A 57,053-nucleotide genomic window follows, 5' to 3' on the forward strand; every position below is an offset into this window, starting at 1 on the left:
CAAGGCCCGCGGCGCCACCGCGACCGACCACGGCCACCCCACCGCGCGCACCGCCGAGCTCGCCCACGAGGAGGCGGCCCGGCTGTTCAAGCGCCGCCTCGCCGGGCCGGTGCCCGCGGCCGACGCCGAGGCGTTCCGCGCCCACATGCTGGTGGAGTTCGCCCGCATGTCGCTCGACGACGGCCTGGTGATGCAGCTGCACCCCGGGCCGTACCGGGACCACGACGCCTGGCTGCACGCGCGCTTCGGCAAGGACGTGGGCGGCGACATCCCGACCGCGACCGAGTACACCCGGGCGCTCAAGCCGCTGCTCGACCGGTTCGGCCACGAGCCGGGCTTCCGCCTGGTGGTGTTCACCCTCGACGAGTCGACTTTCACCCGCGAGCTCGCCCCGCTCGCCGGCGTCTACCCGGCGCTCTACCTCGGCGCGCCGTGGTGGTTCCTCGACAGCCCGGAGGGGCTGCGCCGGTTCCGTGAAACGGTCACCGAGACCGCCGGGTTCTACAACACCGCCGGGTTCGTCGACGACACCCGCGCGTTCTGCTCGATCCCGGTCCGCCACCAGGTGGCGCGGCGCATCGACGCCGCGTTCCTCGCCCGGCTCGTCGCCGAGGACCGGCTGCCGCTCGACGAGGCCGCCGAGACCGCCGCCGACCTGGCCTACCACCTTGCCAAGCGCGTCTATAACCTGTGAAAAGGTTTGCAGTTCCGTCCCAAGGAAGGTCGCACCATGGCGGTGACGATCCAGGACGTGGCGCGGGCGGCGGGGGTGTCGGCGTCCACGGTATCCCGGGCGCTGTCCAGTCCCGAGATGGTCCGCCCGGAGACGCGCATGCGGGTGCAGGCGGTGGCCGAGAGCCTCGGCTACCGGCCGAACCCGGCCGCCCGGGGCCTCATCACCGGCCGGACCACGAACCTCGGCGTGATCGTTCCCGACCTCACCAACCCGTTCTTCCCCAGCATGCTGCGCGGCCTGCAGGCCCGGGCGCGGGAGGCCGGGCACGCGGTGTTCCTCGCCGACTGCGACGAGGACGGCGCCGCCGAGGCGGCGCTGGTGCACGCGATGGCGAAGCAGGTCGACGGGGTGATCCTCTGCTCGTCGCGGATGACCCCGGCGATGCTGGAGAAGGTGCTCGGGCTCGTCCCCATCGTGTTCCTCAACCGGGTCGTGCCCGGCCATCCCGCGGTGATCATGGACGGCGCGGGCGGCATGCGGCAGACGGTCGACCACCTCGACGCGCTCGGCCACAGGCACATCGCGTACCTCAACGGCCCGCGCGACTCGTGGACCAACCGGGAGCGGGTCAAGGGGCTGCGGCGGGCCGAGCGGCACCGCATCAAGGTGAGCCGGTTCGGGCCGTTCGCGCCCCGGTTCGAGTCCGGGCTGCAGGCCGCCGACCTCGTTCTCGCCAGCGGCGCGACCGCGGTGATCGCGTACAACGACGTGATGGCGCTGGGCGTGCTCGCCCGGCTCGCCGAGCGGGGCGTGCCGGTGCCGGGCCGGATCAGCGTGGCCGGGTTCGACAACATCACCTTCGCCGCGATGGCCACCCCCGCGCTCACCACGGTGGACCTGGGCGGCGAGCGCGCCGGCCGGGCCGCGGTCGACACCATGCTCGCGGTGCTCGCGGACCGGGACGCCGACGCACCCCGCCAGGTCCTCGACTCGGCGCTGATCGTCCGGGCCTCCACCGGACCGGCCCCCGACGCCGGGCCGGACGCCGCGGGTCCCGGCGGACCGCAAGGAGAACCATGAAGATCGCAGACGTCCGCGTGATCGTCACCTGCCCGGGCCGCAACTTCGTCACCCTCAAGATCACCACGGAGAGCGGCCTCACCGGCGTCGGCGACGCCACGCTCAACGGCCGCGAGCTGGCCGTGGCGAGCTACCTCAACGACCACGTCCGCGGCCTGCTGCTCGGCCGCGACGCCTCCCAGATCAACGACATCTGGCAGTACCTGTACAAGGGCGCCTACTGGCGGCGCGGCCCGGTCACCATGACCGCGATCGCCGCCGTGGACACCGCGCTGTGGGACATCAAGGGCAAGGCCGCGGGCATGCCGGTCTACCAGCTCCTCGGCGGCAAGGCCCGCGACGGGGTGCTGGTGTACGGCCACGCCAACGGCGCCACCCTCGACGAGGCGGTCGCCGAGGTCGGCCGGTACCTCGACCGCGGCTACCGGGCGGTCCGGGTGCAGTGCGGCGTCCCCGGCCTCGCCACCACCTACGGGGTGGGCAAGGACCGCGACTTCTACGAGCCGGCCACCGCCGGGCCCCGCCCCGAGGAGGCGGTGTGGGCCACCGAGAAGTACCTCGACTTCGCGCCGAAGCTGTTCGACGCGGTCCGCGAGGCCCACGGCTTCGGCTTCCACCTGCTGCACGACGTGCACCACCGGCTCACCCCGATCGAGGCGGCCCGGCTGGGCAGGGCGGCCGAGCCGTACCGGCTGTTCTGGCTGGAGGATCCGATCAGCGAGGAGCTGCAGGAGGGCTTCCGGCTGATCCGGCAGCACACCGTCACCCCGATCGCGGTGGGCGAGGTGTACAACTCGATCTGGGACTGCCACCGGCTCATCACCGAGCAGCTCATCGACTACATCCGCACCACCGTGGTGCACGCGGGCGGCATCACCCATCTGCGGCGCATCTTCGACCTCGCCGCGCTCTACCACGTGAAGACCGGATCCCACGGGGCGACCGACCTCTCCCCCGTGTGCATGGCCGCCGCCCTCCACCTCGACATCTCCGTGCCGAACTTCGGCATCCAGGAGTACATGCCGCACACCCCGGAGACCGACGCGGTCTTCCCGCACTCCTACCGGTTCGAGGACGGCATGCTCATCCCCGGCGACGAGCCCGGCCTCGGCGTCGACATCGACGAGGAGCTCGCCGCCCGGTACCCGTACCGCCAGGCGTACCTGCCGGTCAACCGCCTGGAGGACGGCACCATGCACGACTGGTGACCGGCATTCCCCAGGCACGACGTCGGCGGGCCGTACCCGGTGCGGCCCCGCCCCGACCCTCAGGGAGCAGCGCCCATGACCGACCGCCCCCTGCTCGGCCTCGGCACGCTGGACCGCGTGCCCGCCGCGTCCCGGCCCCTGATCGACCCCGCGAAGACCGAGGTGGGCGTGCTCCACCTCGGCCTCGGCGTGTTCCACCGCGCCCACCAGGTCGTCTACACCGAGGAGGCGATGGCGGCCACCGGCGAGACCCGCTGGGGCATCTGCGCGGCGGGCATGCGCTCCCGGGCCACCGCCGACGCGGTCGCCGCCCAGGACGGCCTGTTCTCCGTGCTCGCCCGCGACGGCGGGCCCGCGCCGGTCGAGCTGCGCGTGTACGGCGCGCTGCGGGAGACCCGGTTCGGCGCCGAGGTGGCCGAACGGCTCGCCGACCCGCGCATCACCGTCGTCACCCTCACCGTGACCGAGAAGGGCTACCTGCCCGGCTCCGACGCGATCGCCTGGCTGGTGGCCGGCCTGGCACGCCGGGCCGCCGCGGGCGCCGGCCCGGTCACCGTCCTCTCCTGCGACAACATCCCGCACAACGGCCGCGTGCTCGCCGACGCCGTCCTGGCCGCGGCCGGGCACCTGCGCGGCTGGATCGAGGAGAACGTCGCCTTCCCCTCCTCGATGGTCGACCGCATGGTCCCCTACGCCCGCCCCGAGGACCCGGAGCAGGTCGCCGCCGCCCTCGGCGTGACCGACCGCGCCGCCGTCGCCACCGAGCCGTTCCGCCAGTGGGTGATCGAGGACCGCTTCGCCGCCGGCCGCCCCGCCTGGGAGAAGGCCGGCGCGCTGCTCGTCCCCGACGTCGCGCCGTACGAGCTGATGAAGCTCCGCCTGCTCAACGGCGGCCACTCCCTCATCGCCTACCTGGGCCTGCTGCACGGCTGCGAGACCATCGCCGAGGCGGTCTCCCGCGACGACATCGCCGCCGCCGTACGGGCCCTCATGGACGAGGACGTCACCCCCACGCTCCCCGTCCCCGAGGGCTTCGACCTCGCCGCCTACAAGCACACCCTGATGCGGCGCTTCGCCAACCCGGCCCTACGCCACCAAACCCTGAAGGTCGCCGAGGACGGCTCCCTCAAGCTCCCCGTCCGCCTCGTCCCCGTCCTCCAGGAACGCCTCGCCGCAGGCGCCACCCCGGCCCACGCCGCCCTCGCCATCGCCGCCTGGATGCGCTGGGTCAGCATCGCCCCCCGCCTCGACGACCCACTCGCCGACAAACTCCGCGCGGCCGCTGCCACGGCGACCGACCCGCGCTCCCTGGTCGAGGCCCTGCTCCCCTTCATCGCCCCCGACGCACCCCCGGAGGCCACCGACCTCATCACCGACCGTCTCGCCGCCCTCTGGTGACTGCCGCCATCGGCTCGGCTGACGGCCAGCGGTTAGCCACCGATACCCGGACGTACGACCCCCGCTGTCCACGGCCCTAACCCGGGATGCGGTAGTAGGCCTAGGACGTCGTCACACCGTTCGGCTCCCTTGCTACGCAGCCGTCACGCGACGACCAAGTCGCAAGGGGATCGGCTACGTCGCGTCTGCGCGTCCAGACCTGCTTGCGGCCTTCTATGGCGTGATTTTCGATCCCGACACCGCCAACACTGGCAGGTGGCCCACCGGCAGCACCGAGTGCCAGACCGCAAGGCTGGCTGATCTCGAGTGGCGCGTATGGTCAGGCGGCTGCCGGGGACACCAGCGCCCGCAGCTCACGGGCTGCGGGCAAGGCTCGGACCTTTTCCGGAAGGTTGTCCAGGATGTCCCCGACGATTCGGCGACGTGTCGGGGTGACGGGCAGCGATTGGGTGACCTGAACTGCGCGGTCGAGTCCTTCCTTCACCTCACCCTCCTGGATGGCGCACCACATTTGCAGAAGGATGAGGTTGGCCTTGGCACCTACCCTCTCCGTGGCGGTTGCCGCAAGCGCCTGTTCCAGGAGCGATGTCGCCCGGCCGACGTCGCCGATTCTGGTCAGCACCCAGCCCTCTACCCACAGGACTTCCGTCAGCGGCTTGCCCCAGACAGAAACGCGGTCGCTGGTCACCTGCGCGGGAAGCGTTGCGTACGCGTCTTTGAACTCGCCGAGCGCCCGACGGGCGGCATCGGCCTGCCCCTGAGCGGCGAGCATGCGGCTGCGAGCACTGAGCGCGTTGACCATGCCGAGGCAGGGTCGGCCACCGGCGAGTTCGATTGCCTCGGCGACAAGGTTCTCGGCCGCAGGCCCCAGACGCTGCATGTAATAGGACTCGGTCGCCTCCCGAGCCCGCACCCACACAGCGAGGTCGTGGTCGCCCGACGCGTCGGCAGCGGCACGGGCGGCCGACCACGCACGCCAGCAGGCGCGCGGGCCTGCGATCAGCGGGAGATCGAGTGCAAGGAACGCCGACAACTGCGCGTACACCCGCAGCAGAGCCGCACGCTCGGCGTCGTCGGATGTCCTGGTTAGATGGCGGGACAGGTCGTGGATGTCGGCAGCGAGGTCGGCGGACCTCGACCCGGACAGATCGGTCCACACGGCCTGCGCGTAGTCCCAGGCGACCTGCTCCCAGTCGTCGACGTCACGGTCGGCCGGCTCTCCAGTGATCTGTTGGAGGCCGACGTGGACGGCGTCAATCGTGGAGGCGGAGATGGCCGCGCCGGGACCGAGCACCGACAGCAGGCGAAGAAGGGAGCGACGCTGCATGTCGTCCTCGTCAGGAATCGGCGGATTTGCTGAGGACGTACCCGCCTGCAAAACCCTCGACTCCCATTCGGTAAGGACCTTGTCGCGGGCGAGCAATTCGCTCAGCCGGATCAGGACGCCCTCGGCGTTGTAGGCGGTATCCAGGAGCGGGACCAGATCGGGCGGGACGGGTTGGTCACCACGTTCGATCCTGGCCAGGTGGCCCCAAGAGACCGGGAGCCGGGCGGCCATCTCGCGCAGGCCTGTGCGGCGGAAGGCGCGGAGGACCGCGCCGAAGAGCTGGGCGGAGGAGGGTTGGGGGGTTTGTCCGCTCATGCCGCCTCTCCATGGGTGACGGTCGCGTGACGCGCGTGGTCACGCGATTTCACTGCGTGACATTACAGAGCGTCTCCATGATGTCACTCACAACACCCTTTGTGGTCGCGAACAGCGACTATCGTGGGGCGGCACCTACAGGCCCTCGGCGAGGATCACCACACCGATGCCGATCAGGACCAGCGGAAGCAGCACGTCTCCCCACCGGCTGAGCGCCCTTGGCGATCAACGGCCGGGTGGCGAAGAACCGCCCGGCCAGGCACAACACGGCGACCAGGACGAGGAAGACCACCACATAGACAGCAGCACCGGCGGTGGCGAACACCGGCACGTACACCCCGATGTTGTCGCCGCCGTTGGCGAACATGACAGCGGCGACCGCCAGCACGCCCGGACCGCCCCGCACCTCCCGGTTCACATCATCGCCGCCATCGCCACGCCGCTCCTGCCACGCCTCCCAGGCCTCCTTCAGACCGAGCGCGATCGGCAGCAGCCCCAGGTACGGGATCGCTGATTCGGGCAGGAAGCTCGCCCCGAACGCGGCCGTCACAGCCACGACCAGGATGGCGATGAACCCGAGGTACTGACCGGCGACAATCCGCACCACCGATCCGCGGTGGCCGGCGGCCTGGGCGAAGAACAACGCCAGGATCACGATGTCGTCGATGTTGGTGACGGCGAACAGCCCCACCGCCTGCCCGATAATGCCCAGATTCACTGACGTGGTCCGCGTTCCAAGGAGGTTTTTCGATCAGCCCGATGGGCGCGCGTGTCGAAATGGGCACCGTAATAACGCGTGTCCCACCGCCCCGCGCCGGGCGGCGGGGCGCGCGTTCACCGCGCCAATTCGCTGCGGCCTACCTCCGGGTCCCGGCCCTGGATGATTTGGCCAGTGCCCTTGAGGAGCACGTTCACACCGAGCGCGTCGTGGTCGTTCGGCCGCTCAGCCGGGACAACGCGCAGCCCTGCCGCAGCGAGAGCCTTGGCGACGAACTCGGCGGCGGCGGGGTGCTGCCCGTCGGGGACATCGAGGTAGATACGGACGCAGCCGTGTTGTTCGAAGAGACATGTGCGCCAGCGCCCGTCGTTGCCGGGCGGGAGGTGGTCGGTGGTTTCGACGAGCTCGATCTCGGGCAGCGATAGAGCGGACCGAGCGGTTTCCAGAATATCGCGAGTATTCATTCGCTTCCTTTCATCAAAAGGCGATCTCTTTGCAATTAAGAGTAGAGAAAAATTCTTCGGCATTTGTAATGCCAAGGCGCTCAGGCGGTCGTCCAGATTTTCCGATCCACTGCATTCGAACCGGCTGGCTGATATACCAGGCGACCACCACGCGGCCCGCCCAGTGCCACGTTTGCAACGTCCGCGTGAGAGGGCGGGCGACATGCCCGACCACCCAGCCGCGAACGGCAGGCCGAACCGAGCGGGCGGCCTGACCCGCACGCGACCGTGCGCCCGGTTTCTCCCACGAGGTCATAGCTGGATAAAAGTGGGGAGAAGCGTGTGAATCCACTCAGCGAGCCGTCTCCCTTTCAAGACAGGCCCTAGGTCGGTACGGCGAGCCACACGTCGATCCACAGTCGCCAAGTGCCATCTGGCGGCGTGACCAGAGAGCGTTCGTCTTGGCGGGTGCGCAGGGACAGCGCGTGTACCGGCTTGCCGTACCCGGCGAGCTGGCCCTGTTCGGCGGCGAGGAGGACCGGGACGCGGCCTGCGGAGCGGACCCGGGTGGCGAGGCGGGTGACGTCGGCGGGGGCGGCGAGGTCGGTGCCGGGGACCACGGCCACGCGGGCGGTGGGGACGGCGCACATGCCGCGGACCACCTGGGTGAAGCGGTCGCCGGTGACGCGTTCCACGATGAGGACGGAGGCGTTGCGGGGGATCGCGCGGCACAGGGCGGCGACCGCGGCGGCCTCGCCGCGGCCGACCGGGGTGAAGGCGGTGCCGATCGAGGTGACCGCGGGGGGCACGAGGAGCAGGAGGGCGCCGGCGACGAGGAGGGCGCGCTGGCGGGGGCGGCCGTGGCCGGCCTCGCGGTAGCGGGCGAGGGCCCAGCGCATGCCCCAGGCGGCGAGCAGGATCACGCCGGGGATGATGATCGGCACGAGGCGCCGGGAGGCGAACGGGTGGTCGGGGGTGATGGCGGGCCGCCACAGGGTGGTGACCGTGGTCCAGCCGATGATCGCCAGCGGGAGCAGCCAGACGAAGGCGCGGCCCTGGGCGAGGCGGCGGGCGAGCATGGCGGCGGCCATCGTGGCGAGCACGAGGGCCGGGACGCCGACGTACCAGAGGACCCAGTAGAGCGAGTCCTCGTAGTACAGGCGGGTGCCGTCCACGGGCAGGCCGTTCGCGGCCTGGGCCTTGGCGATGAACTCGGCGGTGAGCAGGTCCTCGGCCGTGGTCGGGGTGCGGTGCACGGTGTGCACCCAGGGCCGGAGGGCGAAGCCCGCCACCACGGCGACCACGAGCCCGGCGGCGAGGCCGGGCAGCACCCGGGCCACGCCGCCGCCGGGGCGGCGTACCAGGCGGGAGGCCGCCCGGCCCAGGCGCGGGGCGAAGGCGATGCCGAGCAGGGTCGCCGCGGCCACCGCGGCGCAGATCGCCAGCAGCGGGCGCAGCGAGTCCTCCAGGTCGGCGAGGTACGGCCGGGCGAGCAGGTACGCGGCGACGCCGCTGACCGTGCCCCCGGCGAGCAGGCCGCCGAGCAGCGGGCGGCCGAGGCGTCCGGCCGGGCCGAGGTAGCCACGGCCCAGGATGGCGCGGCGGTGGCGGTGGATGGCGATGAGCAGCCCGGCGTACGCGAGCACGGGCAGCACGTCGCGCAGCGCGTCGATGCGGACGAGCAGGGCGAGCCCGAAGATCAGCCCGGCGAGCGCGGCGACCACCGTGGCGTCCACCGCCTGGATCGAGCGGGTGCGCGCGAGACTGTGCACCAGCCCGGCGGGCGACCCCTCCCTGGCCGGCGGCTCGGGCGCGGCGGGCAGGAAGCCGACGCCGAGCAGGCTCGCCCGCATCCGGTGCCGGGCGTCGAGCAGCAGGTTCACCGCGCCGAACAGCAGGATCAGCGAGCAGGTCTCACTGAACGGGGCCCGCGAGGTGTACAGCAGGGGCATGCTCACCGCGAGCGCGGCGGCGGCGAGCACCGACCACCGGGTGCCGACCAGGCGGGCCACGGTGCCGCCGAAGGTGAGCACCGCGAGCGCGCCGAGCACCGCGGGCATGAGCAGCAGGCCGGGCACGCCGCCCATCCAGTGCCCGAACGCGAGGACGATCGGCGTGCCGGGCATGAACTGCGGCACCACCTCGGGCGGTAAGGGCTGCGCCGCCCGGTCCTGCCCGCCGGTGTCGGGGACCGGCACCATGTACGCGGGCCCGGCGGCGGGGTGCTCGTCCGCGGTGTTCTCCAGGGGATAGGGGTTCGGGCCGGTGGCGGCCGCGCGGTCCCCGCCCGAGCCGCCGGCGTCCGCCCGGTAGAAGCCCACGCTGTCGAAGCGCAGCGCCGGGTCGGGGCCGCCGAACGCCGCGGTGTCGGTGGTGATCGGCAGCGTGCCCTCGGTGGCGAGCCAGATCGCGTACTGGGCGTACGTGGCCGGGTCGCGGCGCACGATGAGCTGCTCGCCGTGGAGCACGCCGTTGAACACCCCGAAGGCGAGCGCGATGCCGAGCAGCGCGGCCGTCTGCCGCGCGGTGGCCTCCACGGTCTCCGGCATGCGCCGCAGGCCGTACCGGCCGAGCAGGAACGCCAGGGCCACGCCGAGCAGGATCGTCTGCACCGGGCCGAAACGGCCGAGCAGCAGCAGCGTCACCCCGGCGAGCAGCCACCCGGCGAGCACGAGCGCAGGGGCGGCCGAGGCCACGGCGAGCACCTGGCCCGCCGACGGCCACCCCACGCGTGCGCCCCACGTCCCCTTCATCTGGCCGGGAGCCTAACGCCCCGGGCCGACCGATCCGGTGCCCGCAGGCGAAAGCGCCGGTGAATCCGGTACCGTGCCCTGGGATCGGGGCCGCCCGGTACGGCCGTGCGACGTGGGCCGACCGGCGCGGACGCGGTACGGCACGGCCGTGGTCGGCCGCGACAGGCCGCCCGGCGAGCGCCGTGGCCGAGGCGGGCCACGGCGGCGGCCCGATGCGGATGTGGACGGCCAGGGAGGGGGCGGGGTGGACAGGACCCGGGAGGGCCCGGCGCGCGCCCCCGGCACGGCCGCCTCCGGCCGGTCCGCGGCCCTGGCCACGGCGCGGCGGGCGGGCCTGCGCGCACGGCTGCGGCGGCACCGGTGGTTCGTCACGGTGCTCGCCGTGGCGGCGGCGCTGCGGGTGACCGCGATGCTCGGCTACCGGCCCGCGCTGTGGTTCCCGGACTCCTATACCTATGTGGTGACCGCGCTGCGGCCGAGCCCCGACCTGGTGCGGCCCGCCGGGTACTCGATGTTCCTCTGGCTGCTGGAGCCGTTCCACAGCTTCGCCGTGGTGGCGTTCGCCCAGCACCTGCTCGGGCTCGCGCTCGGCGTGATCGTCTACCTGGCGGCGCGGCGGGTGGTGCCGCGCGGCCTCGCCACGGTGGCGGCGGCCCCGGTGCTGCTCGACGCCTACCAGATCCAGCTCGAGCACCTGCTCGTCAGCGACGTGCTGTTCGCGCTGCTCATCCTCGCCGCGGTGGTGGTGGCCACCCGCCGGGAGCCGGGCACGGGAACCGGCGTGGCGGTAGGGCTGCTGCTCGCCGCCGCCGCGCTCACCCGGACCGTCGGGCTGCCGCTGCTCGCGGTCTTCGCCGCCTGGTTCCTGGTGCGGGCGCGCCGGAACCGGGGGCGGCGCGGGCGGTTCCGGCCGCTCGCGGCCCTGCTCGTCGCGGCGCTGGTGCCGATCGGCGGGTACGCGGCCTGGTTCTGGCAGACCCACCACCGGATCGGGATCGTCGGGGCGAACGGGGTGTTCCTCTACGCCCGCACGATGTCGTTCGCCGACTGCGCGGTGATGCGGCCGCCGGGCGACCTCGCCGTGCTGTGCGACCCGCGCCCGCCCGCGCTCCGGCCGCCCTCCCAGGAGTACATCTGGGACGACGACTCGCCGCTGGTCCGGCTGCCCGGCATCACGTTCCGGGCGAGCACCGACGCGCTCGCCGCCCGGTTCGCCGTGCTCGCCATCCGCAGCCAGCCGCTCGACTACCTCGCCTCGGTCGCCACCGAGCTCGGCCGCTCGTTCACCTGGGAGCGGCAGGTGTACCCGACCCGGGAGATCTACGACCTGTACGAGTTCCCGGCGCGATCGCCCGAGCCGCCCACCCGGCACCCGGCGACCGTCGGGTACCGGCTCGCCGAACAGGAGTACGAGCGCGGCCCGATCCGCACCGTGGTCGCCGAGCCGTACGCGGGGGTGCTGCGCGCCTACCAGGGCGTGGCCCGGCTGCCGGGCACGGTGCTGCTCGCCGTGCTGCTCGTGCCGCCCGTCGCGGCCGGGGTGCGGCGGCTGACCGGCGGCCCCCGGTACGGCACGGCCGGCTGGGCGCTGCCGTGGACGGCCGCGCTGGTGCTGCTCACGGTCCCGGCGGCCACCGCCGAGTACGACCACCGGTACGTGCTGCCGGCCGTACCGCTCGCCTTCCTCGCCGCGGCCGTGGCGCTCCGCGGGCCGTCCGAGCGGCGACCGTAGCTGGACGATTGCTGGCAATAGGTAACGGCGCGATGGAACTCCCCACGCCAATTGTCCGTATCTCGGTATGCTGACCTGCGGATCATCGGCGCTGTCATCGTCCTCGGCGGCGCCCAGCCTCCCGATCGGCCGTCCCCGAGCAAGCTCGGTGGCCTAACCTCAGGGGCACAATGAGCGAGCACCGACACGCTCCCCTGCCCGGTCATGCGCCCAGGGAACACGGGGCGCCGCCGCCGGTCAGGGGCCGAAGAGCACGCCACCCCGGAGGAGAGGTTCCCTCTCCCGGGGCCGAGCCCTTCGGTGGTCCGCAGCGGCCGGGTACGCCCCCGCCGCCGCGGCCTGTCGGCGCGCCCGCTCCCGGGCCGGGTCCGCGCCGTGCCGCGCGCCCCGGTGGCCGTTACGGCGGCCCGGAGGAGCCGGGCGGCTTCGTGCCCCAGTCCGGCCCGCATCCGGTCGGCGCCCATCCGGCCGGGCCGTACCCGGGAGGTCCGCAAGCGGCCGCGTCGCCCGCGGGCGCGACCCGGGCCACGGTCACGCTCGACCGGCACCGGGAGGGTCCCGCGGCCGAGCCGGACGGCGGCGACGACGACCCTCCGAAACGACGCCGCCGCTCGGGCCGGGGCGGCCCGCCGCAGCAGCAGGGCGGCAAGCGCCAGCGTGTGCTCGCGTACGTCAGCGTGGTGCTCACCGCCGTGCTGGTGATGGCCACGCTCGGGGCGTACAAGTTCTACCGGGACGCGCTGGCGTTCAACCGCACTGAGGTCCACAAGGCGCTCGGGAAGAACCGGCCGAAGAACACCACCGGCGCGCTCAACGTGCTGCTCGTCGGCTCCGACGCCCGGACCGGGGAGAACAAGCGGTACGGGCCGAAGACCGTGGGTGAGCGCACGGACACCATCATCCTGCTGCACATCTCCCCCCGGCGGGACAAGGCGATGCTGCTGAGCCTGCCGCGGGACTCGATGGTGCAGCACCCCGAGTGCACCAACCCGGCCACCGGGGCCCGCATCCCGCCTCGCGTGGAGATGATCAACGCCGCGTTCAACGACGGCGGGATCGTCTGCACGATCAAGACGATCGAGGCGAACACCAAGATCCGCATCGATCACTACATCAAGGTCGACTTCACCGGCTTCAAGAAGATCGTCGACGCGCTCGGCGGCATCGAGATCTGCCTGCCGCAGCCGGTCAACGACAAGAAGGCGAAGCTCAACCTGCCCGCGGGCCGCCAGGTCGTGATGGGCGAGGAGGCGCTCGGCTACGTACGGCTGCGCAACCTGGGCGACGGCAGCGACATCAGCCGGATCAAGCGGCAGCAGATCTTCCTCAACCAGGTGGTGAAGAAGGCGGCGAGCGGCGACCTGCTCACCAACCCGGGCAAGCTCACGAACTTCCTCCATGCCGTCCGCGACTCGGTGGAGACGGACGAGAACCTCAACACCGAGGCCCTGCTGCAGATCGCGCAGAGCGGCCGGAAGATCGTCGCGGGCGGCATCAAGTTCGTCACGATTCCCTGGGAGCCGTACGAGAAGGACAAGAACCGGGTCCAGTGGAAGCAGCCGGACGCCGACCGGCTGTTCCAGGCGATCCGCAGCGACGTCGACCTGCCCACGCCGACGCCGTCCGCGAAGAGCTCGAGCGGCACGAGCACGCCGAAGCCGACGATCAAGCCGAGCCAGATCCGCATCCAGGTGCTCAACGGCACCTCGATGCCGGGCAAGGCGAAGGAGGCCGCCGAGGCGCTCGCCGAGCAGGGCTTCAACGTCGTCGAGGTCGGCAACGCGCTGCAGGCCGACGGCACCGAGTTCCCGAACACCAAGGTGCTCTACCCGGCGAAGGCCGCCAACGGCGCGGACTACGCCAACCCCGTGGTCGGCAAGCTGCTGACCAAGGGCGTCAAGGCCGAGGCGGGCCTGGTGCGGCCGAGCGGCACCACCACCCCGTTCACCCCGCCCGGGGCCACCCCCGGCGCCGGCACCGCCACCCAGGGGGCGAAGGGCCCGCTGATCCAGCTCATCATCGGCAAGGACTGGGACGGCGTGAAGATCCCGGTCACCAAGCTCCCCGACACCGCCCGGGTCGTGGACAACAAGACCAACGTCTGCGCCGCCTAGAGCCCGCCGGAAACCCTGTGAGAGAAGCCGAAGATGCCGAGGAGAACGGCCGGTCCACGGTCCCGGGGCACCAGCCTCGGGGCCGTGTCCCGCGTGTCCCAAATCGGCCGCCACCATCGGGCGGTCCGCACGACAGGATCGCGAGTGAGCGTTAAGGTGAGTGGATCTGGCGGGCTCGCCTACCGCTTCGGTCGCCTGACTCGGGCCGGCGTTCTCGCCCATGTCTCCGTCGTCGACAGATAGCTGAGCGTTCCCCAGTGAGCGACACCCGATCGTCCTTTCACTCACCGGTTCCGCGCACGGACAAGGGGGATCCCCCCGATATCGACCAGGACGCGCCGACCAGTCAGATGGACCGGGTGCCCGCCTGGCCGGATCCGGCGGATCAGGCGGACCGGCCCCGGTCTGACGGGCCGTCCGGCGCTTCCCGGCCGCCGCTGCCCGCGGTGCCGCCCATCCCGCACGTCGAGTCGTCCCCGGACGACAACTGGTCGTTCTTCGAGCGGCCGAAGAGGCCCTCCCGTCCCCCGGCGCCGCCGCAGGACGCCTCGCCGGACCCCGCCGCCTCGCGGCCCGGCGGGTCCGCGGCCGCGTGGGACGCGGGCCCGTCCGGCCCCTCCGCGGGCTCCTCCGGCCCGTCCACCCGTGACTCCGCACCGAAGGCCCCGTCGGACGCCTCCGCGTCCGGGGGTCCGCTGCCGCGCCGTACGCCCGGGGCGACCCGGGCGAACGTGGGCGGCGACGCGGCGTCGCTGTTCACCCCGCCGCCGCGGCAGCAGGCCGCCTCGCCGTACGGCGGCTCGCCCTCCGGTCCCGCATGGGACGACGACATCGGGGGCGCACCGACCTCGGCCATGCCCCCGGTCGACATGGGCGCGCCGCCCGCCGCCCCGCAGCCGCCGGGCTCGGGGTACGGCGCCGCGCCGCGGCCTGCCGAGCCGTCCGGCCCGGCCGGGCCGCCCGGTCGCGGTGCGCCGCGGCCGCCGTACGGGCCCGAGGGGTTCTCGTCGCCGTACGGCTCCGGCCCCGGGCAGGCGGGGCCTGCGCCGGGTCGTGCGCCCGGCGGCCCTGGGTCCGGCACGGCCACGCCTCCAGGCCCGGTTCCGGGCGCGATGCCCGGTTCCGCGCCCGGGGGACTGCCGGGTGGCGCACCGGCCGCCGGGTTCGAGGGCGGCCGTCCCGCCGCCCCGGCGGCGCCCGCCGCGTCCCCGGGCGGGCAAGCCGACGCCGACTTCTGGGCGCCGTTCCCGGACGAGCGGAAGGCCGACGCCGACTTCTGGGCACCGTTCCCGGACGAGCGGAAGGCCGCCGCGCCCGCGGCACCGGCCCCCGCGCAGGCGGCCCCGGCCGCCGGGCAGGCGGGCGGCACGGGCGGCACGGCCGCGCCCGAGGGGCCGGCCCCGGCCCGGACCGCCACCGCCGCCACGCCCGCGGCGCCGAAGAAGAAGCGGCGCGACCCCTACCTCGACAACGCCAAGTTCCTGCTGATCTGGCTCGTGATCCTCGGGCACTCGCTCGTGCCCACGCTGGCCGCGCACTCGGCGAAGTCGGCGTACCTGTACATCTACGTGTTCCACATGCCGCTGTTCGTGATGATCAGCGGCTACCTGAGCCGGACGTTCTGGAACTCGAACGCCAAGACCAACAAGCTCGTCGACACCTTCCTGGTGCCGTACGTGATCGTGGAGTGCCTCTTCGCCGTGCTGCGCTACGCGCTCGGCGAGAAGTGGAGCCTCACGATCATCGACCCGGCGTGGCTCAACTGGTACCTGGTGGCGCTGCTGCTCTGGCGACTCAGCACGCCGGTGTGGAAACGCATGCGCTACCCGGTCACGTTGTCGATCATCGTCTACCTGCTGGCGGGCCTCGCCGACCTGCCCGGCGACCTGAGCATCGACCGGTTCTTCGGGCTCATGCCGTTCTTCGTGATCGGCCTCGTGCTCCGCGAGGAGCACCTGGAGATGCTCAACCGCACCTGGGTGAAGATCGCGGGCGTGTTCGTGCTCGCCGGGGGCGCGGTGGCGGCGATCCTCATCGCGCCGTACGTCAAGCTCGCGCCCATCTACTACAAGCACAGCTACGAGCACATGCACATGTCGTGGTGGATGGGCATGGGCGTGCGCGTCGGCCTGCTCATCGCCGCGCTGCTCATGTCCGCGGCGATCATGGCGCTCGTGCCGCGCCGTACCACCTGGTTCTCCGACCTCGGCACCCGCACCCTGTACGCCTACATCCTGCACGGCGTGGTGGTGCTGATCGCGAAGAAGATGGGCTGGCTGAGCTTCCCGTGGCTGTTCGGGCCGCTCGGCGTGGCGGCGATCGCCACCAGCTCGTTCGCCCTCGCGATCATCCTGTGCCTGCCGGAGACCCGGAAGCTGTTCAGCTGGATGCTCGAGCCGAAGCTGCGCTGGCTCTACCGGGTCGGCACCCGGCCCGCCCCCGACCGGCAGCCGGCGGCCGCCGCGGCCGGCGAGCAGCAGCAGGTCAGGCAGTAGGCGTCGGCGGCGGATCCCGCGGGACCCGCCGCGCGTGTGCCCCGATGACGGCGGTGCCGCCACGGCCCCACGAGGCCGGTGCGGCGCCGCCGTCGCCGTCTCGGCGGACGTCCGGCCCGCCCTCCGGAAGGCGCGATCGGCGTCTCACCCCGGCATCTCGGTGACACAAGGCGGCACGGCGTGGTTGCCTGGGGTTATGGCACGCCACATCATCCAGGGGCGCGAGATCAACCTGCCCGTGGAGATCCGGGACGCGACCGCCTGCCTCGCCGCCTACCTGGTGCGGGCGGACGCCGCGCGCGCCGTGCTGGCGTACTCCGGCATGGACGTCACCGAGGTGCTCCCCGGCAAGGCGATCTGCGTTCTCGGGTTCATCCGATATCACGACGGCGATCTCGGCGCCTACAACGAGTTCTGCGTCGCCTTCCTGGTCCGCCCGCCGGAGGGCGGCCCGCCGCCCCGGCGCGGCCTGCTCGCCGGGCCGCGCGACCTGCGCCGGGTGGGCGCGGGCGCGTTCGTGCACTGGCTCCCCGTCGACCAGGGCTTCACCCTGGAGGCGGGCCGTACCCTCTGGGGCTTCCCCAAGGAGCTCGCCGACATCGAGCTGCGGCTCGCCTCGCCGTACAAGCGGTGCATCGTGCGCCGCGACGGGCGGCTCGTGCTCGACATGCTCATCAAGCCGGGCGTCCCGCTGCCGCCGCCGTCGGCCCTGGCACCCGCGCGGCTCGCCTCCTCGGTGCTGTCCGGCGCCGGGCCCGAGGCGGTCGCGCTCCCGCGCGTCGACGCGTTCACCCACCTGGAGGGGGTGAGAAGGCGCGTGCCGTGGCGGGTGCACGCCTCGGGCATCCGGCTGCGGCCGGGCGGCGCGCTGATCCGGCTCGGCAACCACCCGATCGCCAAGGAGCTGAGCGAGCTCGGCCTGCCCACGACCGCCCTGCTGTCCGGCACGGTACGGCACGCCCGCATGGCGCTCGACGCCGCCGTGTACCCGCCGGACGGCCCCTGACCGGCGGCTAGACGATCGGGGGCCGGCCCAGGCGCAGCATCCGCCACGCGGTGCGCCAGGTCATCGGGCGACGCTCACCCGCGGGCTCGCGCAGCCCCTCGAAGAAGCCCTTGAACCACGCCTTGAGCGCGGACAGGGACCGCTCCCGGATCAGCGTGAGCACGATCCAGTTGACCAGGTACGGCACGGCGAGCACCCACGGCAGGTTGCGGCGGGCCAGCCACACCCGGTTACGCGCGTTGAGCCGGTAGAAGTCCGGGTGCCGGGTCGGCGGCACCTGCGGGTGGTACATCACCGTCTCGGCGTCGTACTCGATGCGGTAGCCCTCGCCGAGCAGCCGCCAGGCCAGGTCGGTCTCCTCGTGGGCGTAGAAGAACTTCTCCGGCAGGCCGCCCACCTGGAGGAACGCGGAGCGCCGTACCGCGCTCGCGCCGCCGAGGAAGGTGGTGACCTCGGAGGACCGCGCCGGGTCGCCGGCACGCAGCCGCGGCACGTGCCGCCGCTGGCCGGCGCCGCCGTCGGGGTCCATCACCCGCAGCGAGATCACGGCGAGGTCGGGCTCGGTCGCGAACCGCTCCCGGATGTGGGCCGCCACCTTGGAGTTGGCGTACCACCCGTCGTCGTCGAGGAAGAGCACCACGTCACCGGTGCACTCCTGCACCCCGCGATTGCGGCCCTCGGGGATGCCGACGTTCTCCGGAAGGCGGATCGTCTTGATCGTCGCCTTCGACCCGGGCGGAATCTGCGCCGTGATCGGCGGTACGTCGGCGCCGTTGCCGACGATCACTATCTCTATGTCACCATCGGCCTGGTTCAGCGCGGACTCGACCGCCCGGTTCAACTCCGCGACCCGGTTGCCCATGGTGAGAATGACACATGAGAGCTTCAACGCGTCATCGTCCTGACGCATGGAAGGCACATGCTTTCATGATCACCAAGTCTGTGAGCGTGCATCTCGGGTCTGCGGAGTTCGTTGGGCAACAAGGGTAGCGAAACCCCGGGCGAACAGCCGCCAAACGGCGGGTGTACACCCGTTTGACGTTCCACGCCCCTACCGGGTTCCGGTTACCGATCACGTTAGCCGCCGTGACGCGAGAATGCTCACCAAGTGAAGAATCATTTGCACAGCCGCGACGATCGCACAAGCCACGACGAGCCAGCGGGTGACGAACGGTTCGCCGAGGAACCTGTCGGCCACCGCCGCCACCAGCGCGACGAGGCTCAGCTCGACGGCCTGCACGAGCCGGTGGAACCGCAGCGCCGCCGCGATCCGGCGCGCCCGCGCCAGACCTGACGAGCGGAACTGGCCCGCCGACTCCTCGGTCGCCGCCACGAGCCCGGAGCGGGCCCGCGCCACGTCGACCAGGTCCGTCTCGGCCTTGATCAGTATGGCACCGAGCGCGGCCGCGAAGCCCAGCACGGTGTACCAGTCGGGCCACGTCTCCGAGGCGCGGAAGCCCAGCCCGATGAGCAGGGCCGCCTCGGCGAAGTAGTGCCCTACCCGGTCGAGGTAGACGCCGGCGATCGAGGTCCGCCCGGTGTACCGGGCGAGCTCGCCGTCCGAGCAGTCGAGCAGCAGGTACACCTGGATGAGCAGGGCCGCGCCGAACGCCGCCGCCACGCCGGGCAGCGCGAGCACCACGCCCGCCAGCACGCCGCACACGATCATCAGGCCGGTGACCTGGTTGGGCGTGATCGGCGTGCGGGCGAGCGCGTACGTCACGTAGATCGACAGCCTGCGCATGTAGAGCAGGCCCGCCCAGTGCTCGCCGCTGCGCCGGTCGAGCGTGGCAGGCGGCTGGGCGATCCGCCGGAACTCAGCCAGCGACGGCATCGACATAACGTTCCACCCGGTCGCGAATCTCGGACTCCGACAGGCCCAGGTGCTCCAGGATCGTGTACCGGCCCGGCCGCGTGGACGGGGCGAGCAGCACCGCCTCGGTGAACTGCTCGGCGGACAGGCCGACGTCCTGCGGGGTCACCGGCAGGTTGTGCCGGCGCAGGCACTCGACCACCTGCCCCAGCCGCGCCTCGTCCTCACGCAGGAAGAAGCAGAAGGCCGTGCCGATCCCGGCGAGCTCCCCGTGGTTGGACGTGCCCGGGAAGAGCTGGTCGACGGCGTGCAGGATCTCGTGGTCCCCGCCGCTCGACGGCCGCGACGACCCGGCGACCACCATCGCCATGCCGGAGAGGATCAGCGACTCGGCGAGCACGGTGAGGAACGCGTCCGACTCGACGGAGTCCTCCCGGTTGACCACGGCCTCGGCCGCGGTGCGGGCCATGGACACCGCCAGCCCGTCGATCGGCTCGCCGTGCTCGGCGTTGCCGAGCTGCCAGTCCTCGATCGCCGACAGGTTGCTGATCACGTCGCCGACGCCCGCCCGGACCAGCTTCGGCGGCGCCTTGTGCACGAAGTCGAGGTCGACGAGGATCGCCAGCGGCATCGTCACCCCGAACGACCCCTTGCCGCCCTCGTGCTCCAGCGACGAGACCGGCGAGCAGATGCCGTCGTGCGACAGGTTGGTCGCCACCGCCACCATCGGGATGCCGGCGAGCGAGGCGGCGTACTTGGTGACGTCGATCGTCTTGCCGCCGCCGATGCCGACCACCGCCTCGTAGGCGCCCTTGCGCAGGTCGGCGCCGAGGGACACCGCCGCGTCGACCGACCCGTCGGGCACGTGGAACACCTTGGCATCGCACAGCGTGGGCTCGATGATCTTGGCGATCTGGTCGCCCTGGCCTGCGCCGACCGCGACCGCGATCCGGCCCGACGTCGCCACCCGGCTGTCCGACAGCAGGGCGCCGAGGTCGGCGACGGCGCCGCGCCGTACCTGCACGGTGAGCGGCGCGGTGAGCATGCGTGCTAACAGCGGCATGGCCACCCCTTTCGCACAGGGATGCGGTGGAGCGCGGCGCGGATCATGAGACCGGCTCCGTGTACCGGGCGGCGATCCGCCGGGCCTTGGCGAGGTCGTTGTGGTCGTCCACCTCGACCCAGTCCACCGTGCCGATCGGCGCGACCCCGATCTTCTCGCCCCGGGCCACCATCTCGGCGTAGCCGTCCTCGTAGTAGAGCTGCGGGTCCCGCTCGAAGGTGGCCTTGAGCGCGTCGGCGAGCCGCTCGGCCGCGCCGGGGCGGATCAGGGTGGCGCCGATGTACTCGCCGTACGCCCGCGCCGGGTCCATCAGCTTGGTGATCTCGCGAAGGTACCCGTCCTCGGTGAGGGTGACCTTCATCTCCTCCTCGCCGAGCGTCTTGACGTCGTCCACGGCGAGCAGGATGTCGGTGGTCGCGGGGGCGGACAGCAGGGTCTGTTCCACCGACACCGGGTGCACGGTGTCGCCGTTGACCAGCAGCGCACCCTGCCCGAAGTACTCCCGCGCGCACCACAGCGAGTAGGCGTTGTTCCACTCCTCGGCCTTGTCGTTGTGCACGAGGGTGAGCCGCACGCCGTGCCTGCGCTCCAGGTCCGCCTTGCGGTCGTGTACGGCCTGCGCCGCGTAGCCGACGATCACCACCACGTCGCGTAGGTCCACCGCCGCGAGGTTGCGCAGCGCGATGTCGAGGATCGTCGTCTCGCCGTCAACCGGCACGAGCGCCTTGGGCAGCGTGTCGGTGTACGGCCGGAGCCGTCGACCGGCCCCGGCGGCCAGCACCATTCCGAGCAAGGTGCACTCCTGATGTCCGAGCGGTTCCTATGTAGGCCAAAAGGGTAGTTGCCTGACAGTGGTGATCGTGTAATCGGGAGTTCACCACCGTGCCCACACGGTAAGAACCGTGTGAAGGCTCACTCCCCGGCATCCGCCGGGACGGCCGCCTCGTCGGAGTCCGTGGCGGCCGCCCAGCAGGTGACGCTCTCCCACAGGAACACGCCCCACAGGTAGATCGCGAGCAGCAGGACGAGCGCGGGTACCGCGCCCACGAGCGCGACGACCAGCATGCGGCCCTCCCAGCCGAGGCCGGCCGTGCCAAGCCAGCGCGGCGGGTAGACCCGCTGCCGCATGCGCTGCACAAGATCATAGTGGTGGAACAGGACCGCTCCGAGCAGCGCGAACACCACCGGCCACGGCACCGCCCAGGCGAGCGCGACGGCGAGGACGAAGCCGTACTCCATCAGCCGCAGCACCGGCACGGTCAGCCAGTCGAGCCGGCCGTCGTGCGCGTGCGAGCTGCCCGGCCCGGCGAGCAGCACCGCCACCACCGGCACGAAGATCGACAGCGTGGGCGACTTCGCCACCCCGACCGCGAGCAGCACGCCGCCCACGAACGCCCCGGCGATCGCGGGCGGCAGCGGCGGGAGCTGCCCGGCGACCACCGCCCCCATCGTGCGGGCGAGGCCGCCGTCGTCCCGGTAGGCGATGATCGGGGAACGGGGCACGGGCACCATGTGCACGGTCACGGACATCACCCCTCCGCCGCACGCACGGACCGCAGGACGCGGCCCGCCAGCATGTAGAGCGTCGCCACCCCGCCCCAGGCGAGCAGGGTGAGGAACGTCACCCTGGCCTGGAACAGGGGGGCGGTGACGCAGATGAGCGCGGTCCGCTCGCCGATCGGGAGCACCACCATGCGCCGCGCCCACACCAGCCGCGGCGCCCGCCGCGCCCGGCCTGCGGTGCCGCGCCGCCCGCCGCCGGTTACGGGCTCACCAGGTGCGGCGTCGTCCGGGCCGAGGTCGTAGGGCAGGGTGAGGGAGCGGGCGGGGCCGCGCCGTCCCCCGCCGTCCCGGTCGGACGGGAACGCGTCCGCGTACGCCGAGCCGATGGCGTGGCGCAGCGCGAGCAGCAGCATCGCGGCGATCGCGAGCGGCCAGACGGTCTCCCGCTGCTCGTCGACCGCCGTGTACCCGATGGCGAGCGCCGCGTACACGCCGAACTCCTTGCCCCGGTCGCACACGGTGTCGAGCCAGGCGCCGAGCGCGGTGCGGCGCCGGGTGAACCGGGCGAGCTGCCCGTCCACGCAGTCGAGCACGAACGACAGGTAGTACGCGAGCGCGCCGGCGAGCAGGCCGGCCGTGGTGCCCGCGGAGAACCAGACGGCGGCGATGGCGGCGAAGCCGACCGAGATGCCGGTGACCGCGTTCGGGGTGAGCTTGGCCCGCGCCGCGGCCGGCACCAGGTGCCCCGACCAGGAGCTCACCGCGTACCGGGTGAACACCCCGTCGTCCTGCTTGATCGCGGCGTCGAGCCGGGCCCGCTCCTCGTCCACCTCGGCGAGCGCGGCGAGCTCGGCCTCGGCGGCGGCCCGGTCGGCGACGCGGCGGGCGCGCAGCGGGCCCAGGGTCACCGCCCGGACCGGGACGCCCGCCCGGACCAGGCCGGTGAGCAGCAGCTCGCCCGCCTGGGCGGCGGGCACCGCGCCCAGCCGTCCCGCCTCGACGAGGCCGGCGAGCTCCTCGGCCACCTCGGCGAGGGCCGCGAGGTCCCGGCGGCAGACCCGGAGCGCCCCGGCGAACGTGGCGTTCGCCGCGGTGACCTCGTGGAACGCGTTGCCCGCCGCGGCCACCCGGCCGTCCTCCACCCGGACCGGGGCGCGCAGCGGGCCCGCCCCGGCGGCCGGTCCGACGAGTGCGCCCGTCTCCGGCCCGGCCAGGTCGACCAGCCGGGCGACGGCCTCGGTGTGCGCCACCAGGTCGCCGGGGAGCACGAGCAGCGGCCCGGGGTCGGCGCGGGCGACCGCGGCCACCTCGCGCAGGTCGGCGGCGAGGTCCCCGCTGGTGATCACGTGCGGGCGGAGCCGCCCGCTCCGGGAGAGCACGGCCGTGACGTCGTCGGCGGTGAGCAGCGCGCCCTCGTCCGGCAGGGTGCCGGAGGCCGTGACGCCACCGCCGGCGGCGGCGCGCGGGTCGGTGGCCGTGCCGGTGACCTGCCCGGCGGACGGGTCGGCGGCGAAGGCGGCGTGGTGCGGCGCGGCGGCGTCGCGTGCGATCACGTGCAGCCGGGCGACGGGCAGCCTGCCGAGCTGACCGGCGAGGCGGGCGAGCAGGGCGACCGGGCCGGGTTCCGGCTCCGCGTCGTCCGGCGCTCCGGCCGCCTGCGGCTCGGTGACGGTCAGCCCGGCGGCGGGCGTGGTCGCGATGATCAGGGCCGCGGCCTGCGGCACCGCGTTCGGGCCCGGCGGGAATACGACGGCGGAATCAGGCAATCGACTCAGACTCCCCGGCACGACGGGATGGAAAATCCCGATACGACGCTTCTTTCGGTGCTGCTGCGGTCTCCTGCTTCATCGAGCCGAGCCTCCGAATCGCACTATCGGGTTTCCGCGGGCCTTCGGGCCGTATCCGCCCCGGTCACCGGCGGCCGCGTGCGGTAATCGAGCACGCACCCCTTCTCTCCGGGGCCGCGCCGGCCGGGCCGGCTCGCCCCGGTCGGTGCCGATTCGCATAAACCCGACCGTTGCGGTGACCGAGCGACGTCAGCCGCGAATTCCCCGTGCGGTAAAGGTGGTGAGCGTTCAAGCTACCAAACGCAGTCACTTCGTAACAGTAAAAACGCCGTTTCCTTCCAGACTGACACGGTCACGGCTCCGGGGGCGATCCGGGTGGCGGTATGTTTGGCCCGGCTGACGCGTGCGTCCCGCCCGTCGCCGGACGTCCCGGCGCGGGTGCGCATCGTGAGGAGACAGGCGGGGAGTCGGGCAGGAGGAGTCGGACACCGTGCAGAGCGATGGGCATCCCCGGCAGGCGCGCCGGTCGCGCGCGCTGCCCGTGGTGGCGGTGGTGCTCGCCGGCGGGGTCGGGCAGCGCATGGGCGCGCCCGTGCCGAAGCAGCTCCTCACGGTCGCGGGGCGGACGATCCTCGAGCACAGCGTCGCGGCCTTCGAGGCGGTGCCGGAGATCGACGAGATCGTGGTGCTCATGGCGCCGGGGCACGTGGCCGAGGCGGAGCGCATCGTCGCCCGCGGCGGCTTCCGCAAGGTGACCGCGGTGGTCGAGGGCGGGGCGAGCCGTACCGAGTCGACCTGGCGGGCCCTTGCGGCGCTCGGCGAGCGGGAGTGCGACGTGCTGCTGCACGACGCGGTGCGCCCGCTGGTGGACGCGGAGGTGATCCGCGCGTGCGTGGCCGCGCTGGAGCACTGCGAGGCGCTGGAGGTGGCGATCCCCAGCGCGGACACGATCGTGCGGGTGACCGGCGGGCCCGGCGGCGAGATCGTCGCGGACGTGCCGGACCGCGCCACGCTGCGCCGCACCCAGACGCCGCAGGGGTTCCGGCTGTCGGTGATCCGGGAGGCGTACCGGCGGGCGTTCGCCGACCCGGGCTTCGCCGAGCGGCCCGCCACCGACGACTGCGGGGTGGTGCTGCGCTACCTGCCCGAGGTGCCGATTCACGTGGTGCCCGGCGCCGAGCACAACCTGAAGATCACCCACCCGGTGGACGTGGCGATCGCCGAGCGGCTCTTCGAGCTGACCGGGCGCGCCGCCGCGCCGCTCCCCGATCCGGCGGCGGGGCGGGCGGCGTTCGCGGGCCGGACCGTGGTGGTGTTCGGCGACGGCCGGGGCGCGGCGGCCGCGATCGCCGACCGGCTCGCCGGGTACGGCGCGGCCGTGCACCGGTACGGCACCGCGGACGGGCCGCGGCCCGGCGACGCGCGGGCGGTCGACGAGGCGCTCGCCACCGTGCTCGCCACGGCGGCCGAGAAGTCGGGCCGCGTGGACCACGTGGTGTGCGCGGTGGACCCGCCGCCGGCCGGGCGGTTGGAGCAGGCCGCGCCGGAGGCGATCGCCGCGGCGCTGGGCGGCGGCTGCGCGGGTCCGGCGCAGGTGGCGCGGGCGGCCCTGCCGTACCTGCGGGAGAGCCGGGGCCAGCTGCTGCTGTGCGTCTGGCCGCCGGAGCCGGACGAGGCGGGGAGCGCGCTGCACGCGCCGGTGCGGGCCGCGGTCGCCGCGCTCGCCGGCGCGCTGGCCAAGGAGTGGGCGGGCCACGAGATCCGCGTCAACTGCGTCGACCCCGCCACGGCGAACGGTGGCGGGGCCGGGGGCATGACGGGCGCGGCCGCTGTTTCGGCGCTGGCCGAGACCGCGCTCGCCGTACTCGCCTCCGGCCGTACCGGCGCGGTGCTCGGCGTGCGCGCCGCGGGCTGAGCCGCGGCGCGCTCAGCGGTTCAGTGCCGGGCGGGGTTCGCCCCGGCGCCCTGCTGGGTCCGGGCGAGCCGCGCCGCGGCGTTCTTCGCCAGGCTCGGCGGGCTGGTGAGGAAGCCGAGCCCCCAGGACATGTGCATGGTGATGTAGGCGATCGGCAGCCAGGCGCGGGACTTGGCGGACAGCCCCGACCCGGTCGCCACCGACCCGGCGAGGATCGCCGCAAGGTAGCCCAGCGGGAGGACGAGCGCGGGCCAGAAGAACGGCGCGGCCACCAGCCCGGCGAGCACGCCGACCACGGCGGCGGGCGGGGCGAGGTACCGCATGTTGATCGTGCCCGGGTGGGTGCGGGCCACCACGTGGCGCCAGCGGCCGTAGTGGAAGTACTGCTTGGCGAGCGCCTTCACGTTCGGGCGGGGGCGGTAGGAGACCCGCATCCGCGGCTGGAAGTACACCAGGCCGCCGGTCTTGCGGATGCGGTAGTTCATCTCCCAGTCCTGGGCGCGCAGGAAGTGCTCGTCGTAGCCGCCGACCCGCTCCAGCGCCGAGCGCCGGAACACCCCCAGATAGACGGTGTCGGCCGGCCCGGGCTCGCCACCGGTGTGGAACCGCGCGCCGCCCACGCCGATCTTCGAGGTCATGGCGCGGGCCACGGCCTTCTCGAACGGGGTGATCCCCTCGGCGGCCATGATGCCGCCCACGTTGTCGGCGCCGGTCGCCTCCAGCGTCTCCACCGCCACCCGCAGGTAGTCCGGCGGGAGCATGGCGTGGCCGTCGACGCGGGCGATGATGTCGTATCGGGTGGCCGCGATCGCGGCGTTGAGCGCGTTCGGGGTGCGGCCGGTCGGGTTCGGCACGACCCGGACCCGGGGGTCCTCGGCGGCGAGCGCGTCGGCGACCTCCTGAGTGCGGTCCTGGGAGGGGCCGACGGCGAGCACGACCTCGATCGGTCCGTCGTACTGCTGGGACAGCACCTGGTGGACCGCGTCGCGCAGATGCCGCTCCTCATTGAGGATCGGCATGATCACGGATATGGGTGGCCAGACACGTGTCATCTGGGCAACTCGTGGCGAGTCGGGGAACTGCTTCATGGCTGCGATCACGCTACTGTACGAGCGGGCAGGGATCGCAACAGACGCGGAATTCCGCGCGCGGCCCGGCGACCCGGGATGTTCGAGAACGCCCCGAGATTGACGGAGAGGGGGCACCGCGATGCGCGACGACGACCCCGGTGCCCGTGCGGCCGGCTCCGGTGACGAGGCCGAGGTCGGCTCCGGGGTGCGGGTCGGTGGGGACGCCTACGGCAAGGTACGGCTCGACCCGCCGCGCGCGTCCCGTACCGGCGGCCGGTCCGGCCCGCGGCCCGCGCCGCCCGGCTGCCTGCGCCGTGCCGTACGGCGGAAGCGGCGGGACCCGCGGGCGCGGCGGCGGTCGCTGATCGTCACCGGCGCGCTGTCCGCGCTCGTGCTCGCCGGGTCGGGCGTGGTGTGGGCGCTGCCGAACTACGCGGCCGGGCAGGTCGGCGCGGTCGACGCGGGCACGGTGGAGGCCGAGCCGCGCGGCGCGCTCAACATCCTGCTCGTCGGTGTGGACCGGCGCGACCACCTCACCCGCAGGCAGCAGAACCTGCTCCACCTCGGCCGTGACCTCGGGCGGCGCACCGACACGATGATGCTCATCCACCTGTCCGAGGACCACGACCGGATCACCGTGGTGAGCCTGCCCCGGGACAGCTGGGTGACCATCCCCGGCAAGGGCGAGCACAAGATCAACTCGGCGTACCAGTTCGGCGGGCCCAAGCTGACCGTGGAGACGGTACGGCAGGCCACCGGGCTGCCGATCCACCACTACGTCGAGGTGAACGTGCTCGGCTTCATCGACGTGGTGGACGCGGTCGGCGGCATCGAGGTGTGCACCCCGGTGCCGATCAACGACACGAAGACGAAGTTCCGGCTGCCCGCGGGCACGCACGAGCTCGACGGGGTGCAGGCGCTGTTCTACGCCCGCACCCGGGCCACCGCCCGCTCCGACCTCGACCGCATCGACCGGCAGCAGCAGGTGCTGTCCGCGCTGCTCGACCGGGCGCTCAGCGGCGGCACCCTCGCCAACCCGGTCCGGCTCACCAACCTGATCAACTCCGCGCTGCGCACGATCACCGTGGACCGGGCGCTCAGCCAGAACCTGCTCGGCCTCGCCGAGCAGCTCCGCGACGTGTCCACCGACGACGTGGAGTTCGCCACGGTGCCGCTCGCCGACGTGGACTACCGCACGCCCACCGGCGAGTCGGCCGTGCTGTGGGACAAGGCCGCCGCGGCCGAGCTGTTCCGCCGGATCAAGGACGACGAGCCGCTCATCAAGCCAGTTACGTCGCCGTCCGCCACCCCCTCCTCCGGAGGCACGGCCACCCCCGGCGGCGCCGCCTCGGCCACGCCGAGCCCGTCCGCGTCGCCCACGATCCCGCCGTCGCGGATCATGCTGCGCGTGTACAACGGCACCGACGTCAACGGGCTCGGGGCCCGGACGCGGCAGGAGCTGATCGACGCCGGCTTCCTCGTCCCCTCCCCCGCCGGGAACACCGCGACCGCCTACGAGAAGACCGTGATCAGGTACGCGCCGGGCCGGGAGGACTCGGCGCGCACGGTCGCCGCCGCGATCCCCGGCGCCGAGGTACGGCAGGCCGACATCGAGGGCATCGAGGTCATCGTCGGCCGGCAGCACCCGGGCGTGCGCAAGGTGACCGTGGCCGTGCCCTCGCCCGCGGCCACGCCGGGGGCCTCGCCGTCCCCGTCGGCGCGGACCGCGACCCAGAACATCTGCCGGAGCTGACGCGCCCGGCGTACCGGCTCACAGGATCAGCGTGAGCCAGTCGCTGTACCGGGCGTCCCGGCCGTGCACCACGTCGTCGAACGCGTGCTTGACGGTCTTGGTCACCGGGCCCTCACCGCCCGCGACCTCGCGGTTGTCGACCGAGGCGACCCACACGATCCCGGCTGCGGCGTCGCACAGGAACAGCTCGTCGGCCGCGTACAGCTCGGCGCGCATGATGTCGCGGCGCCGTACCGGGATGCCGAGGTCGGTGGCGAGCCGTTCCACGGTGTCCCGGACGACGTCGGCGTGCCCGCCCGCGGTGTGCGGCGGGGTGACGAGCGCGCCGTCGGCGACGAGGAAGAGGTCCGCGCCCGTGCACCCGGCGACGTTCCCGCCCGCGTCGAGCAGCACGGCCTCGTCGAACCCGGCCTCGGCCGCCTCGGCCCTGGCGAGCGCCGCGGTGAGCTGGGCGCCGCTCGCCCGCGCGAGCGTGGGGACGGCCGCGGGGTCGTTGCGCCGCCACGGGCTCGTCATCAGCCGCACCCCGTCGGCGGTGCGCTCCGGCCACTCCCAGGTGGCGATCGTCACCGAGACCGGGCAGTCCCGGGCGAGCAGGCCCATCCCGCCGTGGCCGCGGTAGACGAGGTGCCGGATGTGGCAGGAGGAGTGCCCGTTGGCGACGACCGTCATCACCGTCGCCTCGTGCAGCTCGTCGAAGTCGTACGGGATGCGCAGCCCGAGCATCCGGGCGCTGCGGTAGAGCCGCTCCAGGTGGGCGTCGAGGCGGAAGATGGCGGGCCCGTCCGGCGTGAGATACGCGTTCGTGTCCTCGAGTACGGCGGTGCCGTAGTGCAGCGCGTGCGTCAGAACGTGGATGCGGGCCTCGTGCCCCGGCACTAACGCCCCGTCCATCCAGATCCTGGCGCCTTCCACCTGCTTCACCGTGCCTCCAAGGGGGCTGTGTCCGGCCCGGCATTCTCAGCCACGCCGCCACGGCCGGTCAACGACCTTGCCGCCCAGTGGAGAACTGATCGGCGAAGGTAAGAGAAACCTCGCGCCCGATGGACCGCCGCCTTGCCCCGCGGTCCACGTGCCCTGCCGCGCGACCGCGGGAGCAGCCGTTTCACCGGCCGCGGAGTCCCGGCCTCAGGCGGCCTCCCGGACCCGCCGCAGTTCCCGGGCGGCCTCCAGATCCCGGGCCTGCTCCGGCAGCGCCTCGAGAACCTTCCCCGCCAGATGCCGCCGCGCGGTCGTCAGGCTACCCGAGCCGACCACGTCGAGCGCACGGCCGAGCCCTGCGGTGACGTCCCGCTCGCGGACCAGGTGTACGGCCTGCATCAGCCGCAGCAGTGCCACCGGCCCAGGGGTGTCGTCCGGATACCCGCCGATCGCCCGGTCGGCCACCGCGGCGGCCCGCCCGTCCCCGATCAGCGTGCGCACATAGGCCTCGTGCCAGTCGAGGAAGGCCCCGGCGTGCCCGGACACGAACAGGCTCACCGCCGCGTCCGGGGCGTCGGCGTCCTCCGGAAGGCCCTCCGCGGTACGGACGAAGTCCCGGATGGCGGCGCGAGCCGTACCGTGATCACCGCGGGCGGCGGCGAGCTCGGCCCGGACCGTGTGCGCGCGGAACAGCCCGTACGAGGGCGTCTCGCCGGCGAGCGCGACGGCCTCGTCCACCTGCGTGGCGATCGTCGCCGCGGGCGCCCCGAACCAGCGCAGGTCATCCGCCTCCTTGGCCCGCACCCACACCGCCAGCTCCCGATCACCGGACGCGTCCGCGGCCCGGCGCGCGGCCCGCCACGACAACCGCGCGGCCCGCCGATTCCCCAGATCACCGAACTCGGTGGCGAGAAGCCCGGACAACCCGGCGCTCACCCGCAGCAGCCCGGCCTGCACCCGCGGCGGATTCCCCCGTTCCAGCAGCCGTGCCACGGCGGCGACGTCGGCCGCCAGATCCTCCACCAACGCACCGACCGGCCGCCTCACGTTGAGATAGGCGTACTCGGCGACCGTACGCTCCCAGTCGTCGAGATCGACACGCTCATCCAGTACGCGCTCGATCCGCTCGAGCACGCTCTCGAGCACGGGCATGGGAACCGCCGCGCCCGACCCGATACCGGCGAGCAGGCGGATCGCGTCCCGACGCTCCACGTCGTCCTCACCACATGCCGAGACCTTCTCCTCGAGACTACCTCCGGCAACCTCGGCGAGCTCGGCCATCGCGGCCCGTAATCCGGCCGCCACGATCTCTCCTCGTGCCTCCAGCACCACATCCAGCCGGCCGATCGCCTCGGCGGGCGGCCGCCTTTCACCTCGTTCCCATTTGGCGAGCTGGGAGAAGCTCCAATAGGTCTCCCTGGCCAGATCACGCAGGCTCATTCCGCGTGCCTCGCGCCGGCGGCGCACCTCCTCACCGAACGTCTTCCAGGGCGTCTCCCTCCCACCTCGCGGCGCTCCCGCCATGACCCCTCGCAGCGTGTCCCTGTGTCCGCACGAACACGCTTCGCACCTTGTTCGCCACAGATCGTTACACCAACGATTGCTCCGTCGCAGGCCAAAGCGAGGCATCGGCACCGGGAGTGGTGGATGAACCTGTTCGAGAGCTGGGAAGTCGTGCGGGAGCCCAAGTTCGTCTCCGAGGCCCGCGACCGGGCTCGGGGCGTTCTCACGGGGTGGGGCCTCCTCGACGACGACATCCTGCTCATGCTGACGGAGCTCCTCACGAACGCTCTCGTGCACGGCGAGGGGCGTATCTTCGTCTCACTGTCCTGGAACGCCGAGCAGGGCCGGTTGACCTGCGCGGTCGGCGACGGCGGGAACGCGCCGACCACACCCTGGGACGTGACCATGGCGGCGTCGCAGCAGGATGACGATCTCGCCGAGAACGGACGCGGTCTTGCGATCGTCGACATGCTCGCCGACGAGTGGGGTGTCACCTCGGGCCCTGACGGCGTTGGGAAGGCCGTCTGGTTCTGCCGGCGACCCGGGGAGCCCGTTGCCTTGCCAGGGGATCACCGCATCACCACTCGATCAACGCCCGGTGCCACTGCGTGACGATGGCTTCGAGCAGGGTGTCGCGGTCGCGGCCGTCGGGTGGGGTGAGCATGACGCCGTGGATCTGGGCCTGCACCCCCTGTACGGCGAGCAGGGCGGCGGCCTCGGGGTCGGAGCGGGCGACGCCCAGGCGGCGCAGGTGGGCGGCGAGGGATGTGGCGAGGGCGAGTTCGGTGGCGCGGAACCGGGCCACCAGGTCCGGTGTGCGCGGGGCCTGGTCGAACAGGAGGCGGTGCAGGGTGGGACGGGTGGTGTGGAGGGCGGCGACGCGGTGGACGAGGTCGTGAAGGAGGCGGGGCAGCGGGGGTTCCTCGGCGGCGGCGCGGGCGAGCGCCGCGGTGACCTCGGCGGCGGTGGCCTCGAGGTGCTGCACGGCGAGGGACCACAGCAGGGCGTCCTTGTTCGGGAAGTACTGGTACAGGGTGCCGATCGACACGCCGGCACGCTCGGCGATCTTGTTGGTGGTGGTCGCGGCGTAGCCGTACCGGTCGAAAAGCTGAGCGGCCGCCTCCTCGATCGCCGCGACGGTCTCGCGGGAGCGCTGTTGACGAGGGCGTTTGCGCGGGGTGCTCACGTGGCTCCAATGCGAGTACCGGAAGGCGTGGATCGAACGCATTATTTCCGTTGAGCGCGCTCGCCTTGGTTCGGCCGAACCGTTCCCGCCGCATCTCCCATCCGACCGAGCGGAGGCGTTTCGTGCTGCCCGAACTCGCCGCCTACGGCCTTCGCGTCCTGCCCGGGCTGCTGCTCATCGGCGGCTGTTTCGCGCTGGCGCGCGGCGAACGCGATCCCCTGCTGCGGATCGTGACGCTCATCCTCGCCTTCGTGCTCGTGCGGGACGCGATGACCCCGATGGGCTTCTGGACGTTCGGGGTCGCGGGCGGGGTGGTGCCGTGGCTGCGGTTCGTGAACGACGGCACGGTCCTCGTCACGTTCGGAGTGGTCTCGCTCGCGTTCGTCGCCGGGGTGCTGCGGCTCGACCGCGAGCTGCGCGCGCCGGTGGCCTGGGGCCGGTTCGACGTGCGCACCCTGGCCCTGGGAATCGGGGGCGGGGTGCTGGTCGCGGCCCCGGTGCTGCTGGGCCGGCGGTTGTGGGCGCACGACTCCGCGCCCGGCGTGCCGGCCGGGCTGCTCGCGGCGCTGCTCTTCCTCGCGCTCGCGGGCAACTTCGCCGAGGAGGTGCTGTTCCGCGGCCTGCTCCAGGGTCGGCTGGAGCGCACGGCCGGCCCGGTCCGGGCCGCCGCGCTCTCGGCGCTGCTCTTCGCCGCCTGCCACGTCTTCCTCGCCACGACCGTCACGGACGTCGGCCTGCCGCTGCTCGCATTCACCTTGTACGAAGGGGCCATCTGTGCTCTTGTGCGGATGCGCCGGGGTGTCGTTCCCGCGGCCCTGAGCCACGGCCTCGGGATATTCCTGATCGCGAGTGGCGTCCTCTGACCGCCTGCCCTCGTGACCGGCCCGCTTCCTCCTTTCGTAGGATGCTTCGGACGATTTCCGTACGGCTCGCCCGTTTCGGCCCGCCAGACGTGCGTTCATGGACCCGTCGCACGTGACGCGCCGCCGCGCTCGGTCGCGAACCTCCGCGAGGGAGTCCCATGAACCTGCTCAACGGTCATCACGCGCCCACGACCGCCCTCGATGGCGGCACGGTATTCGATCCGCTGCTGCTGTTCGTGATCGTGGGCTGTGAGGTCGCGTTCTGGGTGTTCCTCCTGGCGGGGCTGTTCGCCCGGTACGCGCTCCGGCGCCGGCGGCTCGGCGGGGTCCTGCTGGTCTGTGTGCCGCTCGTGGACCTCGTGCTGGTCGTGGTCTCGCTGCTGGATCTGCGGCGCGGCGGCGAGCCCGGGCTGTCGCACGGCCTCGCCGCGGTGTATCTCGGGGTCAGCGTCGCCTTCGGCCCGGCGCTGGTGCGCCGTACGGACGCCTGGTTCGCCCACCGGTTCGAGGGGAGGCCACGGCCGCCCCGCCCGCGGGGGCGTGAGGCGGTGCGGCACGAGTGGCGGATGTGGGGACGGTGGGCGGCCGCCACGGCGATCTCCAACGGGGTCGCGCTGGTGATGTCCCTCGCCGCCGTGGCGGATGCGGATACCGGGGTGCTGTGGGACCTCCCGCTCCGGATGGTCCAAGTCGCCGTGGTCTGGCTGGTCGGCTGGCCGCTGCGGCTGACGCTCTTCCCGCCGCCGGAGCCGGAGGAGGACGCGGGCGAACGGCGGCCCGGGCGCGTCCGTACCGGTGTCTGAGAGCGTCAGCCGTCCAACAGCCCGGACTCCTGGGCGAGGATCGCCGCCTGGACGCGGGAGCGCAGCTCCAGCTTGGCGAGCACCTTCGACACGTGGGTCTTCACGGTGGTCTCGCCGATGAACAGCCTGGCGGCGATCTGGGCGTTCGACATGCCCATGCCGATGCAGCGCAGCACCTCGCGCTCCCGTTCGGTGAGCCGGCTCAGGTCCGGGGCGGGCTTCGCCGGGGCGGTCCGCGCGAACGCGTCGATGAGCCGCCGGGTGACCTGCGGGGCGAGCACGCCCTCCCCCGCGGCCACCAGCCGCACGGCCTCCACCAGCCGTGGCGCCTCCACCGACTTGAGCAGGAAACCGGCGGCCCCGGCCCGCAGCGCCCCGTACACGTACTCGTCGAGGTCGAAGGTGGTGAGCACGAGCACCTGGGCCAGCCCTTCGCCGACCAGGACGCGGGTGGCGGCGACGCCGTCCATGCCGGGCATGCGGACGTCCATCAGCACCACGTCCGGCCGCAGCGCCCGCGCCTGGCGGATGGCCGAGGCCCCGTCGGCGGCCTCCCCCACCACCTCGATGCCGGGCTGGTTGTTCAGCAGCAGCGCCAGCCCGGCCCGGATCGCGGCGTGGTCGTCGGCCAGCAGTACCTTGATCGTCATGCCCGCACCCCCGCCAGCGGCAGTACGGCGCGCACCAGCCAGCCCTGCCCCGACGGGCCGGCCACGAGGCTTCCCCCGACCGCCATGGCGCGCTCCCGCATGTTCGACAGGCCCGCGCCGGTGCCCGGACCGCGATCGGCCCCGGCGGGCAGCTCGTTGACCACCTCGACGGTGAGCGCACCGTCGGCGACGCGGAGGTCCATCCGGGCGCGGGCCCCTGGCGCGTGTTTCATCACGTTCGTCAACGCCTCCTGCGCGATCCGGTACGCGGTGAGATCGACCGCGGTCGGCAGCGCGGTCGAGTCGCCGAGCTCCGAGCGGACCTCGATGTCGAGGCCGCTCGCCCGCGCCGACTCGACCAGCGTGCCGAGCTCGGACAGCCCGGCCGGGACGACCGCCTCCCCCGTGTCGTCCTCGTCCGCGCCGGGACTGTCCGCCCGCAGCAGTTCGATCATCGCGCGCATCTCCTCCAGCGCGCGCACGCTGTTCTCCCGGACCGAGGCGAGCACCGCGCGCTGGGTCTCGGGGGAGGCGTCGGTGAGGTTGAGCGCGGCCTCGGACTGGATCGCGATCGCGGACAGGTGTCCCGCGATCACGTCGTGCAGGTCGCGGGCGAGCCGGGCGCGCTCGGCCGCCACGGCCGCCCGCCGGTCCAGCTCGGCGATCCGGGCGAGCTGCTCGGCGTTGACGCGTTCGGCCTCGGCGATCTCCATGTGCTGCCGGACGCTCGTCGCCCACCACGCGGAGATGCCGAGAAGGGGCACGAGCGCCACCCCGGTCAGCATGACGAGGATCGGCGCCGTCCCGGACGCCGCGCCGATGCCGAGCAGCGCGACCGCGGTCAGCGCCAGGATCGTGACGAGGATCCGGCCGGACCGCCGCGGGCCGTACAGCACAGCCGAGTAGACGAGGTCGCTGAACACGAGCAGCACGGCCAGGCTCGGCCCGATGAGGCCGTCGGCGACCACGATCACGAACCCGGCGACGAGCGCGCCGATCGGCGCCTTCCGCCGGAACACCTGCACGACGCAGATGCCCCCGAACAGCGCGATCCGCACCCACTCCGGCACGGTGAGCCCGGTCAGGAACAGCGCGAGCCAGTTGAGCGGGTAGGCGATCACGCCGATCCCGGCCGAGCTCACGGCGATGAGGACGTCCTGCCACACCGCCGGCAGGCTCCGCCACCACGTGACCACGGCCGTGCTGTGACGAGGCACGCCACCATCCCACCACGGCCGGCCGCGTCCGCCCATCCGCCGAAATGAGGACCCGCCATCCTCCCGGCCGCCGATGCGCCCGGCAGGCCGTACCAGGCCGGGTCGGGTACGGCCCGGCACCGGCGGCCGCGGAACGGTACGCGTGCCGATCCGGGCCATGACACGGCCAACCCCGCCTCCGGCGACGCGACAGGCGGGGTTCGCCAAGCGATGTCCGCTGAGCGGCCTACTTGAGCAGCTGGCGGGCCATCACCATGCGCTGGATCTGGTTGGTGCCCTCGTAGATCTGGGTGATCTTGGCGTCGCGCATCATGCGCTCGACCGGGAAGTCGTTGGTGTACCCGTAGCCGCCGAGGAGCTGGACCGCGTCGGTGGTGATCTCCATGGCGGCGTCGGAGGCGGCGCACTTGGCGGCGCTGGAGAAGAAGGTGAGGTCCTCCACCTTCTCGCCGCGCATGGCACGCTCCGACCTGGCCGCGGCGGCGTAGGTGAGCTGGCGGGCGGCCTCGAGCTTCATCGCCATGTCGGCGAGCATGAACTGCACGCCCTGGAACTCGGCGATCGCCTTGCCGAACTGCTTGCGCTCCTTGACGTACCCGAGGGCGTAGTCGAGCGCGCCCTGGGCGATGCCGATCGCCTGGGCGGCGATCGTGATCCGGGTGTGGTCGAGGGTGGCGAGCGCGGTCTTGAAGCCGGTGCCGGGCTCGCCGATCATGCGCCAGGCCGGGATGCGGCAGTCGTCGAAGTACAGCTCACAGGTGGGCGAGCCCTTGATGCCGAGCTTCTTCTCCGGGGCGCCGACCGAGAAGCCGGGGTCGTCCTTCTCCACCACGAAGGCCGAGATGCCCCGGGCGCCGGCCCCGGGCTCGGTGACGGCCATCACCGTGTAGTACGTCGACACGCCCGCGTTGGTGATCCACCGCTTGGTGCCGTTGAGCACGTAGTGGTCGCCGTCCCGCACCGCCGTGGTGCGCATGGCCGCGGCGTCGGAGCCCGCCTCGGGCTCGGAGAGCGCGTACGAGAACATCGCCTCGCCGCGGGCGACCGGCGGCAGGTAGCGCTGCTTGAGCTCCTCGGACCCCGACAGCAGCAGCGGTACGGTGCCGAGCTTGTTGACGGCGGGTATGAGGGAGGTCGAGGCGCACGCGCGGGCCACCTCTTCGATCACGATCACCGCCGCGAGGGCGTCACCGCCCGCCCCGCCGTACTCCTCGGGGATGTGGATGGCGTGCATGTCCGCCTCCACCAGGGCCTGGTAGACGTCCCACGGGAACTCTCCGGTCCGGTCGACCTCCGCGGCCCGCGGGGCGATCTTGTCCTCGGCGAGGGCCCGGATCGCCTGCCGGAGCATGGTGTGTTCCTCGAGGGGTGCATACAGAGGGAAGCTCATAACCAGATGGTAGGACGTCCAACAATCGCAGTCCCCACCGGGACCGAACAAGTTTCGGTTTTCTTGACGCGAGCGCGCTCCGGGATCGCGGCCGGGCCCGCCGGGGTGGGCCGGTAGCATGCCTCGGCAACGCGCGCGCGATTATGGGACTTAGTCACGATCACGGGTAAAGGTGGTCGAGCCGGACGCGGTGGGAGGACGACACGCGGCCTCCACGCCGGTACGGCGAGGCGGACCAGACCCGCGGAGGGAAGGGAAGGAGCGCTCGTGCCGTACCGCCTCACAGTGCTGGGAACGGGATATCTGGGCGCCACGCACGCGGCGTGCATGGCGGACCTGGGCTTCGAGGTGCTCGGTCTCGACGTCGACGCCGCGAAGATCGCCCGGCTGCGGGCGGGGGATCTCCCGATCTACGAGCCGGGCCTGGACGAGCTGCTCAAACGGAACCTGGAGGCCGGCCGGCTGCGCTTCACCACCTCCTACGAGGAGGCCGCCGAGTTCGGGGACGTGCACTTCATCTGCGTGGGCACCCCGCAGAAGCCGGGCGAGTACGCGGCGGACACCTCCTACCTCGACGCGGTCGTCGAATCGCTCGCCCCGCACCTCACCCGCGAGTGCCTCGTGGTGGGCAAGAGCACGGTGCCGGTGGGCACCGCGGCCCGCCTCGCCGAGAAGCTGGTACGGCTCGCCCCGGCCGGCGAGCAGGTCGAGCTCGCCTGGAACCCGGAGTTCCTGCGCGAGGGCTACGCCGTCCGCGACACCCTGCACCCCGACCGGATCGTGATCGGCGTGGCCTCGGAGAAGGCCGAGAAGATCCTGCGCGAGGTCTACGCCCCGATGCTGACCGCGGGCGTGCCGCTGATCGTCACCGACTACCCGACCGCCGAGCTGGTGAAGACCGCGGCGAACGCCTTCCTCGCCACCAAGATCTCGTTCATCAACGCGATGGCCGAGGTGTGCGAGGCCGCCCACGCCGACGTCAAGCAGCTCTCCCTTGCGCTCTCCTACGACGAGCGCATCGGCGGCAAGTTCCTCAACCCCGGCCTCGGCTTCGGCGGCGGCTGCCTGCCCAAGGACATCCGGGCGTTCATGGCCCGCGCCGGGGAGCTCGGCGCCGACCAGGCGCTGTCGTTCCTCCGCGAGGTGGACGCGATCAACATGCGCCGCCGCGCCCGCATGGTCGACCTCGCCCGCGAGCTCGCCGGCGGGTCGTTCCACGGCTGCAACGTGGCCGTGCTCGGCGCCGCGTTCAAGCCGAACTCCGACGACATCCGCGACTCGCCCGCGCTCGACGTCGCGGTCAACATCCGCAACCAGGGCGGCCGGGTGCGGGTGTACGACCCGGTGGCGCTCGACAACGCGCGGCGCGCCCACCCCGAGCTCGAGTACGGCGAGTCCGCGTTCGACGTCGCCCGCGCCGCGCACGTGGTGCTGCTGCTCACCGAGTGGCAGGAGTTCGTCGAGCTCGACCCCGAGGAGCTGGGCCGGGTCGTGGCCGAGCGCAACATGGTCGACGGCCGCAACGCCCTCGACGCGGAGGCGTGGCGGGCCGCCGGGTGGCACTACCGCGCGCTGGGCCGTCCCTGACCTCACGGGCACCCCGGGTCCCGTCGGCGGTCCGGCCGGAAGAGGTCGACGCGGATCGATTCGTGATCGGGAAGCGCGATCGCCCGGGGCGGGCGGTCCCCTGCGGCGCAGACGGGGATCAGGAAGAACCTGTCGTTGGCGTGGATCAGCAGCCGCAGGCCCTCGTACCGGTAGCGGTAGCGCGCGGCCTCCCCCCGGGTCTGCCGTAGCGCGGTCTCCGTGACGCCGTCACCCTCGATGTGCAGCCGCTCGGGTGCGTACACGACCGCCCGCGGCAGGCCGTACGGGTCCGACAGCACGGCCCGCGCCGAGGCGTCCGCCTCCCCCAGCACGTAGTAGGCCACCCCCCAGATCAGGGTGAGGGCGAGCACGCAGACCAGGGCCACGGACCAGAAGGTGTACAGCAGGGGCGCCTCGGCCCGCAGCCGCAAGGCGCCGCGGCCGGTCAGGGTGTGCAGGCGGCGGGCGAGCGCGAGCAGCAGCACGCCGACGAGGATGCTGAGCGGGACGACGGGAAACGCGACGTTGTAGCGCACCACCTCGACGGTCCCCGGGAACCCGAGCAGGCACGCGAGCACGCCGAGGCCCGTCGCCGCCCACGCCACCCGCCGGGCCGCCGTGGCGTGTCCGGCGATGCGCGAGAGGAACAGCACGTACGGGGGTCCCAGGAGCACGATCGCGAGCAGCGGCCACAGCAGCGGCCGGAACGTGGCGTCGGGGCTCTGCAACATGTAGTCCTGCGGGGAGAGGTCGAGGACGTCCGGCGTGAGGCCGTAGTGCCTGAGCCTCGCGTTCACCCACACGGACCCGAGGTAGATCATCAGCGCGGCGAGGACGGTCGTCGGCGCGACGATCGGAAGCAGCAACTGCCACAGGCGGGGCAGCTCCCCCGCCTGCGTGTTCCGATCCGTCTCGCCGCCTCGCGTTCCCGCCCTGCGCGGCATGGGCGTCAGTCCCCCTCCTGGCCGGGCCGCCCGCCGTCCGCGGGTCCCTCGCCCGGAGGCGCCTCGCCCGGGGGCGGCCGCTCGCCCGGCTCCTCGGTCACCGGCCCCTCGGACTGCGGCGCGTCGGTGGGCGGCTCCGGGCTCGGCGGGGAGGTGACGACGTCCGGCCCGGTGTCGTCCGGGCTCGGCGGCTCGCCGGTGTCCTCCGGCGAGGAGTCCGGCTCCCGTTCGGGCTCGGGCGCCTCGCACGGCAGCGTCGCGCCCTCCGGCCGTACGGCGGCGCACTTCTCCGCGTACCGCTCGGCGGCCTGCGGATCGACGGCGGAGAGCTTGTCGAGGGCGGCGCGTACGCCGTCGGCGTCCCCCTCGGCCGCGTATCCGACCACCTGCCCGCTGAACATCAGCGTCTCAAGCGGCGTGCGCACGGTCTGCGGCAGCTGCTCGCTCAGCCTCTCCGCCTCGCGCAGGTCGGCCAGCCCTTCGGAGACCAGCCCCAGGTTGATCTTCGCGACGCCGCCGCACAGCCGGCAGATCGCGAGCGTCTGCGGCGTGGCCCGTTCCGCCCGGCCGCCCAGGGACCCGGCGAGCGACCGCGGCATCGCCTGCTCCGCCTTCCGGTCCATGGAATCGGCCAGCGACCGGTACTCGCCGGCCCGCATCTTCGCCTCGCATTCCTTGAGCGCGGCGAAGCCGGCGCTCGGGATGCTCGCGCCGCCGTCCGGGGGGATGATCGACTCAGCGGGAAGCTCCACCTTCGCCTTGGCGGGGATCTCGCCCTCCCGATCGGCCCCTCCGCACCCGGCCGGCAGCATCAGGACGGCCACCGACGCGGCCAGGAACCGCCCCCATCTCCCCACAGGCACCTCCGAGCCCAACGGACGGACATCGGTGGCATACCCTGCGGAATGGGTTGGACACGACCCGTTACGCGTCGCCCGATACCGCGCCGAGCGCCGCGGCCTCGGCGCGCAGCCGCTCCCCCTTGGCGTACGCCTGCTCCCGCAGCGACTCCTGGAACGCGGCCATCTTCGCGCGCAGCGCGGTGTCGGTGGCGGCGAGGATGCGTACGGCGAGCAGCCCGGCGTTGCGGGCGTTGCCCACGGCCACCGTGGCGACCGGCACGCCGGCGGGCATCTGCACGATCGACAGCAGCGAGTCGAGGCCGTCGAGGTGCTTGAGCGGCACCGGGACGCCGATCACCGGCAGCGGGGTGACCGAGGCGAGCATGCCCGGCAGGTGGGCGGCGCCGCCCGCCCCCGCGATGATCACCTGGAGGCCGCGGCCCGCCGCGCGGGAGCCGTACTCGATCATCTCGTGCGGCATGCGGTGGGCCGAGACCACGTCGGCCTCGAACGGCACGCCGAACTCGGTGAGCGCCTCGGCGGCCTGGCGCATCACCGGCCAGTCCGAGTCGCTGCCCATCACGATGCCGACCCGGGCGGCCCCGGGGGCGCTCTCAGGGGTGCTCGCGGTGGTCATGGTCAGACGTACTCCCCCGTGGCCAGATAGACGGCGGCGTGGCGGGCGCGGGCCCGCACCTCCTCCAGGTCGGTGCCGACCGCGGTGACGTGGCCGATCTTGCGGCCGGGCCGTACCCGCTTGCCGTAGAAGTGCACCTTCACCCGCGGGTCGTGCGCCATCACGTGCTCGTAGCGGGAGAACACGTCCGGGTCGGAACCGCCGAGCACGTTCGCCATCACCACCACCGGGGCGGTCATCTCGGGCGAGCCGAGCGGCAGGTCGAGGATCGCGCGCAGGTGCTGCTCGAACTGCGAGGTGCGGGAGCCCTCGATCGTCCAGTGGCCGCTGTTGTGCGGGCGCATCGCGAGCTCGTTCACCACCACCGAGCCGTCGGCGAGCTGGAACATCTCGACCGCGAGCAGCCCGGTCACGCCGAGCTCGCGGGCCACGGTGAGCGCGACGCGCTGGGCGTTCGCCGCGTGCTCGGGGTCGATCCCGGGGGCGGGCGCGAGCACCTCGACGCAGATGCCGTCGCGCTGCACGGTCTCCACGACCGGGTAGCTCACCCCCTGGCCGTGCGGGGATCGGGCGACCAGCACCGCGACCTCGCGCTCGAACGGCACGAACGCCTCGGCGAGCACCGCCGTGCCGGTGGCGAGCACCTCGCCCGCCTCCTCGGCGTCCGCGCACACCCACACGCCCTTGCCGTCGTAGCCGCCGCGCACCGCCTTGAGCACGACCGGCCAGCCGTGCTCCTCGGCGAACGCCTCGACCGCGGCGAGCGAGTCCACCGGCGCCCACGCCGGGCACGGCACGCCGAGGTCGCTCAGCCGCCGCCGCATCGCCAGCTTGTCCTGGGCGTGCACGAGCGCGTCCGCGCCGGGCCGTACCGGAAGGCCGGCCGCCTCCAGGGCCCGGATGTGCTCGGTGGGCACGTGCTCGTGGTCGAAGGTGATCACATCGCAGCCCTTGGCGAAGGCGCGCAGGTCGGCGAGGTCGCGGTGATCGCCGAGGCGCACGTCGGCGACCACGCGCGCCGCGCTCTCGTCGCGCGCGTTCGCCAGCACGCGCAGCTCCACGCCGAGCGCGATCGCGGCCTGCTGGGTCATGCGGGCGAGCTGCCCGGCCCCCACCATGCCGACCACCGGCCCGAGCGGCGCCGCGAGGTCGCGGGCGTCGCGGGGCAGCGGGGCGTCGGCGCCGGAGGCCATGTCGCCGCTGGTGGTTGGACCTGTCACGAGATCCCAGCCTAGCCGAGGCGGGAAAACGCCCTCCGCGGTGTGCCCCGCCCGGCGGGACCCCGCTCCGGCGCCGCCTCGGGGCCCGGCCGAAACATCTCGGTACGCCTTCTTTAGCGCTTCTCCGCCCGAGAGTGCCCCCCGCCCCCGGTAGCCTGGTGGCAACCGGCTCCGACGTGAGCGATCGTCAACCCCGGTGAGGAAAGGAATCACGCCCACCGTGCAACTGGTCCGACGGCTGTACGAGCGCTTCTCCGAACTCGTGCATGAGATGGCGAAGTTCGGCACGGTCGGAGCCGCGATGTTCGTCCTCGACTGGGGCTGCACGAACTTTCTGCGGTACGGCCTGCACCTGGGGCCGCTCACGTCCAAGGTGATCGCCACGGTCATCGCGGCGACCTGCTCGTACCTGCTCAACCGCTACTGGACCTGGCGGCACCGGGAGAAGTCCGGCCTGGCCCGCGAGTACTTCCTGTTCTTCCTGCTCAACGGCATCGGGCTGCTGATCGCGCTGCTCGTGATCGGCTTCGTGGAGTACACGCTCAAGCTGCAGACCGCGCTCGCCTACAACATCTCCATCGTGCTGGGGAACGGGCTCGGCACGCTGTTCCGCTTCTGGTCGTACAAGAAGTGGGTGTTCCTGCCCGCGGACATGCCGCCGGTCGACCCGCACACCGGCCTGCCCGAGGCCGAGAACTCGGGTCACGACGAGTCCGCGGCGCCCGCGCACCTGCCGGCGGCCGAGGTCCGCGCCGCGGGCAGGCAGCCCGAAGCCTCCTGAGCACGGCGCTCCCTCCCGGCACGCTCAGGTCGGCGCGGCACACCGTCCACGACCGGTGCCGGGCGCGGTCCGGCCACCGGTCGGGCATGTCGCGGTCGGCCGTCCGGCCGCGCGTGTTCGGCCGGCCGTCTTCGGCCGGGCACGGCCGGGCCGGAGGGGTACGGCCCGGGCCTGCGCGGACCGCCCGGGCGGTCAGGCCGGGCCGCTGACCACGCGGTAGCGCTCCCGGTCGCCCACCGGGCGCAGGAAGACGGCGAAGGCCGCGGGGCAACGCCGTACCAGCTCCAGGCGTCCCCCGTCGGCGACCGCCAGGGTGCGGGCGAGGGTGAGGCCGAGACCGGTGCCGCCGCCGCCGCTGACGTTGCGCTCGAAGATGCGGCCGGCGAGCTCGTCCGGCACGCCGGGTCCCTCGTCGGCGACCTCGATCACGATGGAACGCTCCACACTCGTCGTGGTGATCGTGACCGTTCCGGCGCCGTGCTCGAGGGAGTTCTCCAGCAGGGTGGAGATGACCTGGCTGAGGCCGCCCTCGGTGGCGAGCGCGCTCAGCCCGCGCTCACCCGTGAGCACGAGCCTGCGCCCGGCCCTGCGGAAGGCGGGCTCCCACTCGGTCATCTGCTGCTTAAGGATGGTGTCCACCTCAAGCGGCTCGGCCTGCGCGTGGCGCTGCCGCCGGGCGGCGGCGAGCAGCTCGTCGATCACGGCGGTGAGCCGCTCGACCTGCACGATCGCGGCCTCGCCCTCCTCCCGGACCACGGCGGGCTGGTCGGCGGCGGCGACGATCTCCTCCAGGCGCATGGTCAGCCCGGTCAGCGGGGTGCGGAGCTGGTGGGACGCGTCGGTGGCGAACTCCCGCTCCCTGCCGAGCAGCTCGGAGATGCGCGTCGCACTGCGGTCGAGCACCTCCGCCACCCGGTCCAGCTCCGGGATGCCGTAGCGGTGCCTGCTGGGCCGGGCGTCGCCGGAGCCGAGCCGCTCCGCGATCGCGCCCAGGTCCTGCAGCGGCAGCACGAGACGGCGCGACTGCACGATCGCCAGCCCGACGGCGACGGCGAGCGCCGCGAGCGCGAGCACCACGATGAACAGCAGGCGTGCCCGCACCTCGGCCTCGACCTGGCCGCCGTCCCGGGTCACCCGGACGTAGACCCCGCTCTCGGACTGCACCTCCTCGGTGATCTGGCGGTCCTCGGGCGGAGCCGTACCGGCGACGACCGGTTCCTGCCCGGTGACGAAGATCTGGATGTAGCGGTCGGGGTAGTCCCGCTCCAGATGCTGCGCCGTGACCGGGCGCTCCCCGGTCATGCGGGCATACTCCATCGCCCCGAGCAGTCGCGTCGCCTCGGCCCGCAGCTCCTGGACGGCCTCGTCATAGATGAGGCGGCTGACCACCACCCCCAGGGGCACCCCCAGGAGCAACACCGCTATGGCCGCGACGACCAGCGTGGAGGAGAGCAGACGCCGCCGCACCCGCCCCCCTAGTCACGCTCGAACCGGAAACCGACTCCCCGGACGGTCGTGATGTACCTGGGCTTCGCCGCGTCGTCACCGAGCTTGCGGCGGAGCCAGGAGATGTGCATGTCGAGCGTCTTGGTGGAACCCCACCAGTTCGTGTCCCACACCTCCCGCATGATCTGTTCCCGCGTCACGACCTTGCCGGCGTCCCGCACGAGCACGCGCAGCAGGTCGAATTCCTTGGTGGTGAGGTGCAGCTCCTTGTCGCCCAGCCAGGCCCTGCGGGAGTCGGCGTCGATGCGCACTCCCTGCACGACGGGCGTCTCGGAGGTGCCGCGCCGGAGCAGCGCCCGTACCCGGGCGAGCAGCTCGGCGAGACGGAACGGTTTGGTGACGTAGTCGTCGGCCCCGGCGTCGAGACCGACCACGGTGTCCACCTCGTCGACCCGTGCGGTCAGGATGAGCACGGGCGTGCCGTGACCCTCGGCGCGGAGGCGGCGGGCGACCTCAAGCCCGTCCATCTCCGGCAGCCCCAGGTCCAGAACGATGAGATCGACGCCACCGGACAGAGCCCTCTCCAGGGCCTGCGGGCCGTCGGGGCTCACCTCCACCTGATAGCCCTCACGGCGCAGTGCACGCGCCAACGGCTCAGAGATCGAGGTGTCGTCCTCGGCGAGAAGTACGCAGGTCATAAGCCGATCGTATGACCTTAGGCGATCGTTTCCCGGCTACAGCGCGCGGTTTGACCAGCCGTTGACCTATTGATTGACCTGCGCAAACTCAGACAAATGAGCGACACCTAGGGTGTATCGCCGGGGGTTCGCCCGGCCCTGACGGGGGCGGCGGACGGCTAGTCGTCGTCCGCCGAACGGGGCTCGGCGTACCGCTGGAGGTACAGCCGCTCGCCGAGGCTCTCGACCAGCTCCAGCTCGGTCTCGAGGTAGTCGATGTGCCGCTCCTCGTCCTCGAGGATGTCCTCGAAGATCCGCGCGGAGGTGATGTCTCCCTTCTCGCGCATGATGCGGATGCCGCTGCGCAGCCGGTCGACGACGCCGAGCTCCAGGTCGAGGTCGGCCCGGATCTGCTCGGGCACGGTCTGGCCGATGTGCAGGGTGTTGAGCTTCTGGTAGTTCGGCAGGCCCTCGAGGAACAGGATGCGGTCGGTGAGCCGCTCGGCGTGGCGCATCTCGTCGATCGACTCGGCCCGCGTGTAGGCGGCAAGGCGCGTGTAGCCCCAGTTCTCCTGCATCTTCGCGTGCAGGAAGTACTGGTTGATCGCGGTCAGCTCCGAGGTGAGCTGCTCGTTGAGCAGTGTGATGATCTCCGGGTCGCCCTGCATGTGGCCTCTTCTTCGCGATGGTGGGGGGCGTGGTGCCTCATCGCCTGACCGCCGGCGGCGCAGACGACCCCGTTGTCATTCCCTAGGACGCGGCCGCCAACTCCGTGTTGCGCTTCAACATCGCGCATATTCTCCGTATGCAGATCGCACAGTCACTTCCCGCGCCGGTGGCGTCGCGAATCTGCTTCGCGCTCTTCGCGCCGGCCGCGATGCACTCGTTGATCTCGCTCTCGGTCACGGCTCGGCAGACGCAGGCGTACATGGCGCGCTTGAGGCCTTTCGCGTACGGAGGTCGGGCACGGCCCGCTTGCTTAGGTAAGGCAAGCCTAAGATAGCGCACCCGGACAACGCCTCACCAGCAGGGTCCGGTCATCGTGCGCCAAAGGGTTTCCGTGCCCGACCTCCTGCGCGCGGCCTCCTGCACGCGGCCTCCTGCACGCGGCCACCTGCGCTCCTGCCGGCATCCGGCGTCCTGCGCCGGACCCGCGCCGCCGGCCGCCTAGGCCCGGCCTGCGGCCTCCGGACGACGGCGCGGGCCGGAGCCGGGACCGGGCCGGCTCAGAGCTCGACCACCGACCGCAGCACCTCGCCGCGGTGCATCTTGGCGAAGGCCTCCTCCACCTGGTCGAGCCGGATCGTCTCGGTCACGAACCCCTCGAGGTCGAGCCGGCCCTGCAGGTAGAGGTCGATGAGCATGGGGAAGTCCCGCGACGGCAGGCAGTCGCCGTACCAGGAGGACTTCAGCGCGCCGCCCCGGCCGAACACGTCGAGCAGCGGCAGCTCGATCGTCATCTCCGGGGTGGGCACGCCGACGAGCACCACGGTGCCCGCGAGGTCGCGGGCGTAGAACGCCTGCTTGTAGGTCTCCGGACGGCCCACCGCCTCGATCACGACGTCGGCGCCGAACCCGCCGGTGAGCTCGCGGATCGCCTCGACCGGGTCGGTCTTGGTGGAGTTGATCGTGTGCGTGGCGCCGAACCGCTTCGCCCACTCGAGCTTGCGGTCGTCCACGTCCACCGCGATGATCTTCGCCGCGCCGGCGAGGGACGAGCCGAGGATCGCCGCGTCGCCCACGCCGCCGCAGCCGATCACCGCCACCGAGTCGCCGCGGGTCACCCCGCCGGTGTTGATCGCCGCGCCGATGCCGGCCATCACGCCGCAGCCGAGCAGGCCGGCCACGGCCGGGCGCGCGGCCGGGTCGACCTTCGTGCACTGCCCGGCGGCGACCAGCGTCTTCTCGATGAACGCGCCGATGCCGAGCGCCGGGGTGAGCTCGGTCCCGTCCTCGAGCGTCATCTTCTGCTTCGCGTTGTGCGTGGCGAAGCAGTACCAGGGCCGCCCGCGCAGGCAGGCACGGCAGTTGCCGCACACCGCGCGCCAGTTGAGGATGACGTAGTCGCCCGGCTGCACCGTGGTCACGTCCGGGCCGACCGCCTCGACCGTACCGGCCGCCTCGTGGCCGAGCAGGAACGGGAAGTCGTCGGTGATCCCGCCCTCGCGGTAGTGCAGGTCGGTGTGGCAGACGCCGCAGGCCTGGATGTTCACCACCGCCTCGCCCGGGCCCGGGTCCGGCACGTGGACGCGCTCCACGCGCACCGGCTCGCCCTTGGCCCTGGCGACCACACCTTGCACCTCGTACGGCATATCGCACCTCACTTGCACTCGCCGGTGATCCCGGGGCCGGGCGTGGGGCCGTCGGCGCGCCCCGCCGTCCCGTCGGCCCGGATCACCGTGCCTGTCTCGCCGACGCCTGTGCCGGCTGTTCGCCGGTCTCCCCCGCTTGTTCCCGATCCGCCGGTACGGCCCGCAGGACGTACGGCTGGATCACCCCGAAGCCACGGGCCGGCCTGCGCCTGATCTTGCAGATCTCCAGGCCGGGCACGCCGGCAAGCCCCTCCGCCATGCCGGTGTCGATGATGATCGTTCCTGGCCGGGCGATCGCGGTGAGCCGCGCCGCCAGGTTCACCGTGGGGCCGAAGACGTCGCCCATCACGGGCAGGATCGGGCCGTAGGCGAGGCCGACCCGGACGTCCGGCCCGTCGTGCCGCTCCCGCACCGCGTCGGCGAGCTCCAGCGCGATCGCCGCCGCGGCCGGCGGGTCCTGGGCGGTGAACAGCACCTCGTCGCCGAGCGCCTTCACCAGCCGCCCGCCCCGCGCCGCGATCACGTCCGAGGCGCGGGCCTCGAAGCCCTCCACCAGCTCGGTGAGCGCCGACTCGTCGAGCTCCCGCGAGTAGCGGGTGAACGAGACCAGGTCGGCGAAGCCCACCGCGAGGGTGACGCGCGGGGACGGCGTGCCGCCCGCGAGCTCGTCGTGGGCGAGGAGGCGGTTGACGGCCGCGGCGAGCTGCACCCGCCAGACGTGCACGAGGAGCTTCTCGAAGTCCGGCAGCAGCCGTTCGGCCGTCTGCAGGAGCCGGGCGATGTCCGCGTCGGCGACCGGCTCGCCGGTGTCGGCGAGGTGGTCGAGGACGATCTCGGTCTGCCATTGGGCGAGCCGCGCGGTGGTCTGCCCGAGCGCCCGGGCCATGCGGATCACGATCTTCTCGTCGAGCAGGCCCTCCTCGAGCAGCACGCCGATGCGGCGCAGCGCGGCGACGTCGGCGTCGCTGAACGCGATCGCGTCGTCCGCGGGGGCGGCGAACCCCAGCGCGCGCCAGATGCGGGCGGCCAGCTCCGACGGCACCCCGGCCGCCGCGGCGACCTGGTGCCGGGTGTGGCGAGCGGGTGGACCGAGGAACACGCGCTCAATGTCCTCCGCCGTCGGCCGCTTCGCCGGAACCTCATTCATTGCTTTGTTTATATCGTTTGCCGGGACCGCTGTCGCTCACCGTCCGTCCACCTGCCCGTCCGCCGCGTCCTCCACCAGCCGGAACAGCTCGGACCGCACCAGCTGGATGCGCGGGACGTCGGTCAGCCGGAGGTCGCCGGTGTCGGACGCCGACTCCACCACCAGGGTGCCGCATCCGAGGATGCGTTCGAGCAGGCGCTGGTCCGAGCTCACGCTGCTGACCTTGGCGAGCGGGATGTCGTCCTGGGACTTGTTGAGGATGCCGGTGCTGATGGAGAACCGGTGCGTGGTGAGCGTGTACGACGTGGTCACCCAGCGCAGGTAGGGCACGAGCGCCCACCAGACGAGCAGGATCACGACCACCGCGGTGACCGCGATCCGGGCGTAGCCGGTGTACGGCTCGCCGCCGGGGATGAGCAGGAAGGCGGTCACGAGGGCGGCGAGGAGGATGACGACCGCGAGGACCGGCCGCACCAGCCGCTTCCAGTGCGGGTGGAACGAGTGCACCACGCGCTCGCCCTCGGTCAGGTGATGCTCGGGGATTCCCATGCGGCACATCGTGGCACGGCGCGGGCCGCGCCGTCCGCCCCCTCGTCCGCCCTGTGGACAACTCTCCGCCGCCGTCCACAGCGGCCGTCCCGAGCGCCCCGCAGGGACGGTGCTTAGTCCCGCGCTCCGGTGGAGGGCCGCATTCCGCGCCGCGCACGGGGTTTCACTCCACACGCCCCGCGGGGTGTCGCATCCGCGCTTCGCACCGGCGGTCCGGGCGAGGTGACGGCGTCACCCCGCCGGCCTGCCGCACCGGATCACCGGGCCGGTTCACCGTGCCGGCCGTACGTGCACGACCTCCCCGGCGCTCACCGCCCGCTCCCCGTCGCCGGTGCGGACCAGCAGGCACCCGGACTCGTCCACCCCCGTGGCCGTGCCGGTGAGCACCCGGTCGCCGGGCAGCTCGACCCGCACCTCGCGGCCGACCGTGGCGCTCGCGGCCAGATAGGCCGAGCGCAGCCCGGCCGCGTCCGCGTCGCCGCCCGCGGCCGTCCAGTCCCGGTAGTGCCGCTCGATCTCGCGCAGCACGGCCCGCAGCAGCGGGTCCCGGTCGGTGCACGCGGCCTTCTCCACCGCGAGCGAGGTCGCGGTCGGCACCGGCAGCTCGTCCGGGCGCAGGCTCACGTTGAGCCCCATGCCCACCACGATCGCGGCGTCGCCGCCGGAGTCCACCCGCTCGGCGAGCACCCCGGCGAGCTTGCGCTCCCCGGCCAGCAGGTCGTTGGGCCACTTCAGCCGCACGTCGACCTCGGCGATCCGCCGTACCGCGGTGGCCCCGGCCACGCCGACGAGCAGCGGCAGCCACCCCAGCCGCGCGGGCGGCACCCGCGGCCGCAGCAGCACCGAGAACATCAGCCCGGACCGCGGCGGCGCCGACCAGGTACGGCCCAGCCGTCCCCGCCCGGCGGACTGGTACTCGGTGACGAGCACGGTGCCCTCCGGCGCGCCCGCCCGCGCCGCGTCGGCGAGGTCGGCGTTGGTCGACCCGGTGCGCCCGACGACGGTGAGCGACGACCACAGCGACCCGGGTCGGACGAGCGCGCGCGTCAGCGCCCGCTGGGACAGCGGCGGGCGGTCGAGATCGGTGTACGGCGATTCCTCCACCCGCCCATCCTGCCCGGTCGCGGCGACCGCTCCGGCCGGGCCGGGCGGATCACCCGGTGTTCTGCAGCCCGGCGGCCACGCCGTTCACCGAGAGCAGCAGCAGCGTGGAGAGCCGGTCGCGCTCGTGCTCGCTCAGCTCGCCGTTCGCCCGCAGCGCGGACAGCGCGCGCAGCTGCAGGTGGGACAGGGCGTCCACGTACGGGTTGCGGAGCTGCACCGCGCGGGAGAGCACCCGCCGGTTCTCCAGCAGCCGCGAGTGCCCGGTCACCTCGAGCACGAGCCGCATGGTGAGGTCGTACTCGGCGAGCACCCGCTGGGTGAAGTCCTCCCGGCCGCCGAGCGACAGGTACCGCTCGGCGATCGCCCGGTCGGTCTTCGCCAGCGACATCTCGGCGTTGTCGATCAGCGAGTTGAACAGCGGCCACTCGTGGTAGGCACGGCGCAGCTCGTCGAGGTCGTCCACGGCGGCCAGGCCGCTGCCGAGGCCGTACCAGCCGGGCAGGTTGACCCGGGTCTGCGCCCAGGCGAACACCCACGGGATCGCCCGCAGGTCGTCGAGCGAGCGCGGGGCGCCGAGCCCGCGCCGCGGCGGCCGGGAGCCGAGCCGCAGCGAGCCGATCTCCTCCAGCGGGCTGACCAGTGCGAACCACTCGGGGAAGCCCGGCGCCTCGGTGAGCGCGCGGTACGCCCGCTCGGAGGCGTACGCGACCCGCTCGGCGAGCGCGCGGAACCGGGAGGCGGCCTTGCGGGCGCGGTCCTCCACGCTTGGCGTGGAGGCGAGCATGACCGCGTTCGTCACCTGCTCGATGTGCCGCCGGGCGATCGCCATGTGGCCGTACCGGGCGAAGATCACCTCACCCTGCTCGGTGACCTTGAACCGGCCCGCGACCGACCCGGGCGCCTGGGCGAGCACCGCCCGGTTCGCCGGGCCGCCGCCGCGCCCGAGCGCGCCGCCGCGGCCGTGGAACAGGGTGAGCCTGATGTCGTTCGCCGCGGCCCACTCGGCGAGCTCGGCCTGCGCGTCGTACAGCTTGAGCGTCGCCGCGGTCGGGCCGAGCTCCTTGGCCGAGTCGGAGTAGCCGAGCATCACCTCCAGCCGCCGGCCGTTCTCCGCCAGGCGGCGCTGGACCGCGGGCAGCTCGAGCATGCCGGACAGCACGTGCGGCGCGTTGTCGAGGTCCTCGCCGGACTCGAACAGCGGCACCACGTCGAGCGTCGGGGCGCGCTCGCCCATGGCGTGCTCGGCGAGCTCGTAGACCGCGGCGACGTCCTCGGCCGAGCGGGTGAACGACACCACGTACCGGGAGCAGGCGGCCACGCCGAACCGCTCCTGGATCCAGGCGACCGTCCGGATCGTGGCGAGCACCTCCTCGGTGCGCTCGGACAGCGGCCCGCCGCTCCGGATCTCGGCGAGCGCCGCCTCGTGCACCTGGGAGTGCTGCCGGATCTCCAGCTCGGCGAGGTGGAAGCCGAACGTCTCCACCTGCCAGATGAGGTTCTGCAGCTCGCCGTACGCCTGCCGGACCGCCCCGGCGGCGGCGAGCGAGCGCTGGCACAGCCGCAGGTCCTCCAGGAACGCGTCGGCCGAGCGGTAGGCGAGGTCGAGGTCGCGCCGCCGGGTGGCGCCGATGCGGTGGGCGCAGAACAGCAGCCACTGCCGGTGCGGCTCGCGCGGCGAGCGCATGGCGAGCTCGGCGAGCAGGTCGGGGTGGTCGCCCTCGGCGTGGGCGAGCGCGGCGCGCAGCTCGGGCGAGGCCGGGGTGTCGCCGTCGGAGAGGGTGAGGGTACGGCCGATGCGGGTGGTGGCGTTCTCCAGCGCGATCAGCACGTGCTCGGCCTGGATGAGCAGGGCCTCGCGGGTCTTCTTCGCGGTGACGTTGGGGTTGCCGTCCCGGTCGCCGCCGATCCAGCTGCCGTACCGGATGAACGGCCGGGCGAGCGGCGGGCGGGTCCCGGAGCCGTCGGCGAGCGCGTCGTCGAGGGCCCGGTAGATCACCGGCACCACCCGGAACAGCGTCTCGTCGAACATCGCCATCGCGGTGCGGACCTCGTCGAGCGGGTCGAGCGGGGTCGCCCGCAGCTGCGCGGTCCGCCACAGCAGGTCGATCTCCTCCAGCAGCCGCCGCCGGGCCTCGCGGCGTTCCCCCGCGCCCGCGCCGGGCGCGTTGTAGGCGGCGAGCTGGGCGCTGATGCGCTGGATCGCGGTGACGACGGCGCGGCGCCGTGCCTCGGTCGGGTGGGCGGTGAGCACCGGGTGGTAGACGAGCTCGTCGACGAGGTGCTGGAGCCGCTCCGGCCCGAGGTCCTTGCGCAGCTCCCGCACCGCCGCGGCGATCGACTCCGGCTGCACGGCCTCCTCGGTGTCGCGCCGCCGGAGCGTACGGATGCGGTAATGTTCCTCGGCGAGATTGGCGAGGTGGAAGTAACAGGTGAACGCACGGGCGATCTGCACCGCGCGGTCGAGCGGCCACGCCGCGACCATCTCGGCCACCTCGTCCGCGGACACCTCGCCCCGGCGGGCGCCGATCACGGCCTTGCGCAGCCGTTCCACGTCCTCGAGCAGGTCCGGACCGCCGCTCTCGGCGATGACCTGACCCAGTAGCTCACCGAGCAGCCGCACGTCGGCCCGCATCTCCTCGGGCATCTCGGCGGCCACGCTCTGCCTGCCTACGGCCATGTCTCGAAGGGTATCGAGTCCGCTTTCGTACGTTGTGAGCCGACCCCCCGATTGGACTAGACCACTGGTCAGCGCCGGTCCGGCCGGTGAAACGATCACTACCCGGTCGTAACTTCCGGCACACCGTCCCGATCGCGGGGTGTGCCCGCAGGTCGCGCGGCCGGGAGGGCTACGCTGTGCGCCATGACCGCAGAGCCCGTAGCCGAGCCCACGCCCGAGCAGGAGCGCATCGACATCCACACCACCGCGGGGAAGATCGCCGACCTCAAGCGACGGCGGGAGGAGGCGCTCCACGCCGGCTCCGCGCGCGCGGTGGAGAAGCAGCACGCCAAAGGCAAGATGACCGCGCGCGAGCGGATCGAGGCGTTCCTCGACAAGGGATCGTTCGTCGAGTTCGACGAGCTCGCCCGGCACCGCTCGCACAACTTCGGGATCGACAAGAACCGGCCGTACGGCGACGGCGTGATCACCGGCCACGGCACGGTGGACGGGCGGCCGGTGGCGATCTTCAGCCAGGACTTCACCGTGTTCGGCGGCTCGCTCGGCGAGGTGTACGGCGAGAAGATCGTCAAGGTGATGGACTACGCGCTCAAGGTCGGCTGCCCGATCATCGGGATCAACGACGGCGGCGGGGCGCGCATCCAGGAGGGCGTGGTCGCCCTCGGGCTGTTCGCGGAGATCTTCAAGCGGAACGTGCACGCCTCCGGCGTGGTGCCGCAGATCTCGCTCATCATGGGACCGTGCGCGGGCGGCGCGGTCTACTCCCCCGCGCTGACCGACTTCATCCTCATGGTCCGGGAGAAGTCGCACATGTTCATCACCGGGCCGGATGTGATCAAGACGGTCACCGGTGAGGAGGTCACCTTCGAGGAGCTCGGCGGCGCGCACACCCACGGCTCCCGGTCCGGCGTCGCCCACTACGAGGCCGCCGACGAGCACGACTGCCTGGAGTTCGCCCGCGAGCTGCTGAGCTACCTGCCGTCGAACAACCTCGACGAGCCCCCGGCGCTCGAGGTCGAGGAGCTCCCGTACGGCGAGCTGGAGATCACCGACGAGGACCGCGAGCTCGACACGCTCATCCCGGACTCGCCGAACCAGCCGTACGACATGCACGAGGTGATCCGGCACGTGCTCGACGACGGCGAGTTCCTGGAGATCCACGCCGGGTTCGCGCCGAACATCATCGTCGGCTTCGGCCGGGTCGAGGGCCGCTCGGTCGGCGTGGTCGCCAACCAGCCGATGAGCTTCGCCGGCACGCTCGACATCAACGCCTCGGAGAAGGCCGCCCGGTTCGTCCGCACCTGCGACGCGTTCAACATCCCGGTGCTCACCTTCGTCGACGTGCCCGGCTTCCTGCCCGGCACCGACCAGGAGTGGAACGGCATCATCCGCCGCGGCGCCAAGCTGCTGTACGCGTACGCCGAGGCCACCGTGCCGCTGGTCACCGTGATCACCCGCAAGGCGTACGGCGGGGCGTACGACGTCATGGGCTCCAAGCACCTCGGCGCCGACATCAACCTCGCCTGGCCGACCGCGCAGATCGCGGTGATGGGCGCCCAGGGCGCGGTGAACATCCTCTACCGGCGCGAGCTCGCCGCCGCCGAGGACCCGGACGCGCTGCGGGCCCGGCTGGTGCAGGAGTACGAGGACACCCTCGCCAACCCGTACCTGGCGGCCGAGCGCGGCTACGTCGACGCGGTGATCCTCCCGTCGGAGACCCGGGTCGAGGTGATCAAGGCGCTGCGCGCGCTGCGCAACAAGCGCAAGACCCTGCCGCCGAAGAAGCACGGCAACATCCCGCTCTGACGGCCCGCTCCGCACCGCGCACGTGTCGGTGCGCTTTGACAGGGCCGCCGCCACTCCCTACGGTGGAGTGACAGAGCGCATTCGAAAGGTCACATTCGGTCATCCGATCCGGTGCGGGTGGCGGCGCACCGGGCCGGAGGCCGGCTGGGAAGGAGGCCAGGTGTCCGAGAACGACGAGCCCGGCGGGGACCGGCCCCGCCTGCGGGTGATCCGGGGCGACGCCACGCCCGAGGAGATCGCCGCACTCGTCGTGGCGCTCGCCACGCGGACCGCCGCGCCCGCGAAGCCGCCGGTGCGCCCCCGGGCGAACTGGCGGCGTCCGGTGCTGCGCGCCCCGCTCGCGCACGGCCCGGGAGCATGGAGGGCGAGCGCACTCCCCCGCTAGATGCCCGGAAGAGGGTGTCAAGTAGTCCAAGAGTTGGGACTATCTATGAAAGGGGGACGGACCGAGTACGCACCGAGCAGAGGCCTGGAGGAGAGCATGGGCACCCCGGACCTCACGGCCTATCGGGCAATGGCGAAGTACGCGATTCTCGTCGACGTCGGATACCTGTACGCCGCGGCCGGCGAGGTCCTGCTCGGCGCGAAGGAGCGCAAGGAGTACCGCGTCGCCGCCGACGAGCTCATCGGCGCGCTGAAGAAGCACGCCATGGAGCGCATCCCCGGCGAGCTGCTCCGCGTCTACTGGTACGACGCGGCCCGCGACCGCGTGCCCACCGTCGACCAGCGCGTCATCGCCCAGCTCCCCTGGGTCAAGGTACGGCTCGGCAACCTCAATGCCCGCGGCCAGCAGAAGGGCGTCGACGCCCAGATCCGCAGCGACCTGGAGGCGCTCGCCCGCCACCACGCGGTCACCGACACCGTGCTGATCGCCGGCGACGAGGACATGGTCCCCGCGGTCGAGGCCGCCCAGGCGTTCGGCGTGCGCGTCCACCTGTGGGGGGTGGAGCCGCCGTTCGGCACGAACCAGGCCGAGCGCCTGGTCTGGGAGGCCGACACGGTCGAGATCCTCAGCGCCGACTTCCTGCGCGCCTACTTCAGCCGCGCCCCGCAGCCGGTCGCGCCGACCCCGGCCCAGGTGTTCGCGGGCCGCAGCCCGGTGGTGAAGCCCCCGGTCAAGTCCCCGGTCGGCCAGGTCGCCAAGCTCGGCCCGAGCCGCCCGCGGGTGGAGGAGGTCGGCGAGCACGTCGCCCAGAAGTGGATCCTCACCCGGGGCCGCGACAACATCCGCGACCTGCTGCCCGGCCCGATCCTGCCCACCGTCATCGACACCGAGCTGCTCATCGAGGCCGAGAAGGAGCTCGGCCACTCGCTGCGGCCGTACCCCGAGGCCCGGGTGTGGCTCCGGGACGGCTTCTGGGCCCGGGTCTACCGGGAGTTCGACCTCGGCGTGGGCGTATCCTCCAAGTGATGACAACCTGTGACAACGCGGCCTCCGGTCGCACCGAGGCCGCCGGGGTGCGCGTCCGCACCGGCGACGTACGTGACGTTCCCGCCGTGCTCGCCCTCTTCGACACCGCCGTACGCTGGCTCGTCGCCCAGGGCCGTACCGGCCAGTGGGGCACCGAGCCGTTCTCCACCCGGCCGGAACGGGTACGGCAGGCCCACAACTGGGCGTCCGGCGGCGGCCTGCGCATCGCCGAGGTGGACGGCGAGGTGGCGGGCACGATCGTGCTCGGGGACGCCCCGCACTACGCGCCGCCCGCGACCGGGCCTGAGCTGTACGTGCAGGCGTTCGTGACCGACCGGGCGCGCCGGGGGCACGGCATCGGCGCGGCCCTGCTGGAGCGGGCGTGCGCCGAGACCGTGGCGCGCGGGCTGCCGGTGCTGCGCCTCGACTGCTGGGGCGGCGGCGACCGCGCCCTCGTGCGGTACTACGAGCGCGCCGGGTTCACCCCGACCGAGCGGTTCATGGTCGGCGAGTGGGAGGGGCAGGTGCTCGAGCGCCGGTTCCCCGGGCCCGGCGCGGCCACCTGACGGGACCGCGCGTGGCCGTCGTCCGCGCCGGTGCCGCGAGGTCCGTTTCCCGCGAGTCCACCGGCCCGGATCAGGGATAGCGTCGAAGACGTGTCCATCGCAGCGTCGCCCGCGACGGCGATCCCCGCACCGACGGCCCCGCCCGTGACCGGGCCGCCGGCGGGACCGGACGCGCCGCCCGCGGAGCTCGACTTCGACGCGTGCTACCGGGCGCTCGCCGCCCGGGACGCCCGGTTCGACGGGCGGTTCTACACCGGCGTGCTCACCACCGGGATCTACTGCCGGCCGATCTGCCCGGCGCGCACCCCCGCCCGGCGGAACGTGCGGTTCTTCCGGCACCCGGCGGCGGCCGAGGCGGCCGGGTTCCGGCCGTGCAAGCGCTGCCGCCCGGAGCTGAGCCCCGGGGACCCCGGCTGGGACGTCCGGGCCGACCTGGTCGGCCGGGCGCTGCGGCTCATCGACGACGGGGTGGTCGACGACTGCGGCGTGGCCGGGCTCGCCCGGCGGCTGCACGTGACCGACCGGCACCTGCGGCGGCTGTTCCTGGCCGAGCTCGGGGTCGGCCCGCGCTCGGTGGCGCGGACCCGGCGGCTGCTGCTCGCCAAGCGGCTGCTCACCGAGACCACGCTGCCGATCGGCGACGTG

Annotated in this window: 51 protein-coding genes (2 of these 51 cut by a window edge); 20 read left to right on the forward strand and 31 right to left on the reverse strand. The window is 72.9% G+C overall.

Features of this window, described 5'->3' with window-relative positions; all coding sequences use genetic code 11:
• The 4 genes from uxaC to FHX40_RS17830 form a co-directional block, all read left to right on the forward strand.
• Positions 1–694, forward strand: the 3' end of a protein-coding gene (uxaC, locus tag FHX40_RS17815) for a glucuronate isomerase (protein ID WP_142260677.1). The gene continues 704 nt to the left of window position 1, outside the view; the window shows 694 of its 1,398 coding nt (coding positions 705–1,398); its start codon lies off the left edge, out of view; the stop codon is at positions 692–694.
• 36 nt (positions 695–730) lie between these two features.
• Positions 731–1,756, forward strand: coding sequence for a LacI family DNA-binding transcriptional regulator (locus FHX40_RS17820; RefSeq protein WP_142260678.1), 1,026 nt, complete (start codon positions 731–733; stop codon positions 1,754–1,756).
• Positions 1,753–2,964 carry a D-mannonate dehydratase ManD gene (gene manD, locus FHX40_RS17825; RefSeq protein WP_142260679.1) on the forward strand — a complete coding sequence of 404 codons (1,212 nt, stop codon included), beginning with the start codon at positions 1,753–1,755 and terminating at the stop codon, positions 2,962–2,964. The genes FHX40_RS17820 and manD overlap by 4 nt, the downstream gene beginning before the upstream one ends.
• A gap of 75 nt (positions 2,965–3,039) precedes the next feature.
• On the forward strand, positions 3,040–4,362 hold the full coding sequence (locus FHX40_RS17830; RefSeq protein WP_142260680.1) for a mannitol dehydrogenase family protein: 1,323 nt from the start codon (positions 3,040–3,042) through the stop codon (positions 4,360–4,362).
• A 319-nt stretch (positions 4,363–4,681) separates the two neighbouring features.
• Here the strand turns inward: FHX40_RS17830 and FHX40_RS17835 are convergent, their stop codons facing one another.
• The 4 genes from FHX40_RS17835 to FHX40_RS17850 all read right to left on the reverse strand — a co-directional run bounded on the left by FHX40_RS17835 (position 4,682) and on the right by FHX40_RS17850 (position 9,918).
• Positions 4,682–6,004 (reverse strand): helix-turn-helix domain-containing protein, encoded by a 1,323-nt coding sequence (locus FHX40_RS17835; RefSeq protein ID WP_142260681.1) that lies wholly within the window; start codon positions 6,002–6,004, stop codon positions 4,682–4,684.
• 118 nt (positions 6,005–6,122) lie between these two features.
• Complete coding sequence (locus FHX40_RS17840; protein WP_244941603.1) at positions 6,123–6,722, reverse strand: cadmium resistance transporter; 600 nt, start codon at positions 6,720–6,722, stop codon at positions 6,123–6,125.
• A gap of 116 nt (positions 6,723–6,838) precedes the next feature.
• On the reverse strand, positions 6,839–7,186 hold the full coding sequence (locus FHX40_RS17845) for a hypothetical protein (RefSeq protein ID WP_142260682.1): 348 nt from the start codon (positions 7,184–7,186) through the stop codon (positions 6,839–6,841).
• A gap of 362 nt (positions 7,187–7,548) precedes the next feature.
• Positions 7,549–9,918 (reverse strand): hypothetical protein, encoded by a 2,370-nt coding sequence (locus FHX40_RS17850; protein WP_142260683.1) that lies wholly within the window; start codon positions 9,916–9,918, stop codon positions 7,549–7,551.
• A 244-nt stretch (positions 9,919–10,162) separates the two neighbouring features.
• On the opposite strand from FHX40_RS17850, the gene FHX40_RS17855 reads away from it, so the two are divergent.
• Complete coding sequence (locus FHX40_RS17855) at positions 10,163–11,650, forward strand: hypothetical protein (protein ID WP_229789019.1); 1,488 nt, start codon at positions 10,163–10,165, stop codon at positions 11,648–11,650.
• Between the two features lie 428 nt (positions 11,651–12,078).
• Positions 12,079–13,764, forward strand: coding sequence for an LCP family protein (locus FHX40_RS17860; protein ID WP_142260684.1), 1,686 nt, complete (start codon positions 12,079–12,081; stop codon positions 13,762–13,764).
• Positions 13,765–14,149: 385 nt separating this feature from the next.
• Here the strand turns inward: FHX40_RS17860 and FHX40_RS25165 are convergent, their stop codons facing one another.
• On the reverse strand, positions 14,150–14,845 hold the full coding sequence (locus tag FHX40_RS25165) for a hypothetical protein (RefSeq protein WP_170198877.1): 696 nt from the start codon (positions 14,843–14,845) through the stop codon (positions 14,150–14,152).
• Positions 14,846–14,876: 31 nt separating this feature from the next.
• Here FHX40_RS25165 and FHX40_RS25170 point away from each other — a divergent pair, with 31 nt between their 5' ends.
• Complete coding sequence (locus tag FHX40_RS25170) at positions 14,877–16,259, forward strand: acyltransferase family protein (RefSeq protein ID WP_170198878.1); 1,383 nt, start codon at positions 14,877–14,879, stop codon at positions 16,257–16,259.
• A 196-nt stretch (positions 16,260–16,455) separates the two neighbouring features.
• Positions 16,456–17,265, forward strand: a complete 810-nt coding sequence (locus FHX40_RS17870; protein ID WP_142260686.1) for an acetoacetate decarboxylase family protein — start codon at positions 16,456–16,458, stop codon at positions 17,263–17,265.
• A 7-nt stretch (positions 17,266–17,272) separates the two neighbouring features.
• On the opposite strand, the gene FHX40_RS17875 is transcribed toward FHX40_RS17870, so the two are convergent.
• The 6 genes from FHX40_RS17875 to FHX40_RS26095 form a co-directional block, all read right to left on the reverse strand.
• On the reverse strand, positions 17,273–18,175 hold the full coding sequence (locus FHX40_RS17875; protein ID WP_142260687.1) for a glycosyltransferase: 903 nt from the start codon (positions 18,173–18,175) through the stop codon (positions 17,273–17,275).
• A gap of 162 nt (positions 18,176–18,337) precedes the next feature.
• Positions 18,338–19,105, reverse strand: coding sequence for a CDP-alcohol phosphatidyltransferase family protein (locus tag FHX40_RS17880; protein WP_142260688.1), 768 nt, complete (start codon positions 19,103–19,105; stop codon positions 18,338–18,340).
• Entirely contained in the window at positions 19,083–20,123 is a 1,041-nt protein-coding gene (locus FHX40_RS17885) for an iron-containing alcohol dehydrogenase family protein (protein ID WP_170198958.1), read from the reverse strand. The genes FHX40_RS17880 and FHX40_RS17885 overlap by 23 nt, the downstream gene beginning before the upstream one ends.
• Before the next feature lie 61 nt (positions 20,124–20,184).
• The gene (locus FHX40_RS17890) at positions 20,185–20,934 is read right to left on the reverse strand and encodes a phosphocholine cytidylyltransferase family protein (RefSeq protein ID WP_142260690.1); all 750 of its coding nucleotides are present in this window, start codon (positions 20,932–20,934) and stop codon (positions 20,185–20,187) included.
• A gap of 119 nt (positions 20,935–21,053) precedes the next feature.
• On the reverse strand, positions 21,054–21,671 hold the full coding sequence (locus FHX40_RS26090; protein ID WP_142260691.1) for a DUF5941 domain-containing protein: 618 nt from the start codon (positions 21,669–21,671) through the stop codon (positions 21,054–21,056).
• Positions 21,671–23,410 (reverse strand): CDP-alcohol phosphatidyltransferase family protein, encoded by a 1,740-nt coding sequence (locus tag FHX40_RS26095; RefSeq protein ID WP_142260692.1) that lies wholly within the window; start codon positions 23,408–23,410, stop codon positions 21,671–21,673. The genes FHX40_RS26090 and FHX40_RS26095 overlap by 1 nt, the downstream gene beginning before the upstream one ends.
• Positions 23,411–23,921: 511 nt before the next feature.
• On the opposite strand from FHX40_RS26095, the gene FHX40_RS17905 reads away from it, so the two are divergent.
• Positions 23,922–25,346, forward strand: coding sequence for an IspD/TarI family cytidylyltransferase (locus FHX40_RS17905; RefSeq protein ID WP_229789023.1), 1,425 nt, complete (start codon positions 23,922–23,924; stop codon positions 25,344–25,346).
• A 20-nt stretch (positions 25,347–25,366) separates the two neighbouring features.
• On the opposite strand, the gene FHX40_RS17910 is transcribed toward FHX40_RS17905, so the two are convergent.
• Entirely contained in the window at positions 25,367–26,434 is a 1,068-nt protein-coding gene (locus FHX40_RS17910; protein ID WP_142260693.1) for a glycosyltransferase family 2 protein, read from the reverse strand.
• A 121-nt stretch (positions 26,435–26,555) separates the two neighbouring features.
• Here FHX40_RS17910 and FHX40_RS17915 point away from each other — a divergent pair, with 121 nt between their 5' ends.
• Positions 26,556–28,169, forward strand: a complete 1,614-nt coding sequence (locus tag FHX40_RS17915; protein WP_142260694.1) for an LCP family protein — start codon at positions 26,556–26,558, stop codon at positions 28,167–28,169.
• Between the two features lie 18 nt (positions 28,170–28,187).
• Here FHX40_RS17915 and FHX40_RS17920 read toward each other — a convergent pair whose 3' ends face one another.
• Entirely contained in the window at positions 28,188–29,093 is a 906-nt protein-coding gene (locus tag FHX40_RS17920) for a branched-chain amino acid transaminase (RefSeq protein ID WP_229789025.1), read from the reverse strand.
• Positions 29,094–29,297: 204 nt separating this feature from the next.
• Positions 29,298–30,719 carry a helix-turn-helix domain-containing protein gene (locus tag FHX40_RS17925; RefSeq protein ID WP_142260695.1) on the reverse strand — a complete coding sequence of 474 codons (1,422 nt, stop codon included), beginning with the start codon at positions 30,717–30,719 and terminating at the stop codon, positions 29,298–29,300.
• 18 nt (positions 30,720–30,737) lie between these two features.
• Here FHX40_RS17925 and FHX40_RS17930 point away from each other — a divergent pair, with 18 nt between their 5' ends.
• Positions 30,738–31,205, forward strand: a complete 468-nt coding sequence (locus tag FHX40_RS17930) for an ATP-binding protein (protein ID WP_142260696.1) — start codon at positions 30,738–30,740, stop codon at positions 31,203–31,205.
• Here FHX40_RS17930 and FHX40_RS26100 read toward each other — a convergent pair.
• Complete coding sequence (locus FHX40_RS26100; protein ID WP_142260697.1) at positions 31,171–31,821, reverse strand: TetR/AcrR family transcriptional regulator; 651 nt, start codon at positions 31,819–31,821, stop codon at positions 31,171–31,173. The genes FHX40_RS17930 and FHX40_RS26100 overlap by 35 nt on opposite strands.
• Positions 31,822–31,901: 80 nt before the next feature.
• Between FHX40_RS26100 and FHX40_RS17940 the strand changes: the two genes are divergently transcribed.
• Complete coding sequence (locus FHX40_RS17940; RefSeq protein ID WP_142260698.1) at positions 31,902–32,642, forward strand: CPBP family glutamic-type intramembrane protease; 741 nt, start codon at positions 31,902–31,904, stop codon at positions 32,640–32,642.
• A gap of 158 nt (positions 32,643–32,800) precedes the next feature.
• Positions 32,801–33,445, forward strand: a complete 645-nt coding sequence (locus FHX40_RS17945) for a hypothetical protein (RefSeq protein WP_211350309.1) — start codon at positions 32,801–32,803, stop codon at positions 33,443–33,445.
• Between the two features lie 5 nt (positions 33,446–33,450).
• On the opposite strand, the gene FHX40_RS17950 is transcribed toward FHX40_RS17945, so the two are convergent.
• The 3 genes from FHX40_RS17950 to FHX40_RS17960 all read right to left on the reverse strand — a co-directional run bounded on the left by FHX40_RS17950 (position 33,451) and on the right by FHX40_RS17960 (position 36,702).
• Complete coding sequence (locus FHX40_RS17950; RefSeq protein WP_142260699.1) at positions 33,451–34,095, reverse strand: response regulator; 645 nt, start codon at positions 34,093–34,095, stop codon at positions 33,451–33,453.
• Positions 34,092–35,261 (reverse strand): sensor histidine kinase, encoded by a 1,170-nt coding sequence (locus FHX40_RS17955; RefSeq protein WP_211350310.1) that lies wholly within the window; start codon positions 35,259–35,261, stop codon positions 34,092–34,094. The genes FHX40_RS17950 and FHX40_RS17955 overlap by 4 nt, the downstream gene beginning before the upstream one ends.
• 277 nt (positions 35,262–35,538) lie before the next feature.
• Positions 35,539–36,702, reverse strand: a complete 1,164-nt coding sequence (locus FHX40_RS17960; RefSeq protein WP_142260701.1) for an acyl-CoA dehydrogenase family protein — start codon at positions 36,700–36,702, stop codon at positions 35,539–35,541.
• 267 nt (positions 36,703–36,969) lie between these two features.
• Between FHX40_RS17960 and FHX40_RS17965 the strand changes: the two genes are divergently transcribed.
• On the forward strand, positions 36,970–38,289 hold the full coding sequence (locus FHX40_RS17965; protein ID WP_142260702.1) for a UDP-glucose dehydrogenase family protein: 1,320 nt from the start codon (positions 36,970–36,972) through the stop codon (positions 38,287–38,289).
• A gap of 2 nt (positions 38,290–38,291) precedes the next feature.
• Here the strand turns inward: FHX40_RS17965 and FHX40_RS17970 are convergent, their stop codons facing one another.
• The 4 genes from FHX40_RS17970 to FHX40_RS17985 form a co-directional block, all read right to left on the reverse strand.
• Positions 38,292–39,233 (reverse strand): hypothetical protein, encoded by a 942-nt coding sequence (locus tag FHX40_RS17970; protein ID WP_142260703.1) that lies wholly within the window; start codon positions 39,231–39,233, stop codon positions 38,292–38,294.
• A gap of 5 nt (positions 39,234–39,238) precedes the next feature.
• Entirely contained in the window at positions 39,239–40,090 is an 852-nt protein-coding gene (locus tag FHX40_RS17975; RefSeq protein WP_142260704.1) for a hypothetical protein, read from the reverse strand.
• A 67-nt stretch (positions 40,091–40,157) separates the two neighbouring features.
• Positions 40,158–40,712 carry a 5-(carboxyamino)imidazole ribonucleotide mutase gene (purE, locus tag FHX40_RS17980; RefSeq protein WP_142260705.1) on the reverse strand — a complete coding sequence of 185 codons (555 nt, stop codon included), beginning with the start codon at positions 40,710–40,712 and terminating at the stop codon, positions 40,158–40,160.
• A gap of 2 nt (positions 40,713–40,714) precedes the next feature.
• Positions 40,715–41,932, reverse strand: a complete 1,218-nt coding sequence (locus FHX40_RS17985) for a 5-(carboxyamino)imidazole ribonucleotide synthase (RefSeq protein WP_373286901.1) — start codon at positions 41,930–41,932, stop codon at positions 40,715–40,717.
• Positions 41,933–42,152: 220 nt separating this feature from the next.
• On the opposite strand from FHX40_RS17985, the gene FHX40_RS17990 reads away from it, so the two are divergent.
• Positions 42,153–42,713: a GtrA family protein gene (locus tag FHX40_RS17990; protein WP_229789028.1), complete on the forward strand. Its 561-nt coding sequence runs from the start codon at positions 42,153–42,155 to the stop codon at positions 42,711–42,713.
• A 192-nt stretch (positions 42,714–42,905) separates the two neighbouring features.
• On the opposite strand, the gene FHX40_RS17995 is transcribed toward FHX40_RS17990, so the two are convergent.
• The 9 genes from FHX40_RS17995 to FHX40_RS18035 form a co-directional block, all read right to left on the reverse strand.
• Entirely contained in the window at positions 42,906–44,180 is a 1,275-nt protein-coding gene (locus FHX40_RS17995; protein WP_142260706.1) for an ATP-binding protein, read from the reverse strand.
• A gap of 8 nt (positions 44,181–44,188) precedes the next feature.
• Positions 44,189–44,857, reverse strand: coding sequence for a response regulator transcription factor (locus FHX40_RS18000; protein WP_142260707.1), 669 nt, complete (start codon positions 44,855–44,857; stop codon positions 44,189–44,191).
• Positions 44,858–45,015: 158 nt separating this feature from the next.
• Entirely contained in the window at positions 45,016–45,504 is a 489-nt protein-coding gene (bfr, locus tag FHX40_RS18005; RefSeq protein ID WP_142260708.1) for a bacterioferritin, read from the reverse strand.
• An 82-nt stretch (positions 45,505–45,586) separates the two neighbouring features.
• Positions 45,587–45,766 (reverse strand): (2Fe-2S)-binding protein, encoded by a 180-nt coding sequence (locus FHX40_RS18010; protein WP_142260709.1) that lies wholly within the window; start codon positions 45,764–45,766, stop codon positions 45,587–45,589.
• Between the two features lie 296 nt (positions 45,767–46,062).
• Complete coding sequence (locus FHX40_RS18015; RefSeq protein ID WP_142260710.1) at positions 46,063–47,148, reverse strand: S-(hydroxymethyl)mycothiol dehydrogenase; 1,086 nt, start codon at positions 47,146–47,148, stop codon at positions 46,063–46,065.
• An 82-nt stretch (positions 47,149–47,230) separates the two neighbouring features.
• Positions 47,231–48,295, reverse strand: coding sequence for an adenylate/guanylate cyclase domain-containing protein (locus FHX40_RS18020; protein WP_142260711.1), 1,065 nt, complete (start codon positions 48,293–48,295; stop codon positions 47,231–47,233).
• A gap of 36 nt (positions 48,296–48,331) precedes the next feature.
• Entirely contained in the window at positions 48,332–48,844 is a 513-nt protein-coding gene (locus tag FHX40_RS18025) for a PH domain-containing protein (protein WP_142260712.1), read from the reverse strand.
• A gap of 270 nt (positions 48,845–49,114) precedes the next feature.
• Positions 49,115–49,948, reverse strand: a complete 834-nt coding sequence (locus tag FHX40_RS18030; protein WP_142260713.1) for a biotin--[acetyl-CoA-carboxylase] ligase — start codon at positions 49,946–49,948, stop codon at positions 49,115–49,117.
• Between the two features lie 49 nt (positions 49,949–49,997).
• Entirely contained in the window at positions 49,998–52,625 is a 2,628-nt protein-coding gene (locus tag FHX40_RS18035; RefSeq protein WP_142260714.1) for a phosphoenolpyruvate carboxylase, read from the reverse strand.
• 183 nt (positions 52,626–52,808) lie between these two features.
• Between FHX40_RS18035 and FHX40_RS18040 the strand changes: the two genes are divergently transcribed.
• The 5 genes from FHX40_RS18040 to FHX40_RS18060 form a co-directional block, all read left to right on the forward strand.
• The gene (locus FHX40_RS18040) at positions 52,809–54,431 is read left to right on the forward strand and encodes an acyl-CoA carboxylase subunit beta (RefSeq protein WP_142260715.1); all 1,623 of its coding nucleotides are present in this window, start codon (positions 52,809–52,811) and stop codon (positions 54,429–54,431) included.
• A gap of 160 nt (positions 54,432–54,591) precedes the next feature.
• Entirely contained in the window at positions 54,592–54,816 is a 225-nt protein-coding gene (locus FHX40_RS18045; RefSeq protein WP_142260716.1) for an acyl-CoA carboxylase subunit epsilon, read from the forward strand.
• 96 nt (positions 54,817–54,912) lie between these two features.
• Positions 54,913–55,842, forward strand: a complete 930-nt coding sequence (locus FHX40_RS18050; RefSeq protein ID WP_142260717.1) for an NYN domain-containing protein — start codon at positions 54,913–54,915, stop codon at positions 55,840–55,842.
• The gene (locus tag FHX40_RS18055; protein WP_142260718.1) at positions 55,842–56,408 is read left to right on the forward strand and encodes a GNAT family N-acetyltransferase; all 567 of its coding nucleotides are present in this window, start codon (positions 55,842–55,844) and stop codon (positions 56,406–56,408) included. Before FHX40_RS18050 ends, FHX40_RS18055 begins: the two co-directional genes overlap by 1 nt.
• Positions 56,409–56,552: 144 nt before the next feature.
• Positions 56,553–57,053 carry the 5' portion of a DNA-3-methyladenine glycosylase 2 gene (locus tag FHX40_RS18060; protein ID WP_142261864.1) on the forward strand. 948 nt of this gene lie beyond the right edge of the window, so only the first 501 of its 1,449 coding nucleotides appear in the window; its start codon is at positions 56,553–56,555; its stop codon lies beyond the right edge, outside the window.

It is taken from the genome of Thermopolyspora flexuosa (assembly GCF_006716785.1).
Lineage (GTDB): Bacteria > Actinomycetota > Actinomycetes > Streptosporangiales > Streptosporangiaceae > Thermopolyspora > Thermopolyspora flexuosa.

Coding starts and splice junctions, on each gene's coding strand:
- FHX40_RS17820 (WP_142260678.1), top strand. CDS start 731: ATGGCGGTGACGATCCAGGACGTGGCGCGGGCGGCGGGGGTGTCGGCG.
- manD (WP_142260679.1), top strand. CDS start 1,753: ATGAAGATCGCAGACGTCCGCGTGATCGTCACCTGCCCGGGCCGCAAC.
- FHX40_RS17830 (WP_142260680.1), top strand. CDS start 3,040: ATGACCGACCGCCCCCTGCTCGGCCTCGGCACGCTGGACCGCGTGCCC.
- FHX40_RS17835 (WP_142260681.1), bottom strand. CDS start 6,004: ATGAGCGGACAAACCCCCCAACCCTCCTCCGCCCAGCTCTTCGGCGCG.
- FHX40_RS17845 (WP_142260682.1), bottom strand. CDS start 7,186: ATGAATACTCGCGATATTCTGGAAACCGCTCGGTCCGCTCTATCGCTG.
- FHX40_RS17850 (WP_142260683.1), bottom strand. CDS start 9,918: ATGAAGGGGACGTGGGGCGCACGCGTGGGGTGGCCGTCGGCGGGCCAG.
- FHX40_RS25170 (WP_170198878.1), top strand. CDS start 14,877: ATGCCCGGTTCCGCGCCCGGGGGACTGCCGGGTGGCGCACCGGCCGCC.
- FHX40_RS17870 (WP_142260686.1), top strand. CDS start 16,456: ATGGCACGCCACATCATCCAGGGGCGCGAGATCAACCTGCCCGTGGAG.
- FHX40_RS17875 (WP_142260687.1), bottom strand. CDS start 18,175: ATGCGTCAGGACGATGACGCGTTGAAGCTCTCATGTGTCATTCTCACC.
- FHX40_RS17880 (WP_142260688.1), bottom strand. CDS start 19,105: ATGTCGATGCCGTCGCTGGCTGAGTTCCGGCGGATCGCCCAGCCGCCT.
- FHX40_RS17885 (WP_170198958.1), bottom strand. CDS start 20,123: ATGCTCACCGCGCCGCTCACCGTGCAGGTACGGCGCGGCGCCGTCGCC.
- FHX40_RS26090 (WP_142260691.1), bottom strand. CDS start 21,671: ATGTCCGTGACCGTGCACATGGTGCCCGTGCCCCGTTCCCCGATCATC.
- FHX40_RS17910 (WP_142260693.1), bottom strand. CDS start 26,434: ATGAAGCAGTTCCCCGACTCGCCACGAGTTGCCCAGATGACACGTGTC.
- FHX40_RS17915 (WP_142260694.1), top strand. CDS start 26,556: ATGCGCGACGACGACCCCGGTGCCCGTGCGGCCGGCTCCGGTGACGAG.
- FHX40_RS17925 (WP_142260695.1), bottom strand. CDS start 30,719: ATGCCTCGCTTTGGCCTGCGACGGAGCAATCGTTGGTGTAACGATCTG.
- FHX40_RS17930 (WP_142260696.1), top strand. CDS start 30,738: ATGAACCTGTTCGAGAGCTGGGAAGTCGTGCGGGAGCCCAAGTTCGTC.
- FHX40_RS26100 (WP_142260697.1), bottom strand. CDS start 31,821: ATGCGTTCGATCCACGCCTTCCGGTACTCGCATTGGAGCCACGTGAGC.
- FHX40_RS17945 (WP_211350309.1), top strand. CDS start 32,801: ATGAACCTGCTCAACGGTCATCACGCGCCCACGACCGCCCTCGATGGC.
- FHX40_RS17950 (WP_142260699.1), bottom strand. CDS start 34,095: ATGACGATCAAGGTACTGCTGGCCGACGACCACGCCGCGATCCGGGCC.
- FHX40_RS17960 (WP_142260701.1), bottom strand. CDS start 36,702: ATGAGCTTCCCTCTGTATGCACCCCTCGAGGAACACACCATGCTCCGG.
- FHX40_RS17970 (WP_142260703.1), bottom strand. CDS start 39,233: ATGCCGCGCAGGGCGGGAACGCGAGGCGGCGAGACGGATCGGAACACG.
- purE (WP_142260705.1), bottom strand. CDS start 40,712: ATGACCACCGCGAGCACCCCTGAGAGCGCCCCCGGGGCCGCCCGGGTC.
- FHX40_RS18000 (WP_142260707.1), bottom strand. CDS start 44,857: ATGACCTGCGTACTTCTCGCCGAGGACGACACCTCGATCTCTGAGCCG.
- bfr (WP_142260708.1), bottom strand. CDS start 45,504: ATGCAGGGCGACCCGGAGATCATCACACTGCTCAACGAGCAGCTCACC.
- FHX40_RS18010 (WP_142260709.1), bottom strand. CDS start 45,766: ATGTACGCCTGCGTCTGCCGAGCCGTGACCGAGAGCGAGATCAACGAG.
- FHX40_RS18015 (WP_142260710.1), bottom strand. CDS start 47,148: ATGCCGTACGAGGTGCAAGGTGTGGTCGCCAGGGCCAAGGGCGAGCCG.
- FHX40_RS18020 (WP_142260711.1), bottom strand. CDS start 48,295: ATGAATGAGGTTCCGGCGAAGCGGCCGACGGCGGAGGACATTGAGCGC.
- FHX40_RS18025 (WP_142260712.1), bottom strand. CDS start 48,844: ATGGGAATCCCCGAGCATCACCTGACCGAGGGCGAGCGCGTGGTGCAC.
- FHX40_RS18035 (WP_142260714.1), bottom strand. CDS start 52,625: ATGGCCGTAGGCAGGCAGAGCGTGGCCGCCGAGATGCCCGAGGAGATG.
- FHX40_RS18040 (WP_142260715.1), top strand. CDS start 52,809: ATGACCGCAGAGCCCGTAGCCGAGCCCACGCCCGAGCAGGAGCGCATC.
- FHX40_RS18050 (WP_142260717.1), top strand. CDS start 54,913: ATGGGCACCCCGGACCTCACGGCCTATCGGGCAATGGCGAAGTACGCG.
- FHX40_RS18055 (WP_142260718.1), top strand. CDS start 55,842: ATGACAACCTGTGACAACGCGGCCTCCGGTCGCACCGAGGCCGCCGGG.